The 57,671-nt window shown below is 36.0% G+C and carries 47 protein-coding genes (2 of these 47 cut by a window edge); 16 read left to right on the forward strand and 31 right to left on the reverse strand.

What is annotated here, in order from left to right:
- From B0I10_RS09275 to B0I10_RS09285, 3 genes are all read left to right on the forward strand, one after another.
- A protein-coding gene (locus tag B0I10_RS09275; protein ID WP_112086228.1) for a choice-of-anchor L domain-containing protein crosses the window boundary here: on the forward strand, window positions 1-2,944 show its 3' portion. It extends 1,136 nt beyond the left edge of the window; 2,944 of the gene's 4,080 nt are visible here — the last part of the coding sequence; the start codon falls outside the window, past its left edge; it ends in the stop codon at window positions 2,942-2,944.
- Between the two features lie 319 nt (window positions 2,945-3,263).
- Complete coding sequence (locus B0I10_RS09280; protein WP_112086229.1) at window positions 3,264-8,279, forward strand: GEVED domain-containing protein; 5,016 nt, start codon at window positions 3,264-3,266, stop codon at window positions 8,277-8,279.
- 190 nt (window positions 8,280-8,469) lie between these two features.
- A complete protein-coding gene (locus B0I10_RS09285) occupies window positions 8,470-12,288 on the forward strand; it encodes a T9SS sorting signal type C domain-containing protein (RefSeq protein ID WP_112086230.1) in 3,819 nt (1,272 codons plus the stop codon).
- Here the strand turns inward: B0I10_RS09285 and B0I10_RS09290 are convergent.
- Window positions 12,285-12,611 carry a hypothetical protein gene (locus B0I10_RS09290; protein ID WP_112086231.1) on the reverse strand — a complete coding sequence of 109 codons (327 nt, stop codon included), beginning with the start codon at window positions 12,609-12,611 and terminating at the stop codon, window positions 12,285-12,287. The two genes, B0I10_RS09285 and B0I10_RS09290, sit on opposite strands and share 4 nt — an antisense overlap.
- Before the next feature lie 28 nt (window positions 12,612-12,639).
- Here B0I10_RS09290 and B0I10_RS09295 point away from each other — a divergent pair, with 28 nt between their 5' ends.
- From B0I10_RS09295 to B0I10_RS09305, 3 genes are all read left to right on the forward strand, one after another.
- Window positions 12,640-12,822 (forward strand): DUF5522 domain-containing protein, encoded by a 183-nt coding sequence (locus tag B0I10_RS09295; protein WP_112086232.1) that lies wholly within the window; start codon window positions 12,640-12,642, stop codon window positions 12,820-12,822.
- 2 nt (window positions 12,823-12,824) lie between these two features.
- Window positions 12,825-14,828, forward strand: coding sequence for a urocanate hydratase (locus B0I10_RS09300; protein ID WP_112086233.1), 2,004 nt, complete (start codon window positions 12,825-12,827; stop codon window positions 14,826-14,828).
- 89 nt (window positions 14,829-14,917) lie between these two features.
- On the forward strand, window positions 14,918-15,454 hold the full coding sequence (locus B0I10_RS09305; RefSeq protein ID WP_112086234.1) for a DUF4136 domain-containing protein: 537 nt from the start codon (window positions 14,918-14,920) through the stop codon (window positions 15,452-15,454).
- 422 nt (window positions 15,455-15,876) lie between these two features.
- Here the strand turns inward: B0I10_RS09305 and B0I10_RS09310 are convergent, their stop codons facing one another.
- The 17 genes from B0I10_RS09310 to B0I10_RS09390 form a co-directional block, all read right to left on the reverse strand.
- Complete coding sequence (locus tag B0I10_RS09310) at window positions 15,877-17,922, reverse strand: alpha-ketoacid dehydrogenase subunit alpha/beta (protein ID WP_112086235.1); 2,046 nt, start codon at window positions 17,920-17,922, stop codon at window positions 15,877-15,879.
- A 99-nt stretch (window positions 17,923-18,021) separates the two neighbouring features.
- Window positions 18,022-19,074 carry a branched-chain amino acid aminotransferase gene (locus B0I10_RS09315; protein ID WP_112086332.1) on the reverse strand — a complete coding sequence of 351 codons (1,053 nt, stop codon included), beginning with the start codon at window positions 19,072-19,074 and terminating at the stop codon, window positions 18,022-18,024.
- Window positions 19,075-19,129: 55 nt separating this feature from the next.
- On the reverse strand, window positions 19,130-20,434 hold the full coding sequence (locus tag B0I10_RS09320; protein WP_245942971.1) for a dihydrolipoamide acetyltransferase family protein: 1,305 nt from the start codon (window positions 20,432-20,434) through the stop codon (window positions 19,130-19,132).
- Between the two features lie 72 nt (window positions 20,435-20,506).
- On the reverse strand, window positions 20,507-21,103 hold the full coding sequence (locus B0I10_RS09325) for an acyltransferase (protein ID WP_112086236.1): 597 nt from the start codon (window positions 21,101-21,103) through the stop codon (window positions 20,507-20,509).
- A gap of 16 nt (window positions 21,104-21,119) precedes the next feature.
- Window positions 21,120-23,663 carry a COR domain-containing protein gene (locus B0I10_RS09330; protein ID WP_112086237.1) on the reverse strand — a complete coding sequence of 848 codons (2,544 nt, stop codon included), beginning with the start codon at window positions 23,661-23,663 and terminating at the stop codon, window positions 21,120-21,122.
- 41 nt (window positions 23,664-23,704) lie between these two features.
- Complete coding sequence (locus tag B0I10_RS09335; RefSeq protein ID WP_112086238.1) at window positions 23,705-24,454, reverse strand: enoyl-CoA hydratase/isomerase family protein; 750 nt, start codon at window positions 24,452-24,454, stop codon at window positions 23,705-23,707.
- Window positions 24,455-24,682: 228 nt separating this feature from the next.
- A complete protein-coding gene (gene paaZ, locus B0I10_RS09340) occupies window positions 24,683-27,175 on the reverse strand; it encodes a phenylacetic acid degradation bifunctional protein PaaZ (RefSeq protein WP_112086239.1) in 2,493 nt (830 codons plus the stop codon).
- A gap of 60 nt (window positions 27,176-27,235) precedes the next feature.
- On the reverse strand, window positions 27,236-28,438 hold the full coding sequence (gene pcaF, locus B0I10_RS09345) for a 3-oxoadipyl-CoA thiolase (protein WP_112086240.1): 1,203 nt from the start codon (window positions 28,436-28,438) through the stop codon (window positions 27,236-27,238).
- 88 nt (window positions 28,439-28,526) lie between these two features.
- Window positions 28,527-28,931: a PaaI family thioesterase gene (locus B0I10_RS09350; RefSeq protein WP_112086241.1), complete on the reverse strand. Its 405-nt coding sequence runs from the start codon at window positions 28,929-28,931 to the stop codon at window positions 28,527-28,529.
- Entirely contained in the window at window positions 28,931-30,091 is a 1,161-nt protein-coding gene (locus B0I10_RS09355; protein WP_245942972.1) for a 3-hydroxyacyl-CoA dehydrogenase NAD-binding domain-containing protein, read from the reverse strand. Before B0I10_RS09355 ends, B0I10_RS09350 begins: the two co-directional genes overlap by 1 nt.
- Window positions 30,081-30,863 carry an enoyl-CoA hydratase-related protein gene (locus tag B0I10_RS09360; protein ID WP_112086242.1) on the reverse strand — a complete coding sequence of 261 codons (783 nt, stop codon included), beginning with the start codon at window positions 30,861-30,863 and terminating at the stop codon, window positions 30,081-30,083. The genes B0I10_RS09355 and B0I10_RS09360 overlap by 11 nt, the downstream gene beginning before the upstream one ends.
- Window positions 30,864-30,913: 50 nt before the next feature.
- Complete coding sequence (gene paaD / locus B0I10_RS09365; RefSeq protein ID WP_112086243.1) at window positions 30,914-31,414, reverse strand: 1,2-phenylacetyl-CoA epoxidase subunit PaaD; 501 nt, start codon at window positions 31,412-31,414, stop codon at window positions 30,914-30,916.
- 50 nt (window positions 31,415-31,464) lie between these two features.
- A complete protein-coding gene (paaC, locus tag B0I10_RS09370; RefSeq protein WP_112086244.1) occupies window positions 31,465-32,217 on the reverse strand; it encodes a 1,2-phenylacetyl-CoA epoxidase subunit PaaC in 753 nt (250 codons plus the stop codon).
- Between the two features lie 92 nt (window positions 32,218-32,309).
- Complete coding sequence (paaB, locus tag B0I10_RS09375) at window positions 32,310-32,591, reverse strand: 1,2-phenylacetyl-CoA epoxidase subunit PaaB (RefSeq protein ID WP_112086245.1); 282 nt, start codon at window positions 32,589-32,591, stop codon at window positions 32,310-32,312.
- Window positions 32,592-32,669: 78 nt separating this feature from the next.
- Window positions 32,670-33,626, reverse strand: a complete 957-nt coding sequence (gene paaA, locus B0I10_RS09380) for a 1,2-phenylacetyl-CoA epoxidase subunit PaaA (RefSeq protein ID WP_112086246.1) — start codon at window positions 33,624-33,626, stop codon at window positions 32,670-32,672.
- Between the two features lie 74 nt (window positions 33,627-33,700).
- Window positions 33,701-34,774, reverse strand: coding sequence for a 1,2-phenylacetyl-CoA epoxidase subunit PaaE (gene paaE / locus B0I10_RS09385; protein ID WP_112086335.1), 1,074 nt, complete (start codon window positions 34,772-34,774; stop codon window positions 33,701-33,703).
- 111 nt (window positions 34,775-34,885) lie between these two features.
- On the reverse strand, window positions 34,886-35,461 hold the full coding sequence (locus B0I10_RS09390) for a TetR/AcrR family transcriptional regulator (RefSeq protein ID WP_112086247.1): 576 nt from the start codon (window positions 35,459-35,461) through the stop codon (window positions 34,886-34,888).
- Between the two features lie 96 nt (window positions 35,462-35,557).
- On the opposite strand from B0I10_RS09390, the gene B0I10_RS09395 reads away from it, so the two are divergent.
- Window positions 35,558-35,866, forward strand: a complete 309-nt coding sequence (locus B0I10_RS09395; protein ID WP_112086248.1) for a rhodanese-like domain-containing protein — start codon at window positions 35,558-35,560, stop codon at window positions 35,864-35,866.
- Window positions 35,867-35,914: 48 nt separating this feature from the next.
- Here B0I10_RS09395 and B0I10_RS09400 read toward each other — a convergent pair whose 3' ends face one another.
- The 8 genes from B0I10_RS09400 to alaS all read right to left on the reverse strand — a co-directional run bounded on the left by B0I10_RS09400 (window position 35,915) and on the right by alaS (window position 44,623).
- Window positions 35,915-36,607: a DUF4230 domain-containing protein gene (locus tag B0I10_RS09400; RefSeq protein WP_112086249.1), complete on the reverse strand. Its 693-nt coding sequence runs from the start codon at window positions 36,605-36,607 to the stop codon at window positions 35,915-35,917.
- Window positions 36,608-36,636: 29 nt separating this feature from the next.
- Entirely contained in the window at window positions 36,637-37,287 is a 651-nt protein-coding gene (locus B0I10_RS09405; protein ID WP_112086250.1) for a response regulator transcription factor, read from the reverse strand.
- Window positions 37,288-37,292: 5 nt separating this feature from the next.
- Window positions 37,293-37,559 carry a hypothetical protein gene (locus B0I10_RS09410; RefSeq protein WP_112086251.1) on the reverse strand — a complete coding sequence of 89 codons (267 nt, stop codon included), beginning with the start codon at window positions 37,557-37,559 and terminating at the stop codon, window positions 37,293-37,295.
- Window positions 37,560-37,632: 73 nt separating this feature from the next.
- Window positions 37,633-39,528, reverse strand: coding sequence for a tetratricopeptide repeat-containing sensor histidine kinase (locus B0I10_RS09415; protein ID WP_112086252.1), 1,896 nt, complete (start codon window positions 39,526-39,528; stop codon window positions 37,633-37,635).
- A gap of 317 nt (window positions 39,529-39,845) precedes the next feature.
- Entirely contained in the window at window positions 39,846-40,382 is a 537-nt protein-coding gene (locus tag B0I10_RS09420) for a DUF6252 family protein (protein WP_112086253.1), read from the reverse strand.
- Window positions 40,383-40,546: 164 nt separating this feature from the next.
- Window positions 40,547-41,497, reverse strand: a complete 951-nt coding sequence (locus B0I10_RS09425; RefSeq protein ID WP_112086254.1) for a GSCFA domain-containing protein — start codon at window positions 41,495-41,497, stop codon at window positions 40,547-40,549.
- 35 nt (window positions 41,498-41,532) lie between these two features.
- Window positions 41,533-41,967 carry a lipocalin family protein gene (locus tag B0I10_RS09430; protein WP_181456932.1) on the reverse strand — a complete coding sequence of 145 codons (435 nt, stop codon included), beginning with the start codon at window positions 41,965-41,967 and terminating at the stop codon, window positions 41,533-41,535.
- A 19-nt stretch (window positions 41,968-41,986) separates the two neighbouring features.
- Window positions 41,987-44,623 carry an alanine--tRNA ligase gene (gene alaS / locus B0I10_RS09435; RefSeq protein WP_112086256.1) on the reverse strand — a complete coding sequence of 879 codons (2,637 nt, stop codon included), beginning with the start codon at window positions 44,621-44,623 and terminating at the stop codon, window positions 41,987-41,989.
- A 181-nt stretch (window positions 44,624-44,804) separates the two neighbouring features.
- On the opposite strand from alaS, the gene B0I10_RS09440 reads away from it, so the two are divergent.
- The 7 genes from B0I10_RS09440 to B0I10_RS09470 are packed head-to-tail and all read left to right on the forward strand — an operon-like array spanning window position 44,805 to window position 49,498.
- Window positions 44,805-45,785 (forward strand): M23 family metallopeptidase, encoded by a 981-nt coding sequence (locus tag B0I10_RS09440; RefSeq protein ID WP_112086257.1) that lies wholly within the window; start codon window positions 44,805-44,807, stop codon window positions 45,783-45,785.
- Window positions 45,785-46,114: a MerR family transcriptional regulator gene (locus B0I10_RS09445; protein ID WP_112086258.1), complete on the forward strand. Its 330-nt coding sequence runs from the start codon at window positions 45,785-45,787 to the stop codon at window positions 46,112-46,114. The genes B0I10_RS09440 and B0I10_RS09445 overlap by 1 nt, the downstream gene beginning before the upstream one ends.
- 19 nt (window positions 46,115-46,133) lie before the next feature.
- Window positions 46,134-46,697, forward strand: a complete 564-nt coding sequence (locus B0I10_RS09450; RefSeq protein WP_112086259.1) for a LemA family protein — start codon at window positions 46,134-46,136, stop codon at window positions 46,695-46,697.
- Window positions 46,698-46,700: 3 nt separating this feature from the next.
- Entirely contained in the window at window positions 46,701-47,645 is a 945-nt protein-coding gene (locus B0I10_RS09455; RefSeq protein ID WP_112086260.1) for a M48 family metallopeptidase, read from the forward strand.
- A 41-nt stretch (window positions 47,646-47,686) separates the two neighbouring features.
- Window positions 47,687-48,271 (forward strand): LemA family protein, encoded by a 585-nt coding sequence (locus B0I10_RS09460; RefSeq protein WP_112086261.1) that lies wholly within the window; start codon window positions 47,687-47,689, stop codon window positions 48,269-48,271.
- Between the two features lie 3 nt (window positions 48,272-48,274).
- Window positions 48,275-48,712, forward strand: a complete 438-nt coding sequence (locus B0I10_RS09465; RefSeq protein WP_112086262.1) for a TPM domain-containing protein — start codon at window positions 48,275-48,277, stop codon at window positions 48,710-48,712.
- On the forward strand, window positions 48,713-49,498 hold the full coding sequence (locus B0I10_RS09470; protein ID WP_112086263.1) for a TPM domain-containing protein: 786 nt from the start codon (window positions 48,713-48,715) through the stop codon (window positions 49,496-49,498). It abuts the gene before it with no gap.
- 70 nt (window positions 49,499-49,568) lie between these two features.
- On the opposite strand, the gene B0I10_RS09475 is transcribed toward B0I10_RS09470, so the two are convergent.
- Entirely contained in the window at window positions 49,569-52,352 is a 2,784-nt protein-coding gene (locus tag B0I10_RS09475; protein ID WP_112086264.1) for a TonB-dependent receptor, read from the reverse strand.
- 220 nt (window positions 52,353-52,572) lie between these two features.
- Window positions 52,573-53,883, reverse strand: a complete 1,311-nt coding sequence (gene der / locus B0I10_RS09480) for a ribosome biogenesis GTPase Der (protein WP_112086265.1) — start codon at window positions 53,881-53,883, stop codon at window positions 52,573-52,575.
- 315 nt (window positions 53,884-54,198) lie between these two features.
- On the opposite strand from der, the gene B0I10_RS09485 reads away from it, so the two are divergent.
- A complete protein-coding gene (locus tag B0I10_RS09485) occupies window positions 54,199-54,693 on the forward strand; it encodes a hypothetical protein (RefSeq protein ID WP_112086266.1) in 495 nt (164 codons plus the stop codon).
- A gap of 240 nt (window positions 54,694-54,933) precedes the next feature.
- On the opposite strand, the gene era is transcribed toward B0I10_RS09485, so the two are convergent.
- Window positions 54,934-55,818 (reverse strand): GTPase Era, encoded by an 885-nt coding sequence (era, locus tag B0I10_RS09490; protein WP_112086267.1) that lies wholly within the window; start codon window positions 55,816-55,818, stop codon window positions 54,934-54,936.
- 163 nt (window positions 55,819-55,981) lie between these two features.
- Between era and B0I10_RS09495 the strand changes: the two genes are divergently transcribed.
- Window positions 55,982-56,359, forward strand: coding sequence for a hypothetical protein (locus B0I10_RS09495; RefSeq protein WP_112086268.1), 378 nt, complete (start codon window positions 55,982-55,984; stop codon window positions 56,357-56,359).
- Between the two features lie 132 nt (window positions 56,360-56,491).
- On the opposite strand, the gene B0I10_RS09500 is transcribed toward B0I10_RS09495, so the two are convergent.
- The gene (locus tag B0I10_RS09500) at window positions 56,492-56,962 is read right to left on the reverse strand and encodes a PA2169 family four-helix-bundle protein (RefSeq protein WP_181456933.1); all 471 of its coding nucleotides are present in this window, start codon (window positions 56,960-56,962) and stop codon (window positions 56,492-56,494) included.
- Window positions 56,963-57,467: 505 nt separating this feature from the next.
- Window positions 57,468-57,671, reverse strand: the end of a protein-coding gene (locus tag B0I10_RS09510) for a KTSC domain-containing protein (protein ID WP_112086271.1). 249 nt of this gene lie beyond the right edge of the window; only the last 204 of its 453 coding nucleotides appear in the window; the start codon falls outside the window, past its right edge — the gene reads right to left on this strand; its stop codon occupies window positions 57,468-57,470.

Consider the following 57,671-nt stretch of genomic DNA (forward strand, 5'->3'; position numbering starts at 1 on the left):
TTTATTTGAAAATAGTTGTATAAGTGTTTCAAACATTACCTCAGTGACAGGAACAAACTATGGAAATTCAAGCGGTATTGGTTATTTTTCAAGAGTAGGAGAGTCATTTCCTTTTAAAGATGGTATCGTTTTATCGACCGGAAATGCAAATCTAGCAGGTGGATCTATAAACGATGCTACAAACTCAGACGGAAATTTTGCATGGCTCGGTGATAGTGATGTTGAAGCGGTAATGTCTGCTGTTTCGGGTTCACCGCAAACTTCACATAATGCGAGCTACTTGCAATTTGACTTTGTGCCTTTTCAAGACACCATAAGTTTTGATTTCTTATTTGCTTCAAATGAATATGGTCAATATCAATGTGACTATTCAGATACCTTTATTTTCTTGTTAACGAATTTAACCACCGGTGTCACAACCAATATTGCGGTAGTACCATCAACAACTACGCCAATTACAGTTGTTAGTATTAGAGATCAATTATATAATGGTTTTTGTAGCTCTGTAAATGAAAGTTATTTTGGTAACTACTATTACAATGATCCAATTAGTGCTCCAATTAATTTCAGAGGCACAACTGTCCCTTTAACTGCAATAGGCACTGTGGTACCTGGCCAACAATACAGGATAAAATTAGCCATTGCAGACCGTGCAGATCCTCTTTTTGATTCAGCAGTATTTATCAAAGGAAGTAGTTTTTCGCTGGGAGAAATTGCTTTAGGAGATGACTTGTTTATAGTTGACAATACCGCTTTGTGTTACGGCGAATCTGTCATGTTAAATCCCGGATTGGATAGCTCAATTTTTGACTTTGAATGGTATCAAGATGATGTACTGATTTCATCAGCTACCGGCCCGACCTTTAATGTAACAGAATGGGGTGATTTTAGAGTTGTTGCCTACATTAAAGGCAATCCACAATGTTACGTGGAAGATCAAGTGCGAATTGAAATTTTCCCAGAAATAACTCCTTTACAACCAAGAAATATTACACGATGTAATTTTGGAGTTCCATTTGATTTAACTGAAAATAATTCCAGGTTGCTTCAATTTTATCCGGAACCAACATTCGGCTTAAACTATTTTACTAGTTTAGCAGATGCACACAACAACACAAACCCAATTTTAAATCCGGAAAGTTTTTCTGAAACGTCAAATCCGCAAACAATTTATGCAAGAGTTTATAATATTGAAAGAGAATGTTATGGAATTCGATCATTCACTGTTAGAAGACCAAAAACATGGAATGGCTCTGCAAATACCGATTGGAATACACCATCTAATTGGACACCGTTTGGCGTTCCAACTGATGAAGATTGTGTTATAATCAATGCAACGGCAAACGATCCAATTATTAGCGGAACAGATTATATAGGTAATGGATTTAATCTTGAAGTGAGAGACGGCTCGCTCCTCACAGTAAGAGAAAATAATCATCTTATGGTTGTGGATCAAGTTGTTGTGAGGCCAACCGGAAGACTAGAGTTTGAAAACAATGCTAGCTTAGTACAAGTAAACAACGTAACTAACACAGGTTCAATTCGATATGACCGAAAAGCATTTATTAGAAGATTAGATTATGTATATTGGTCTTCGCCTGTAGATGCTTTCCATATTGCATCGCTGTCTCCGGGCACTCCGGCATCAACACGATTCTTTTGGAACACTACATTAAGCAACACAAATGGCGGAATCGGTGGATGGTCTGCTGCAAACGAAAACATGATCCAAGGAAAAGGATATATCGTTCGGGGTCCAAACTCTTTTACAACAACTATTCAGGAATTTAGAGCCTCGTTTAGCGGAGTTCCAAACAATGGTACGATTTCTTATCCAATTTCAAGAGGTAGTTATACCGGATCTGATTATGCCGGAACAAACGGAGTTACCATAACAAATATGGATGACAACTTTAATTTAATTGGAAACCCGTATCCGTCAGCAATTCGCTACACAGATTTTATGGCTGCAAATCCAGATTTAGAAGGTTCAATACGCATATGGACACATGGCACATTGCCATCTGCTGCCAACGGAAATCCATTCTATGCCAGTTTTGGTTACAACTATTCGTCTGCGGATTACATTATTCACAACGGAACCGGGACGGTTACTGGACCAGCCACATATGATGGATATATTCCGGCAGGACAGAGTTTCTTTGTACTAATGAATGACGGAGCAGAGGCAACAAGCAATGTTGTATTTACAAATAGCATGCGTGTAACTGCAAACAATACACAATTTTACAGAAGCAGTAATCAAACATTATCCGCTCAAGATTCGGGTAGAATTTGGTTAGATTTAATAAATCCTGCAAATATGGTTTGTAGAACTTTAATAGGGTATGTTGAAGGAGCTACAAATGAAAAAGACAGAATTTATGATACCTACACAAAAATATCAGGTTCAACTTTCTTCTATTCATTAATTGGTAATGAGAAAAATTCTATCCAAGGAAGAAGTGTACCATTTGAAATTGAGGATGTTGTTCCTGTAGGATTTAAAGCAAATGCTGAAGGTAACTACACTATTGCGATTGCAGCGGTTGATGGAATATTTCAAAGCGAACAATTTGTTTACTTAAAGGATAATTTACTGGGAATAATTCATGAATTAAGTTCTGAACCTTACACATTCTATTCATTGACAGGAGAGCATAATGAACGATTTGAAATAATCTACACAAACGAAACATTAGGTACAATTGATTTTGAAAGTCAAGAAATAAAAGTTGTTACAAATGAAAATTTAACTGTATATTCTATGAATGCACTTATAAAGGAAGTAGCTGTATATGATGTTTTAGGCAGAAAAATTAATCATTACTTTAATATTAATGCGAATGAAATTTCCCTAAAAGAGCAAAAGACCAATCAAGCATTAATACTTAAAATCACCTTGGAAAATGAAATAATTGTTAACAAGAAAATCTTATATTAATTGTTTTAGTTGTTTAACCTAAAGGCCTCTTTATAGAGGTCTTTTTTTATGTAAAAAAAACGGAGTTTTATTAATACGTAGTTTATCGGATTTTAACAACTTTCATCGGCTATTTTAGTTAATTCGTTGTTAAAGTGTTAATTTTGTGCCAAATAGCTTCCAAAAACTACAACTTACATGTTTAAATTTATTGCTTAAACAATACCACAGTAGGTTAACACAGTTAAAACAAAAATCAAATCTTAAGGAATTAACATGTACCCCAAACATTTGTTGAAATAGAAATAATTTAAGAAGTCGATCTAAAACCGTGGCTATCATGAAAAAAAATTACAATTTACGAACTGGTTTAGTTTTTTTAAAAAAAGAAACCTATTTTAATACCAAAAATAACATCATACATTTAATTTTGATGTTAATTACTTTTTTTGGATTTTCCACTTCTTTTGGACAAACTACAGTAATTTTTACTGCTACTGGCAATAGCACATGGACTGCTCCATGCGACGTAACTTCCATTACCCTTGAAGTATGGGGTGCCGGTGGTGGGGGACAAAGAGCAAACGGAAACCCATCTGCAGGTGGTGGAGGTGCAGGTGGTGGATATGTCAGAACCACTTATGCAGTAACTCCCGGCAGTACATATAATTTATACGTTGGAATTGGAGGAACGGGAAACTCAGGCGGAGATGGCCAAGATTCTTGGTTTGATACAAATACTACTATCATAGCTGTAGGCGGGCGAGGTGCCGGCGGAGTTGTCACGACAAATAGTACTTGGGGAACCGGAGCAACTGCATTTACTTCAGGAAATGTAGGCGGGGGCGGGACCATAATTTCAACTTACGGTGGAAATGGCGGAAATGCCGGGAACAACTTTAGTGGTGGTGGCGGCTCAAGTGCGGGAGATATAAATGGAAATTCTGCCGCCGGAATGGCTGCAGGTGCTGCACCAACAAATGGGTATGCAGGTGCTGCTGGCAGAGACAGTAACGGGGCCGGGGCCGCGGGAGGAATTGGTGCCGGGGGTGCCGGGGGCAGGACTGCTCAAACTACTGACCGTTCTGGTGGTGCCGGTGGTCGAGGTCAAGTTAGAATTACCCATACTTCAACATTAGCGACATATTGTTCACCTACTTTTACAACTGCAGTTGAACCAATTACCAATGTAACATTCGCCGGAATTAACAATACTTCTTCAAATCTTATAAATGGGACTCCAGCTTTAGAAGAATTTTGTCAAATCGGCACTGTAATTCAAGGTTCTCCTTCAAATTCAATTTCAATTCAAGGGAATACCGATGGAAATTTCACCAACAATATACGCGTTTATATAGATTGGGATAGAAATGGGACTTTTGGAAACGTAGCCAATGAAATTTATAATATTGGAACGATTACAAATACCACCGGAGTTGATTTTATAAGTTTAACCGGAAACATTGCTGTGCCTTTGACAGCTGGATTAGGGTTAACAAAAATGAGGGTTATGAAACGCTTCGGCGGTTATCCAACAGGTCCATGCCAGACCGGAATAGGTTTTGGACAAGCAGAAGATTATTTAATTCAAGTAAACCCTAGACCTGTTTGCACTACTCCTGCCCTACAACCTACTTCTTTAAATTTAACTTCAACAGGAACAACATTGGCAGGTTCTTTTACAATGCCTATTCCACCAGCTGATAATTATTTAGTTGTTATAAATACTACAGGAATTACTCCTGTTCCCGTAAATGGCACTACATATACAATTGGCTCAACAATTGGAGCAGGAAATACAGTAATTGATGTTGATAATAACAATGCCTTTTCAACTACTGGCCTAACAATATTAACCAATTACTATGTATTTGTATTTTCGTATAATTCAGTGTGTACAGGAGGACCACTTTATTATACTGTTTCTCCATTAAATGGTTCTATAACAACCTTAAGTGTTGATTATTGTAACCCATTATCTACATCTGATGCTTCTAGAATTTTCATCAACAATGTTAGTTTTCTTGGTTCATTGAATGATGTTTCTAATTTAAATTCTTCCTTTTCATTATTGCCTTCTGGCTATCAAAACTTTACTTCCTTAGGAAACAGAGCCGTTCAAGCTCAAGGAGAAGGAATGAATATTATTGCATCTAGTAATGCAAGAGGGAGATGGAAAGCTTGGGTGGATTGGAATAAAGATGGAGATTTTAATGATGCAGGAGAAGAAATTTATAATCCGGGTGCATTTGCCGGAATTACTTTAAATTTTGGTTTTGTAATTCCTCCGGGAACTCCACCTGGTGACTACAGAATTCGATTCAGAGTATATAATAGTTTTTATTTAACGTTAGAGAATTTTAATTATGATTTCAACTCTTGCGAAACTTTCGATGCAAGAAATATTAATTATGGCCCACCGTTAGGGACAGTTAGCTCAATTGAATATGGTGAAGCTGAAGACTACTTATTCACTGTTGTTGCAAGTTGTTCAAACGTAATCACCAACATCACTCATGGAGAAGTTTGCGGCTCTGGCCCTGTAACACTTGATGTAACCGGTTCTGCGGGTGTGACATCATTTAGATGGTATTCAAGTGAAACAGGAGGTTTACCAATTGCCACTACGCCAACAGGAACTTGGACAACTCCTTCATTGACAAATACAACAACTTATTATGTAACTGCTGTAAATGGATGTGAATCATTAGTTAGAACACCTGTAATTGCTACAGTTAGCCCAATACCAACACTGTCATTTAGCCCAAGCAATCCCATAATTTGTGGAAATAATGCAATTGTTTCATTAACTGCTGCAGGAGATACAGAACAGGTTTTCTTAGTCAATGAAAATTTTGAATCCGGAACACTCGGTGTTTTTTCCAATATTAACACAGATGCTAATGCCGCAAGTTTTGACAATCAATCGAGATGGCAAGTAAGAACGAGTACATTTATCCCAACAGGTCAAGTTTGGTTACCCGCAATTTCATCCGGATTTGGCGCAAATAGATTTGCCATGGCAACAGGTGACATCAACCCATTAGCCCCTAATGATATTGAAAATTCATTAACCTTAACAACCGGAGTAAATACAACAAACTTTACTGACTTAACACTTACAATGAAATTTTATTTTTCAAGGTATTTACCCGATGATAATGTAAGTTTGACAGAATTTGTTACAATTGAAGCTTCTACCAATAATTTTACAACTTCTACAACAATTGCAAACTATGTTGCAGATGTTGGAATTGGTTCTAGATTTAGTAATTTAAGTTTCGATTTATCTGCGTTTGTAAACCAAACAAATTTGAGATTCAGAATTAGACATCGTGTTTATTCAACATCTACTGGATGGTTACCGGATGGTGTTGCTGTTGATGAAATCAAATTATTTGGTACTAGACCATTAACTACTTCATTTAATTACGATACCTCAACAGTGGATGCTTTTTCTGATTTTGCTTGTACATTAAGTTACTCTTCTGGAAGCCCTGCAACAACAATTTACATTAGACCAACCTTGAGCCAACTTGAAAACGCCACTTTTACCATTCCGGTAAACACAACCCTTTCTAATGGTTGTTCAATTGCAGGAAATATAGTTGTAGTAAACAACACTAAAATATACAATAATCCAAGTGATAGCGATTGGAATAATCCTTTGAATTGGAGACCAAATGGAGTACCAACTTCAGATAATTGTGTAGTAATTATTAACGATTCTGATATTCCTAATTCAAATTATCAAGCATATGCAAGAAATCTAAGAGTTGCGAATACTGGAAATCTAAATTTAGGTTCATCAAGTTATTTAACAGTTACAGAAAATGTGATGGTAGATGCAGGAGGAGTTTTTGAAATTGAAAACAATGGTAGTTTGATTCAAATTGATAATGTTATCAATACTGGTAACATTATCTATAAACGAATTGCCAATGCCATAAAAGGCACTGATTATGTTTATTGGTCGTCACCCGTAAGCGGACAAATTGTAAATGGTTTATATTCAACCCCAACTCAAGGTCCAAGATTCAGATGGAATACAACTATGCTTAACGCAAATGCAGCACAAGGAGGCTGGGTAAACGCAAGCGGCAATACAATGGCAACCGGAATAGGTTATATTGTTCGTGGTTCATCAACCGCATCTATGCCGGCCACTAACATTCTAAGTACTTTTACCGGAATTCCAAATAATGGCTCAATAAATGTTCCGGTAGAAAGAGGAAGTTACACCGGAGCACCCTATACAAGTCCAAATGGAGCTATAGTCAATAATTTAGATGACAATTGGAATTTGTTAGGTAATCCATATCCTTCTGCTCTAAATGCATTACAGTTTTTATTCGATAATAATACTAAAATTCACGGAAATGTTCGTCTATGGACACATGGTACCGATTTGGCTTTGACAGGCACAACCGTAAATAATCCTTATTATGGTAATTTTGCTTACAATTATTCTTCTAGTGACTATTATTTTATCAATTATACGGGAACAACTATACCTGGCGGATCTGATTTAGTTAAAAGTGGTCAAGCCTTTTTTGTCCAAATGATTGATGGCCCTGCAGGTAGCAACACTGTTAATTTTAACAATGCTCAAAGAAGCAATTCATTTGAAAATAATAATTTCTTCAGAAATGCAGAAAATTCATCGAATGAAAATTCAATTTCAAATCTAGAAAGACATCGAATTTGGTTGGATATCGTCAATGCAAATAATCAATCCACAACCACTCTAATTGGTTATGTGGAAAGTGCTTCCGATGCAAAAGATTCATTTTTTGATGCTACCGAAAAAGCTTCTGGTTCGTTAGGAATTTATTCAAATATAAATGATGAAACTTTTGCTATTCAAGGTCGTTCGTTGCCTTTTTCTGTTTCTGATGAAGTTTCGATAACTTTTAGAACTTCAAACTCAGGAATACATCATCTTGCTATTTTAGAGGTTGACGGACTATTTGAAAATCAATCAATTTACGTTAAAGATGAATTATTAAATGTGATTCATGATTTAAAATTGAGTCCGTATCCATTTTCAACGGAAGCCGGTACGCATCAAAATCGTTTCAAAATTGTTTATCAAAACGAAACACTTGGAATTCCTTTTGTTACAGAAAATCAAGTAGTTGTATACAAAGACAAAACAAAATCCATTCAAATCTCCACAGGAAACTTAACAATGGATCAAGTAAAACTATTTGATATTCAAGGTAGATTGATTAAAACGGCAAGCGATATTAATAACAACAAATTATCAATTGATACCCAAGAAATGGCAGACCAAGTCCTAATGGTTTCTATTACTACAACCGACAATCTTAAAATAACAAAAAAAGTATTCTAACAAAAATTTAAATTTTAGCATTAAAAACGACTTCTAAAAGGAGTCGTTTTTTTATAAGTAAAGACTGATGTTATTTTTTCATTTTAACGATTAAATTAAACATTATAACAATTTATTAACAAATATTTGTCATTTTGTTAGAATTTGATTTAAAATTATTATTTTAGTCAAAACAAATTTTATCCAAACCATGAAAAAAGATAATTGGGGATTTTTTTTTCCATCGAACAAATACCAGATTATATTACTAATTGCCATATTTATTTATCCTAATGATACCACTGCACAGTGCACAAATGGAGTTCAATTTGGATCGGCAATAGCACCAACTAACTCACTTCCTGCAACAATCAGTACTTGTAATTATCAGACAGAATACAGTCCGATAACTTCAATAGTTGCTGGAACAACCTATCAAATTAATAGTGACTGTGGAGGCTATGTTACAGTTAGAAGAGACAGCTTCAATGGTACTGTTGTATCAAATGGAACCGCTCCTCATACTTTCACAGCACCGACTTCTGGCACGTATTACGTCCACTATAATACAAATATTGGATGCGGAACTGCAACTAATTGTTGCACCACCACAATAACATGTATTTCATGCTCTGCTCCTGTAGGTTGTATAAATAATACTGCTTTTGGCTCTTCAATAGCACCAACAAGCAACGCACCAACAACAATAAGTACATGTAATTTTCAAACCGAATATAGCACAATAACATCCATAGTTTCAGGAACAACTTATCAAGTAAACAGTTCCTGTGGCGGATATATTACAGTTAGAAGTGGCACGTATAATGGAGCGATCGTAAGTCAAGGAAATGCTCCATTAACATTTACAGCAACTTCTTCTGGAACTTATTATATTCATTATAACACTAATTCATCATGCGGAACTGCAACAAATTGCTGTACAACTATAATAACCTGTACTTCATGCACGGCACCTATTGGTTGTGTTAACACATCTTCCTTTGGTAGTGCAAACGCTCCAACAAATGCAACCGTTACAACAATTAGCACTTGTAATTATCAAACAGAATACAGCACTATTAGCAACATAATAAATGGAAACACTTATACGGCCGGCAGCAGTTGTGGAGGATATATTACAGTTAGGAGCGGAACCTATAATGGAACAGTTATTGCCCAAGGAAACGCTCCACTGACTTGGACAGCTACAAGTAGTGGCACACATTTTATACATTACAATACAAACTCAAGTTGTGGTACGGCAACGACTTGTTGCACTACAACAATTCAATGCAACACTTGCTCAATACCTTGTACTTCTGGAGATGGAACAGGCACAACAACCTTGGGCTGTCCTTCTGTACTTTCAGGTGGTTTAGGATTAGATGGTGCAGATCCAATTCCAATGGATTGCAATTCCGTTTCAACATGTGTTGAGTTAGAAGCTACTTATTTACAACTCGGAAACACAACCTCTTACACGGTAGAATCTATAGATTATGCTCCACCCTATCAATTTAATTGCCTGCAAAATCCTGTTAGTGTTAATGTAGATGATATCTGGTCACCTGTTATTAATCTCCCATTTAATTTCTGTTTTTATGGAAATACATACAATTCATGTATTATGGGTTCCAATGGTATGATCAGCTTTAATACGGCGGCAGCGGGTGGTGCTTCAGGATTTGAATTTAATGACAACCTGCCTAGCACCGCAGGAGCTTTATTTGCCAATACAATTTATGGTGTCTATCATGATATTGATCCAAGCGTGGGAGGTGAAGTAGCGTGGGAACTAATCACTTTAAACACCGGTTGCCGAGCTTTAGTTGCAGGTTGGAACAATGTGCCAATGTATCTCGAAAATAGCATTCTTTACACAGGTATGATTGTTCTATATGAAGATTCAAACATCATTGAAGTTTACATTAAAGAAAAAAACATTGATTCGTACTCGTTTATCTATAGTGATGCTTGGAATTATGGGAATGCCATCGTAGGTATTCAAAATGCAGCTGCAACTGAAGCTGTTGTTGCTCCAGGAAGAAATGGTTTAGGCACAAATTGGACAGCCACCAACGAAGCTTGGCGATTTGTTCCATCAGGACCATCAATCACTTCTTTACAATGGTTTGAAGGCTCTGGTACAAGCGGTCCAATGTTAGGCACAACAGATGTTATTGAGGTTTGTCCAACAATTACAACCACTTATACGGCTCGTGTTACCTATACACTTTGTAGCGGAACAACCATTACGGAAACCGACGAAACCATTGTCACCGTAATCGGAGACAAAACCTGGAATGGATCAATTGATTCAGATTGGAACAAAAACAACAACTGGACACCTGTTGGTATTCCAAACAATACCGATTGTGTATTAATTCCCGTTACACCAAATGACCCAATAATTTCAGGAACAAATTACAATGGCTTAGCTGGAACTTTACGCATTTTAGACAATGCAACATTAACAGTAAATTCAAACAATAGTATTACGGTAACCGATTGGGTAAACGTTCAACCCAACGGAACTTTTGACATTCATGATAATTCCAGTTTGGTTCAAATCAATAATACAACTAACGTCGGAAATATTATTTACCGAAGAGACACAGATATAAGAAGATTAGATTACGTCTATTGGTCATCTCCGGTTAGCGGATTCAATGTAAGTAACATTCCCGCTCCAATTGCTCCGGGTCCAATATTCACTTGGAACACAACTTTAGCAAATCCAAACGGTGGTCAAGGTTACTGGGTAGGAGCAGCAGGAAGCACCATGCAACCCGCAATTGGCTATATCATGCGAGGTCCAAATAGTTTTGGAAACACACCCACAACGCTTAACGGAAGTTTTATTGGAGTTCCAAATAACGGTCAAATTACAACTTCAATTTCAAGAGGAAGCGACACCAATACAGCCACACATTACGGACTAAATGGGACAGAAATCACCAATTTCAGCGATAATTATAATTTAATTGGGAATCCTTACCCATCAGCTATTAGAGCAAGTCAATTTTTATTTAATAACAATACTACAATTGAAGGAAACGTTCGCTTATGGACACATGGTACTTTGCCCGCAGCCATAACCAGTCCGTTTTATGATACGTACACCTACAATTATACTCCCGGCGATTATTTTATTTACAATTTTACAGGTGCGTCTTGTTGTCCTGCTACCGGTTCAGATTTATTTATTGGAGCAGGTCAAGGGTTCTTTGTTCAAATGATTGATGGCCCCCCGGCTTCAGGTGTTGTGACGTTCAATAATGGTTTACGAAATCCTAGCTATGACAATAGTTTGTTCTACAGAAATGCAAATCAAATTGAAACACAAACTAATTTAACCAATTTAGAAAGACACAGAATGTGGTTTGACATCATTAATTCAGATGGATTAAATGATCGAACTTTAATTGGCTACATTGAAAATGCAACGATGGGTAGAGATAGTTTCTTTGATGCAAATACAGCAGTTGCCGGAAATATGATAATTTATTCTTTTTTGCAAGAAGAAAAACTAACCATTCAAGGAAGAGGTTTACCTTTTGATGTAAATGATGTAGTTCCGTTGGGCGTTCACATTCCAACTAGTGGTCAATATACTATTGCTCTTGCGGCCATTGATGGTTTATTTGAAAATCAAGCTGTTTATTTAAAAGATAATTTGACAAATAACATTCACGACATCAAAGAAAATCCGTATTCATTTACAGCGCAACAAGGAACATACAACAATCGTTTTGAAGTTATTTATCAAAATGAAACATTAAGTAATCCTGATTTTTCTTTTGAAAATAGTGTTAGAGTGACGTCAAATGAAAATGTCACCGTTCATTCAACCATCGAATTAATGGAATCTGTTTTGGTTTATAATGTGTTGGGACAAAAATTAGCAGAATACAATAATGTTAATTCAAATCAATTGGTTTTATCTAATTTACAGAAAAACAATTCCACTTTATTACTTAAAATAAAATTACAAAACGGAACAACTTCCATCGAGAAAGTAATTTATTAAAGATAATTGATAAAACTCCAAAAAGACCTTTGCTTTAAGTAGTAAAGGTTTTTTTCATTTTGATACGCTTCCCGTTCAAAAGAAATATTACGATAAGCCAAATTTCTATCTTTGTATTGAATCAATCGAACAAAAAATTCCATGATATACCAGACAAAAAAAGGAATAACTAAAAGTTCAATTTGTTGCCGAATATGAATGTGTTCGTGGTTTAATAAAACGACATTTTCTTTGTCCGATTTGTATTTTAATAGCACAAACGGATACAAAGTAAGTCCTCTGAAACCTTTTGGGGTTAAATATTTAAAAACTAATACAATCATTTGTGGCAAAGTTGCTAATTTTGTAGTTATGAATACACCAAATTCTGAAAATAAATTAATCGAGGGCGAAGATTTCTATTACACGCCCGAAGGTTATAAATGTTTTACTGAAAAACATCATTTAAAAAGAGGGCATTGTTGCAAAAGCGGATGCCGACATTGTCCGTATGGATTTGATAAAAATACCGGACAAATAAAACCAAAAAAATAAATATGGAAGCAGTTCAAACCAAATCATTCAAAGAGCAAATTACAGAAGGAATTCCGACCGAATTACCTTCTCCAAAACGATATGAAGTTGACATCAATCACGCTCCAAAGCGAAAAGAAATTTTATCTGAGGAAGAAAAAAAATTAGCTCTTCGTAACGCATTGCGTTATTTTGAACCAAAAGACCATGCCGTTTTGTTGCCTGAATTTAAAGAAGAAGTAGAAAAATACGGTCGTATTTACATGTATCGCTTTCGCCCTGATTACCGAATGTATGCCCGACCTATTTCGGAATATCCCGGAAAATGTGAACAAGCAAAAGCAATTATGCTGATGATTCAAAATAATTTGGATTATGCTGTGGCTCAACATCCACACGAATTGATTACGTATGGCGGAAACGGGGCCGTTTTTCAAAATTGGGCACAATATCGGTTAACGATGAAATACCTTTCGGAAATGACAGAAGAGCAAACGCTAGTGATGTATTCCGGCCATCCAATGGGATTATTCCCATCGCATAAAGATGCTCCAAGAGTTGTCGTGACAAACGGAATGGTGATTCCAAACTATTCCAAACCCGATGATTGGGAAAAAATGAATGCATTAGGCGTTTCGCAATACGGACAAATGACAGCCGGAAGTTATATGTACATTGGTCCGCAAGGAATTGTTCACGGCACAACCATTACCGTTTTGAATGGTTTCAGAAAAATTAAAAAAAATCCCGAAGGTTCTATCTTTGTCACATCAGGTTTGGGCGGAATGAGTGGTGCTCAACCAAAAGCCGGAAATATAGCCGGTTGCATTACCATTTGTGCCGAAGTGAATCCGAAAATAACACACATTCGTCATTCACAAGGTTGGATAAACGAAGTGATTGAAAAGGTAGATGATTTAGTGATTCGCGTTCGACAAGCTCAGGCTGCGAAAGAAGTAGTTTCCATCGCTTATCTTGGAAATATTGTGGACGTTTGGGAAAAATTTGACACTGAAAATATTCACATCGACTTAGGTTCTGATCAAACTTCCTTGCACAATCCATGGGCGGGAGGTTACTACCCGATTGGAATTTCTTTTGAAGAATCAAATGAGTTAATGGCCAATAATCCGGAGCTTTTTAAAATAAAAGTGAAAGAAACATTGATTCGACATGCCGCTGCTGTCAACAAACATACAGCCAAAGGAACCTATTTCTTTGATTATGGAAATGCCTTTTTATTAGAAGCTTCTCGTGCCGGTGCTGATGTAATGGCGATGGACGGTATTCATTTTAAATACCCAAGTTATGTGCAAGACATCATGGGCCCGATGTGTTTTGACTACGGATTTGGTCCGTTTAGATGGGTTTGTGCCTCAGGAAAACCGGAAGATTTAGCCAAAACTGATCAGATTGCTTGCGACGTTTTAGAAGAAATGGCCAAAACCGCTCCGATCGAAATCCAACAGCAAATGCAGGACAACATTAAATGGATTAAAGAAGCTCAAAAAAATAAATTAGTCGTGGGTTCACAAGCCCGAATTTTATATGCCGATGCCGAAGGCAGAATGAAAATTGCCGAAGCATTCAACAAAGCCATTGCTAAAAACGAAATTGGTTTTGTCATTTTAGGTCGCGACCACCACGATGTTTCCGGAACCGATTCACCTTATCGTGAAACGTCCAATATTTATGATGGTTCGAGTTTTACAGCAGATATGGCGATTCACAACGTGATTGGTGATAGTTTTCGTGGAGCAACCTGGGTATCAATACATAACGGCGGCGGAGTTGGCTGGGGCGAGGTAATTAATGGCGGATTTGGTATGGTTATTGATGGTACAGAAGATAGCGACAGACGGCTAAAATCGATGTTGTTTTGGGATGTCAACAACGGAATTGCCCGAAGAAATTGGGCCCGTAACGAAGGTGCAATTTTTGCCATAAAAAGAGCGATGGAGACGCAACCTTTATTGAAAGTTACCATCCCTAATTTAGTAGATGATGAATTGTTTAACATGGATTAAGATTGTTTGATTTTGTTCAAGGTTGTTAACCGCGGCAATTCAAACCCTTTTAAACCCTTAAACAGTTAAACTTTTAAACAAAAAAAGCTATGAAAACTCTCAAATTCCTACCCCTATTGCTACTCTTCCTGCTTGCTTCATGCAGCTCCGTAAGCGTATATTCTGATTACGACAAAAATGCCGATTTTAATCAGTACAAAACCTATGCCTATCAAAAAAGCGGCATCGATAAAGTCGAGATTTCCGATTTAGATAAAAAAAGAATCCTTCGTGCTATTGACGAACAAATGACCGCAAAAGGTTTTAGCAAAAGTGAAAACCCGGATTTACTTGTCAATATTTTCACCAAAGAACGTGAACAAGTAGATGTAAACCAATTCAACGGCGGCTGGGGTTGGGGATGGGGCTGGGGTTGGAACCCATGGATGATGGGCATGAACAACACTAGTGTTTCCAGATATACCGAAGGCACTTTGTTTATTGATTTTATTGATAACAAGAAAAAAGAACTCATTTGGCAAGGTGAAGGCATAGGTATATTAACCCGAAACATCGATAAAAAAGACGAACGCATTAATGAATTTGTGGCTAAGATTTTAGCTCAGTATCCTCCGAAGAAGAAGTAAACAGTTTTCAATCGCAGTCGCAGTTTTCAGTTGCGGTAAATAGATAGAACCGAGGCAGAGATGCTTCGGTTTTTTTGTGATTTTTCTTTTACTAGGCAATCCCCTAGCCCAGATTGAAATGAAAAGCCCGCAAAGGAAAAACAAATTAATTTTCTTGCTACAAAAAAGCGACCAACGGAAGCTCTTTTTGTAGTGTAGAAAATTTTTGTTTTTCCTGCGGACTTGAAATGGAAAGCTGGAGTAGCTTCCTATTAAGTTGACAGTGGTCAGTATTTAGTTGATAGTTGTTGAATGCTAAATAAGCATTACTAGCAATATTATGAGATTCCCATTCGTCGAGATGTCTAGATTGAGGGAATCGTGCATTTAAATACTGAAAATTGCAACAGATTGCTGAACACTAAAAACTGAACACTGCCAACTTAATAATTCAACAACTCCTCCATCTTAACACGCACCTTATCCACATTTGGAATCATCGTAAATTCTAACGTGCTGTTCAATGGAATTGCAGGCATATTTTCGGAACCGATGACCATCACGGGTGCATCGAGGTGTTTGAAACAATTTTCCTGAATGAGTCCGGCTAGGCTGCGTGCAAACGAATTATTGGTGGGTTCTTCAGTGACAACCAAACACTTTTTGGCTTTTTTTACGGATTTGAAAATGGCTACTTCATCTAACGGATACAACGTTCGCAAATCAATGATTTCAACCTGATTTTTGATGTTTGATGAAGCATTTAACGCCCAATGAACGCCCATTCCGTAGGTGATGACTGTAATCGTTTCAGCAGTTTCCTGTTCCCAGATTTCCTGAACGATATTGGCTTTTCCGAAAGGTAACAGGTAATCTTCGCTTGGTTCGTTTACTCTTGCGGCATCCGTGCCTTTGACTTTGCTCCAATACAAACCTTTGTGCTCCAAAATCACCACCGGATTTGGGTCGTAATAAGCGGCTTTCATCAAACCTTTTAAATCGGCACCGTTGCTTGGGTACGCAATTTTGATACCGCGGATATTGGTCAACACACTTTCTACCGAAGACGAATGATACGGACCACCACTTCCGTAAGCACCAATGGGTACTCGCAAAATCATACTCACCGGCCATTTTCCGTTGGATAAATAACACGATCGGCTGACTTCGGTGAACAATTGATTTAATCCCGGCCAAATGTAATCGGCAAACTGAACCTCAACAATCGGTTTTAAGCCAACTGCTGACATTCCGACCGTTGAACCGACGATAAATGCTTCTTGAATGGGTGTGTTAAAAACGCGTTCGTCGCCAAATTTCTGTGCTAACGTAGCTGCTTCACGGAAAACACCACCTAGACGTCCGCCTACGTCTTGACCGTATAACAAACATTCGGGGTGCTCTTTCATTAATTCTTCAACGGCAAACAACGCACAATCCACCATCACGACTTTTTCTTCACGGGATGGATTTCGGTCTCCTACTTCTTCTGTGATGGGCGATGGTGCAAAATCATGTGTGAATAAATCTTCCGGTTTCGGGTCTTCGGCTTGTTGGGCTTTTTCAAAATCTTGTTGAACAAGGGTTTTAACCGAGTGTTCAATCTCTTGAATTTCATCTTTTGAAAATCCGGCATCGAGCAGTTGTTGAATCAAAACCGGATACGGATCACGGGATTTTGCTTCTTCCAAATCATCTCGGTACCATTCCATTCGAACGCCCGAAGTATGGTGATTTAGCAAAGGAACTTTGGCGTGAACCAAAAACGGTCGACGTTCTTCACGAATGGTTTTGACCACTTTTTCAAGAGCCAAATAACTTTCGGTGAAGTTTGCTCCGTCAATCGAAATGGCTTCGATTCCATGAAATCCTTTGGCATATTCAAAAGCATTTTGAGCTCGGGTTTCAGCAGCATTGGCAGAAATATCCCAACCATTATCTTGGACTAAATATAAAATAGGTAATTGTTTTAACGCCGCCATTTGAAAAGCCTCGGCAATTTCGCCTTCTGTTACAGAGGCGTCACCAAGTGAGCAAACAACAATAGGTTTGAGCTCCTTATCGTTTTGAATTCCTATATTTTCTTTATACCAGAAACCCATCGCTGCTCCGGTAGCTGGAATCGCTTGCATGCCGGTGGCAGAAGATTGATGTGGGATTTTAGGTTTATCCGAATCTTTTAAACTGGGGTGACAATAATAGGTTCGACCGCCTGAAAATGGATCGTCTTTTTTGGCCATCAATTGCAACATCAAATCATACGGACGCATTCCGATTCCGAGCAACATCGCATCGTCACGGTAATACGGAAAAGCATAATCTTGTGGCAATAAATGCATCGCCATAGCAATTTGAATGGCTTCGTGACCGCGTGACGTTGCATGCACGTATTTGGAAACAATTTTGAAATTATCTTCATACAATTCAGCCATCGTTTTGGCGGTTGCCATGGTTGAAAAGGCTTTTTTCAGGATATTTTTTTCTAACATAGTTATGTTTTGATAATCTATTTCGTTGGGAACACAGATTTAAGAAATCGGAGAAATTTTTAGAATTTTTAAAATTTCTTACATCTGTGTTCAGAAAATTTATTTCGCTTCAACAATCCAACCAAATGAATCTTCTTCTTTTTGAAGTTTTATAGCGTTTAGTGTATCATTTACCATTATAGAAACCGGATTGTTTTCAGGGAATTTGATAGTGAAATCGTTGTTGCCAATTTCTTCAATCATAGCGATTCCAACCGCTGTTCCGGTACCGAAGGCTTCCTCTAATGTTCCGTTTTTAGATGCTTCGATGATTTCAGAAATTTTGATAGGTCTTTCGATTACTTCAAAACCTTTTGAACGCAATAAATCAATTACACTCATTCGCGTAATTCCGGATAAAATAGAACCACTCAAATCTGGGGTGATGAATTTACCCTCAATTTTAAAGAAGATATTCATCGTTCCAACTTCTTGGATATATTCAAAATCGTGAGCATCTAGCCACAATACTTGATCGTACGATTTTGCTTTGGCATATTCTGTTGGGCGAATAGCTGCAGCATAATTTCCGGCTGCTTTGGCTTCTCCTGTTCCACCATTCACGGCACGAACATATTTTTTCTCCGCGTACAATTTAATTTTTCGACTAAAAAATGGTCCGGCTGGAGAGGCAATCACCATAAATTTAAAACTGGTTGCGGCACGCATTCCTATAAAAGGCTCGTCGGCATACATAAACGGACGCAAGTACAAGGCACTTCCTTCTTTAGTTGGAATCCATTGTTTTTCAAGGTTTGTAAATTGCTTTAACGCTTCTACAAATAGTTCTTCCGGAAAAGACGGCATTCCCATTCGGTTGGCACTAAAATTTAAACGTTTTGCATTTTCGCAAGGACGGAATAACAAAGGTGTACCCTCTTTTCCCAACGTGGCTTTCATTCCTTCAAAAATCGCTTGACCATAGTGCAAAGCCATGGCGGCAGGGTGCGTTGGAATGAGCTGTAAAGGTTCAATTCGCGGATTCTTCCACTCGCCATTTTGATAATCGCAAACAAACATGTGATCGGTGAACTTGAATCCCATCACGATGTTGTTTAAATCAACTTCTTCGACTGTTGAATGTGCTGCTTTTGTTACTTTAATTGCTGTCATTACTTCTTGCATTGTATTTATGATTTGCTCTCAATTCTTTGATAGAATAGAGAAATTATAGTTTTGTACTCGTATTAAATTGTTCCAAATTATCCCCTACTCTTTTTAAGAATGATCCGCCTAAAAATCCATCCACTACCCGATGATCGAAGGATAAGGATAAAAACATCATACTTCTGATGGCGATTTCATCTCCTTTTTCTGTGGTAATGACTTCCGGTCTTTTTTTGATGATTCCCAGGGCTAAAATGGCCACTTCCGGTTGATTGATAATCGGTGTTCCCATCAAACTTCCAAATGTGCCTACATTGGAAATGGTAAACGTACTTCCTTGAATATCCTCTGGTTTTAATTTATTATTTCGAGCACTTTCGGCTAACTGATTTACTTCTTTGGCAATGGAGGTTATATCTTTTTTGTTGGCCTTTTTTACTACTGAAACTATTAAATTTCCGGTTGGTAAAGCCGTTGCCATTCCGATATTGATGTCATTGTGTACAATGATTTTATTCTCATCAACGGAAACATTAATCAACGGAAAATCTTGAATCGCTTTTGCTACAGCCTCAATAAAAATGGGTGTAAACGTAAGCTTTTCTCCATATTTCTCTTGAAATGTATCTTTGTTTTCATTTCGCCAATTCACTACATTCGTTACATCTACTTCCAAATAAGAAGTTACATGTGGCGATGTTTGCTTGGAATACACCATGTGATCAGCAATCATCTTTCGCATACGATCCATTTCCACAATTCGGTCTTTTCCTTCTACAAAATTGATTTTAGGTTTAGGAAAGGTTGTGGGTTGTAGGTTGTAGGTTGTAGGTTGTGGAATACTTTTTAAAGGATATTTTCTATTTTTAAGATAATTGAAAACATCGCTTTTTTGTAAACGACCTTCTGCACCGGAACCTTGAATTTGTTGTAATTCTTCAATGGATAAATTTTCTTTTTGGGCGATACTTATGATTAGTGGGCTGAGAAAGTTGTCTGTTATCCGTTGTCTGTTATCCGTTGTAGGTTGTCGGTTTTCAGATAATCGCTGACGGTTGATAGATGGTTGAATAGTTTGATTTTTATTCTCTTCTTTTTTATCCTCAATCTTGGAAGTTCCCCCTTCGTGGGTTAGGGGGCTTATCAATGCCAAAACAGTTCCAACTTCAACAATAGCATCTTTTTGAAAACGTATTTCAGTGATTGTTCCCGAAACAGGAGAAGGCACTTCGCTATCTACTTTATCGGTGGCGACTTCCAGCAGGGTTTCTTCCGCTTCAATATAATCACCAACCTTTTTTAACCAATTGATGATGGTCGCTTCAGATATGCTTTCGCCCATTTTGGGCATTTTGAATTCAAACATATTTATTTGTTTCAGGTTTCAAGTTTTAAGTTTCAGGTTGCGGTAACTTGAAACTTTAAACTTGAAACAAAATTATTTCTTTTTAAATTCTTCTAATGTTTTATAAAATGCTTCCTGCGTTGGACGGTTTTCCGGCATTTCGCGCAATGGCTCAACTTCTTTCAATGATTCATAGCATTCTGACGGCAGCTGTTGATATAATGCGGTTCCTTTGGTTTTCCATTCAATCATTTCATCAGAAACATCTTTGATAATTACTGCCGGATTTCCAACCACCATTTTTCTGTTGGGAATCTGCATTCCTGCTTTTACAAATGCTAATGCTCCAATGATACATTCGTCTCCCACATTCACATCGTCCATAATTACTGCGTTCATTCCAACTAAACAATTTCTGCCGATGTTTGCTCCGTGAATGATGGCTCCATGACCAATATGTGCTCCTTCTTTCAGTAGCATTGACTTACCAGGAAACATGTGAATCGTGCAATTCTCTTGAACATTACAACCATCTTCAATGATAATTTCACCCCAGTCGCCGCGAATGGCTGCTCCGGGTCCGACGTACACATTTTTACCGATAATTACATTGCCGGTAACCGCTGCTTGCGGATGGATGAAACTGCTTTCGTGTATGACGGGGATGAACCCTTTGAATTCGTAAATCATTTTTTGTCTTTAACAATTATTCTTTTACAACTTTTATCTTCTTTATTAGCATTTCTTCGACTTTCGTTCTAAACCAATTTGTCGATGCTAAAACATCTTGATTCAATTCAAATTTGCTCAGATATGATTTATTATAATCTTTCATACTGTAATATTCATAAAATTCTGAAAATTTATCACTTTTTAATCTGTCCAAAATTTCTTCTGAATTCTTTTCATCTCGGTATTTTTCACCACTATATTTAAGTTCAAAATATGTGCTTCTGGCTTTATTCAACTTACTTGCAATTTTTAGTAAATTTTCATTTTTTACTAATACAATATTTTTTATATAATCCTCTTTATTGTAATCAGGGAGTTCCAATTCTTCAATATTTTCAGGATGAAATAGATAGTTTTCTAAGCAATAATAATCTAAAATGCAATAATTAGGAAAATCAATCTGAATAGCTTTTTTTTCTGATTCTAAAATAAAATCTTTATCCCTAAAACCAATTATATCTGAATCAGATTGAACCCTTCCAAATACGGTGAAACTATCTTTTTCAGGCAAGAAATCTATATTTAAAAAACCTAAAGTATTTAAAAGACTTGCATTTAAATTCTCACAAACAATCATTTTTCGTTTTCCAAGTTCTTTACCATAATTACTCAATAATATATTAACATCTACCTCATCTAAAGATTCATCACAAACTATTCTTGCCTTTCCACTAATTTCATATTTCTTCAAAACTTTAAAATGAAAGAAATGTGGGTTACTGCTAATTGTGCAATAACCACAAATACAAGGAACCATTTCTTTAATCTCCAGTTCATTGTAATCTTTATGTATATCTGCAAAAGCCCTTCTAATCAGAAACAAATATTCCTTTACAGAATCACCATAAAGACTGATTGAAATTTTATTTTCGAAATAATATTCTCTAATTAATGCAAATGTGTTTTCATATTTCAACTTAACCCCATACCTCCAATAAATATTTTCGAATATGTCTTCATTCAATTTAACAATTATTCTTGCTAAGATACCTTTAGGCATAAATTTATATCTAAATTCAAATTTAGAAGTTGATTTTTTTTCATTCCATTTAAATTCTATTTGGTCAACTGGGAGGAGTCTTGGTACTAAATACTTCTTTGAACTAACTTCAAAACAAAGATCAAATTTTGTGTTTTTCATTAATGAAATAAGTTCCACTGTTTTTGGTTTATGTTCGGAATCCTTCCATATTCTATCAATATCATGATCTGTAAAAACACCTTTATTATCTTTTACAATAGAGTCATCTAAAATTTTATAAACTCCCTTAGTAATCCACTCATGATTCAAAAAAATAACTTGCTTTAAAACAATATCATTTCTGAAGTGAAGAAAAACACCTAAGTCATGAAAAAAGTCAGAAAGAAAATCCGTTCTTTCTTGTGTCAAATAATAAGTTCTACATAATTTCTCAAACTCATCAAGAGGTATAAAATTCTTTCCATTCGATTTCAAAATTTCTATTTCTCTTCTTATGTCAACCCATACTTTAGGTAACGGATTCCCAATGTGTGGAAGATTTGCTGCGATGTCAATAACCTTGCTTCTAAACTGTTTTAAATTGTCTATATGACAGTTCTCATTTACTAAAGAAATTTTGTCAAAATCAATTATATTATCAAAATTACTTTTATATTCCTTTATCGGTATATCTTTTATCGGTTGATCACATTTATTTAGCACCATTAAAACTGGACTTTTATCGCCAAGTATTTTGATTATGTTAAGCCAATAGAAAAAATCCTCATGACTATCTTCTTTTCTTGATTCAGTAATTAAAAGATATAGAGACCTTTTTGTTAAAAAGAACTGATGAGTTGAGTGATATATTTCTTGACCTCCGAAATCCCAAATATTTATTAGTAAATCTCTTTTTATTTCAGGATTATATTTTACAACTTCATCATTAGAGATATTCCATTGTTGAATATTTATTCCTTCTGTAGATTTTTCATCTTCCAATGAAAAATTTTCATCAATAAGTGCATTCGACAATGAAGTTTTCCCTACTCTGCCTTCTCCTACAAGTATCAATTTAACTTCATATAAGTAATCGGGATCTTTTAGTTCACGGAAAAAATTGCGAATTGAGTCTATACCTTGTGAAGCAATTTCTGGCGGTAAAATATCAAAAGGATTATCTTCTATATCTAAAACTGCTAACTGAGACATATTGGCAACTTTCTCAGGCAATTGTTTGAGTTTGTTATTTCTTAAATTCAAATACTTAAGTCGATCTAAGGAAGCTAATTCGTCACTTATAGTTTTAAGAGAATTATTTTCTAAGTTAAGCTTAGCAAGTCTTTTTATTTTACCAATATCGTCAGGTATGTATTCAATCTTATTACGGAATTTTTCATCAATATCTTTATCATTTCCAAAATCCATAAATACTATGTCAGGATTTTCAAATATTTCAACTGGGATATGTCTTAGTCCACAATTTCTAAAATCAAGACTTGTCCATCCATGCTTTTTTAAATTTTCTAATTGATTAATTATCTTTTTATCATTCATAATTATTTACGCTTTTTTAGAAGAAAAATTCTTAATATTTTTTATTTAAATTTCTTCAATGTTTCTTTCGTGAAATCAGATAAAACCAAACGTCCGCTAATGGCGGCTCTCTCTGCTAATTGATTATCCCAATCATCAGTGCCTCGCCAAAAAATCTTTTTCATTTCTAGCATGGCTTCCGGATTATAGGTGCAAAGGTGTTCTGCAAATTTTTGAACGGCTTCGTCTAACTCTTCAATGGTTTCAAAAACGGATGCATACAATCCTTTTTCTCTTGCCCAATTGGCATCATAAAAGGTGTTGGCATCAATGGCGATTTGCGACATGGCGGAAACACCCATTTTGCGTTCAATTGCCGGAGAAACTACAAATGGTCCGATTCCCACATTGAGTTCGCTTAGTTTAATCGATGCAAATTTTGTAGCCATACAATAATCGGTTGCGGAAGCGATTCCTACTCCGCCACCAACTGTTTTACCTTGAATTCTACCGATGATGAATTTTGGACATTTACGCATAGCGTTGATCACATTAGCAAATCCGGAGAAGAAAATTTTTCCGGTTTCGGCATCGTTGATGGCGATTAGTTCTTTAAAACTGGCTCCGGCACAAAACGTTCGGTCACCACCACTTTTGAGGATGATGACTTTCACTTCGTTATTATTTCCTAGTTCTGTGATAGTCTTGGCTAATTTTTTTAAAACATCACTGGGTAACGAATTTTGTTCGGGATGAAAAAACTCGATGGTGGCGATGTTGTTATTTATATTTTGTTTTACGTAAGCGTCCATATTTTTTTAAAAATTAAGGCTTAAAATTTTTTAAACCATTAAGTGATTAAGATTCATTAAGTTCTTGTTCTAGCCCCGATAGTAGTGGAAAGCCTTTTGTAGGATTGTTGTACTTTTTCTTGGTAAAAAAAAGCGACCAGAGGAAGCTCTTTTTTTGCCTTAGAAAAAAACAACAAGACAAAAAAGCTTGGAACGGATAGCGGGATTGGCTTCTAAAAAAATCATTCATTATAGTATTCCAAATTGTTCAAAATGATGATTCAAATGTTTTCGCTCCAACAAATACGATTCATATTTATTTAAATTTCCAAATACCATATTCTTTAAAACAGCATCTGGATTTTCTTTGAAAAATAATTTGTATGCTTCTCTTGCTTCTAACATTTTTATTTTTGCTGTTTCATAATCAGTATAAACTAACTCTTCCAATTCTCCTTTCTTCATCGTTGGAAATGAAGTCCCCATCGGAAATTTATCATACGCATATAACGAATTATGGACCTTGTCTAAAATCTTTTCAGGTGTAACAATTTCGAAATCTTGAATTTGTCCTGACATGATTTTATAACCATGCTCCAAATGTTCCAATAAATGTTGAGGTGTTAAAATTCCCCATTTTGGCTTTGAATTTTCGGTTAATTTGTTAAGACATTCCGCTATTTTTTCATCGGTCATTTCAATTAATAATTCTTGCTTTTTCTGAACCATTGTTAGAATAGTGGCAACAGCTACTAATTCGTCTTCGGCATCAAAAACTTCCACAAACCATTTTACAATTCCGCTAGGATGTTCAGCAGAAGCGACATCTCGATCCACTTTTTGCTTACAGGTTAAACGTACATAAATTGTATCGTTGTGATATAAGGGACGCAAAAATCTACATTCTTCTAAACCATAATTGGCAGCAACCGGCCCTTTATTTGGGTGTACGAACAATCCTGCCGCGGCTGAAATAATAAAATAACCGTGAGCTGTCCTTTTCTTAAAAATGCTTCCGTCCAGCGATGTGATATCGGTATGTGCATAAAAATGATCCCACGTTAAATTGGCAAAATTGATAATATCGGTATCCGTAAATGTTCGTTTATGTGTTTTTAACGACATCCCTGGTTGAATATCTTCCCAATGGTATTTAAACGGATGTTCGGGAGCTTCTTTGTATTTTGCATTCGCTTGATAAATACCTGTAATTTCTGTTATTGTGGTTGGCGAACCTTGAATTGCACATCGTTGCATATAATGTTTGATTCCCCGAACGCCGCCCATTTCTTCTCCTCCACCGGCACGACCCGGACCACCGTGAACCAACATTGGTAATGGCGAACCGTGACCTGTACTTTGTTTGGCCATATCTCGATTCCCGACTAAAATTCGGCCGTGATGAGAAGCGGCTCCAATCACATAATCTCTAGCAATGGCATCATCATTTGTAAAAATAGAAGAAACCAATGAACCTTTACCCATTTGAGCTAACGCAATGGCTTCATCTAAATTTTTGTATGGCATAATGGTTGAAACGGGTCCGAATGCTTCAATTTCGTGAACCATAATATTTTTAAACGGATTGTTTTCACGCATTAAAATAGGTTTCAAAAACGAACCTTTTGTTGCATCGGCACCAATGGTTTGCACTTCATCAAAATTTCCATACACCATTTCGGCTGTTTGGGCAATTTTGGCGACTTGTGTTTTTACCGTTTCTACTTGTGTTTTATTGATTAAAGCTCCCATTCGAACTTCTTTTAATCTTGGATCACCAATAGTGATTTTATCTAATTGTGTAGCCAATGCTTTTTGAACATCATCTATCATTTCCTCCGGAACAATGACTCTTCGGATAGCGGTACATTTTTGTCCCACTTTCACCGTCATTTCGTTTTTGACCTCTCTGATGAATTGGTCAAATTCCGGTGTTCCCGGAACCGCATCTTTTCCTAAAACAGAGCAATTTAATGAATCCGCTTCCATCGTAAATGGCACTGATTCCTCTAGTAATCTTGGATTATTTTTCAGTATTTTCCCAGTATGTGCGGAGCCTGTAAAAGTCACCACATCTTGCGAATTAACTGTATCTAAAATGGAAGTTGTCTTTCCGCTCAACAATTGCAAAGAACCTTCAGGTAGAATTCCTGACGCAATGATTTCTCTCACCACGGCTTCGGTTAAGAAAGCGGTTTGCGGTGCTGGTAAAACCACTGCTGGCATTCCTGCCATCCAATTGCACGCACACTTCTCTAACATCCCCCAAATTGGGAAGTTAAAAGCATTGATATGAACTGCTACTCCTTGTTTTGGAACCAAAATATGATGAGCCATAAATCGACCACCTTTTGACAAATCGATAGCATCGCCTTCGACATCAAACGGTTGGTTTGGGAATAATTTTCGCAATGATGCGTTGGCAAATAAGTTTCCAAAACCTCCTTCAATATCAATCCAACTATCCACTCGGGTTGCACCAGTTCTATAGCTGATTTCGTAAAAAGCTTCTTTTCTTTTGTTGAGATATAAGGCCAATGATTTAATCATATTGCCTCGTTCTTGAAAAGTCATTTTTCGAAGTGTGTTTCCGTTTTTTCTTCCGTATTCTAAAACAGCTGGAATAGCTAATCCTTCGGTGGATGAAAAACCGATGATTTCTCCGGTTACGGCATCAAACATGGGAATACCTTCGCCTTCGCCTTCAACCCATTTTCCGTTTATATAGTTTTGTAACTTCATGTAATTATTTTTTTAACCGCAAAGCTCGCAAAGGTTCTTCGCAAGGTTCGCAAAGTATTTTTAAACGCGTTCTATAATGGCAGCATAACCTTGACCAACACCAATACACATCGTAATTAACGCATATCGTTTTCCTGTTAATTGTAATTCTAAAGCTGCTGAATAAGCAATTCTAGCTCCTGTCACGCCAAGAGGATGTCCAATAGCAATGGAGCCACCATTTGGATTTAAACGTGGGTCGTTATCGGCAATTCCCCAAGCTCTTGTGCAAGCCAATGCTTGAGCGGCGAATGCTTCATTTAATTCGATAATATCGATGTCACCTAACGTTAAACCGGCTTTCGCCAATGCTTTATTTGTTGCTTCCACTGGTCCAATTCCCATGATTCTTGGCTCTACACCAACCACGGCCGAACTGACAATTCGAGCTAATGGTTTAAGGTTGTATTTTTTTACTGCTTCTTCAGATGCGATAATGGTTGCGGCTGCTCCGTCGTTTAATCCTGATGCGTTTCCGGCGGTTACGCTTCCTTCCTTTCTGAATGCCGGACGTAGCTTTGATAATCCTTCTAACGTTGAATTAGGTTTTACAAACTCATCTTTTGAAAATAAGATTGGATCGCCTTTACGTTGTGGAATTTCAACAGGAACAATTTCTTTAGCCAAACGACCAGATTGTTGAGCGGTGGCGGCTTTCATTTGACTATTGTAGGCAAATACATCTTGATCTTCTCTTGAAATGTTATATTTTTCAACGAGGTTTTCTGCGGTTTCTCCCATCGCATCCGTTCCATATTCTTGATGCATTTTAGGGTTGATAAAACGCCATCCAAAACTGGAATCATACATTTTACTATCTGTTCCATAAGCTGCAGAAGGTTTGGAAACAACTAAGGGTCCGCGAGTCATATTTTCGATTCCGCCTGCAATAAAGAGGTGTCCGTCTCCTGCTTTGATGGCTCTGTTGGCGTGAATGATAGCCGATAATCCTGAACTGCACAAACGGTTGACGGTTTCACCCGGAACTGAATGCGGCAATCCGGCTAATAATAGCGACATTCTGGCTACGTTTCGATTGTCTTCTCCTGCTTGGTTTGCACATCCCATAATGACATCATCGTACGCCTCTTTTGGAATGTTAGGGTTTTTTTCTACTACAGTTTTAATAACCAAAGCCCCTAAATCGTCTGGACGAATGGATGCTAATGTTCCTTGATAACTTCCGATGGGAGTACGAACTCCGTCTATGATATATGATTCCATGTTTTTAAGGTTTTAGGTTGTAGGTAGTAGGAAGTAGGTTAAAGGATGTATTTTTTCAACCTACTTCCTACTACCTACCACCTCTTTTCTATTCCCAATCTTTATTTGTACGATAAACGACTCCTTTGAAAAGAGCAACCATTTCATTGCCTCTTTTTACTTCGATAATATTAAAACCTAATTTATTGTTTACTTTTTCTATTACGGATTCGGCTACTAAATAATCTCCTTCGTTTACTGCTTCAATGTGATTTATAGATGTTTCTATGGAAACTGCGAATTTACCGTGTGTGTTAGCTGCGAATCCGAATGCTGTGTCGGCTAACGAATAGGTAATTCCACCATGAGCCTTGAACATACTATTTAGCATTTCTTTTCTAACTGTCATGGCAACTTTACAACGACCGATTTCGCATTCTAAAATCTCGATACCTAACCATTGGCTGTAGGCATCTTGAGAAAGCATTTTATATGGTATTTTCGTTCCTTCCATTAGAAAAAGTTTTTATTTTCTCTATTCATTTTTCTTAATATCGGACTGCAACGGTAGCGATCTTCATGGTATTCGTTGTATAATTCGTCTAATTTTTCGACACACCAATTGATCCCTTTTTCATCGGCCCAAGTCAAAAGACCTTTAGGGTAATTGACTCCTTTGGTCATAGCGTTATCGATGTCTTTGGCGGAAGCAATGTTTAAAAAGAAAGCTTCGGCCGCTTCGTTGATGAGCATCACTAAAATTCTGTCAACAATGTATTGTCCTAATTGGTTATCTTCGGTTGGTTTTGGTAATTCTGAATTGTAATTATAAAAACCTCTTCCTGATTTTCTCCCGAAATAACAGGCTTCCGACAATCGTTTTTGAGTGAAAGAAGGTTTATATCTTGGATCGAAATAAAAAGCGGTAAAAACCGTTTCGGTTACGGTGTAATTGACATCGTTTCCGATGAAATCCATTAATTCAAATGGTCCCATTCGGAAACCGCCGATGGTTTTCATTGACCAATCGATGGAGGCAAAATCTGCCTTTCCTTCTTCATAAATGCGGAGTGCTTCGCTGTAAAAAGGACGAGCCACACGATTAACAATGAAACCGGGTGTATCTTTTGCAATGGCAACTACTTTTTTCCAGTCGGTGATGGTTTGAACGGTTTTTTCTAAAACCTCTTCACTTGTTTGAATGGCAGGAATCACTTCAACCAATTGCATTAACGGAGCTGGATTGAAAAAATGAATTCCAATGACGCGTTCCGGTTTTTGACAAGAAGCGGCAATCGAAGCGATTGATAATGAGGATGTATTGGATGCTAAAATAGTTTCCGGAGCAACATAATTTTCTAATTCAGAAAATAATTTTCTTTTGATGTCTAAATTTTCAACAATGGCTTCGATGACTAAATCGGAATGCGATAGCTCAGCAAATGTGGTTGTATAGGAAATATTATTGATGATTCTGTCTTTTTCTGTTTCATCAATTTTTTCTTTTTCAACTAATCTGGAAAGTGTTGTTTCGAGGTTGTTCTCGCTTTTTTCCAATGCAGCATGATTGGTGTCATAAAGATGCACATGACACCCCGCTGTTGCAGCCACCTGTGCGATGCCACTTCCCATGGTTCCTGAACCGATTACTGCTACTTTCAAATTAGTTTCCATTAAATTGCGGTTTTCTTTTTTCTACAAAAGCGGTTACGCCTTCTTTGTAATCGTTGGATGAACTGGCTTCAATTTGCAAATCACTTTCTAAAGTTAATTGCTGTTCTAAATTATTTGTCATCGATTGATTTAATAATCGTTTGGTTAAGCCGATGGCTTTGGTTGGCATTTCGGCTAATGTTTCGGCTATTTTTATAACTTCTTCTGTGAATGATTCTGGTGCAATTACTTTATAAACCATTCCTAATTTCTCTGCTTCAACGGCAGAAACTTTATCCCCTAACATCATTAAAGCCGAAGCTTTTTGAAATCCGATTAATCGAGGCAAGAAAAAGGTTCCGGCACTGTCAGGAATTAATCCGATTTTGCTGAACGCTTGAATGAAGGAAGCATTTTCAGCAGCTAACACAATATCACAAGCCAAAGCAATATTGGCTCCGGCTCCGGCAGCAACACCATTGACAGCAGCAATAACAGGTTTTTCGATTGTTCTAATTTTTTGAATAATTGGATTATAATGTTCTTCCAGAATTTTTCTGAAACCGGGATTTAAATCCGGATCGGTGACTTCTTTTAAATCTTGTCCCGCACAAAAGGCTTTTCCGTTTCCGGTAATGACGATGGCTCGAACTGAAGTATCTGTTTCACAATTATCTAAAATATTTTGTAAAGACAAAGCCATTTCACGGTTGAAACTATTGAACACGTCGGGTCTGTTCAGTGAGAGGAAGGCTACTTTGTTGTTTATTTTTAATTCGATTGAATTGGTCATATTTTAATTTTCTCGCAAAGTCGCAAAGACGCAAAAACTTTGATGGGTTTCTATTTTAAACATTTAAAATAATCAAAAGGCTCTAAACAATCTTCGCATTGAAAAAATGCTTTACAGGCTGTTGAACCAAATTGACTGACTAATTTGGTGTTGAATGATCCACATTGCGGACATTTAACTAACTTTTTATTTCCTAAAAGAGCTTCTTTGTCGGCTGTTTCGTTTAATGGTGAAGCAATTCCGTATTTTTCTAATGCTAAACGACCTTTTGGGGTTATCCAATCGGTTGTCCAAGCGGGTGAGAGTATTAGTTCCACTTTTGCTTCTAGTCCTTTTTCTTGGAATGCTTTGATGATATCATCTCCAATTACATCCATTGCTGGGCAACCGCTGTAGGTTGGCGTAATTTGGACGTTGACGATTCCGTTTTGTATTTTGGCGGAACGAACCACACCCATTTCCATTATCGATAGCACCGGAATTTCCGGATCGGAAACTGTTTCGAGGATTTCGAATAGTTTTGGGTCGATATGTTGGATTTGTTCTGTCATTTTTTTAACCGCAAATAACACAAAGCTTTTACGCAAAGGTCACCAAGTTTTTACCAAGTCATGTTTGGATAAGTGCGTTGCATATATTGTAATTCGGTTAGAATGTACCCCATATGTTCGCTATGAATTCCTTGTTTTCCTCCTTTTTGGAAATATTCTATGGTTGGTGTTTGTAAGGTCGATTCTTCTAAAATGGTATTTACTCTTTTATAAAAAGCCTCTTTCAACTGAGTAACATCAACGCCAATCCCTTCGGAAACCATTGCTTTTTCGGCATCGGTTTGATGAAATAACTCATCGGTAAAAACCCATAAATCATTGAGGGCAGTTTGGATTCGGTTGTGACTTTCATCGGTTCCGTCGCCTAATCTTCTGATCCAATCGGATGAAAATCGGGTGTGATAGGAAACTTCTTTGATGCTTTTTTTGGCTATAGCCGATAAGGTTGCATCTGAACTATTCTGTAATTCTTCCAACAACAATAAATGATACAAATCAAATAAAAATTGTCGTGCGATGGAATAAGCAAAATCACGATTGGGTTGTTCTACCAAAAGGACGTTTTTGTAATCTCTTTCTTTTCGTAAAAAAGCGATGGTGTCTTCCGTTTCATCGTTACCAATTAATTTGGCGGCATATTGATAGTAACTTCGCACTTGACCGAATAAGTCAAGGGAAATGTTTGTCATCGCAATGTCGGTTTCCAAACTTGGTCCGTGACCGCATAATTCGCCAAGACGTTGACCTAAAATCAAGGAATTATCCGCTATGCTGAATATATATTGAACTAAATTATTATTCATATTTCTATATTTTTCTCGCAAAGTCGCAAAGACTTAAAACCGCGAATTTATATTTTAATCTGCAAGGTTTTGGAAAACTTGCAGGTTGGATATTACATATGTTTTAATTCGTCCGGAAGTTCATAAAAAGTTGGATGACGATAGGCTTTGTCTTTTGCGGGTTCAAAAAGCTCTGCACTGTCTTCCGGATTGGAAGCTGTGATTTGTGCTGATGGAACGACCCAAATGCTCACTCCTTCCATTCTGCGTGTGTAAACATCGCGAGCATTTTCGAGTGCCATCGTTGCATCACTTGCGTGAAGACTTCCACAATGACGGTGTTCTAATCCATTTTTACTTCGTATAAATACTTCCCATAGAGGCCAGTTTTTCATATTTTTTGAGGTTGTAGGTTGTAGGTTGTAGGTTGCAGGGAACTTCTAAGGCCTACTATCCATTACCTACCACCAAAATTACACTGCTACATTTAATTTTTTGCTTTCTTGTTTTTCGGCATAAGCCATAGCGGCATCGCGAACCCATTTTCCTTTTTCCCAAGCGTTTACTCTTGCCGAAATACGTTCTTTATTACAAGGGCCGTGACCTTTTACCACTTGCCAAAATTCATCCCAATCTAAGTCGCCGAATTCGTAATGTTTGGTGTCTTCGTTGAATTTTAAAGTCGGATCAGGAATGGTTAAACCAATCATATCCGCTTGCGGAACCGTTTGATCAACAAATTGTTGACGCAAGTCGTCATTTGATTTTCTTTTTAATTTCCATTTCATGGATTGTTCTGTGTGAACAGAAGCATCATCCGTAGGTCCAAGCATCATTAACGATGGAAACCACCAACGATTCAAAGCATCTTGAGCCATTTCTTTTTGTTCTGGTGTTCCATTGGCTAACGTCATCATGATTTGAAAACCTTGACGCTGATGAAAACTTTCTTCTTTACATACGCGAACCATTGCACGAGCATAAGGTCCGAAAGAAGTAGAACAAAGAGGCACTTGATTAATAATTGCAGCACCATCTACCAACCAACCAATGGCACCCATATCGGCCCACGTTAGTGTTGGATAATTAAAAATACTAGAGTATTTCGCTTTCCCTGAATGCAATTGTTCATATAACTCTTCGCGAGTAACTCCTAACGTTTCACAAGCTGAATACAAGTATAAACCGTGACCTGCTTCGTCTTGAATTTTAGCTAATAAAGCTACTTTTCTTTTTAAAGTTGGAGCACGAGTTATCCAATTCCCCTCTGGCAACATACCCACAATTTCGGAATGTGCATGTTGTGAAATTTGACGAATATGGGTTTGACGATACTTTTCGGGCATCCAATCTTTCGGTTCGATTTTTTCGTCTCGTGCTATTTTAGCATCGAAAATTTCTTCTAGGTTTTTTACTTCTTTCTCTGACATATATTTTTTGTTTGACGTTTAAAGTTTGAAGTTTCAAGCAACTAACCTGAAACATTAAACCTGAAACAATTTTTTTATACTCCAAAATCTACAACAACTTTATCGGTTGTTGGTACAGCTTGACAACTTAAAACCAACCCTTTCGCGACATCGTGTGCATCTAAAGCGTAGTTTACTTTCATTTCCACTTCGCCTTCAATCACTTTACATTTACACGTGCTACAAACACCTCCTTTACAGGCAAAAGGTAAGTCGGCACCTGCCGCTAAAGCTCCATCCAGAATATTATCATAGGCTTCATCCATCACAAAATGGAATTCTTTTCCGCCATCGATAATGGTTACATCGGTTCCTTCCGCTTTATGTTCTACAATTTTTTTAATACGTTCTTTGTCTGCTTCCGAAATACCGGAGGTAAACAATTCGTAATGAATTTTATCTTTATCTAATCCTGCCGCAACTAATTCGTCACGTAACAGAAAAATCATTTCTTCGGGACCACAAATAAAACATTCGTCAATAGTTGGAACATCGATGATTTTATCCGTAAGGATTTGAATTTTCTCTTTAGTAAATCGTCCGTTTAATAACTCGATACTTCTGTGTTCTTTCGTTAGAAAATGAAAAATCTCAAAACGACCGAAGTACCTGTTTTTCAACTGTTCAATTTCTTCTTTAAAGATAATTGATTTTACACTTCGGTTCAAATAAAATAATTTGAATGTGCTATTTGGTTCCGTTGCCAAGTGTGTTTTTATAATGGAAAGAATGGGTGTTATTCCACTTCCGGCAGCAAATGCAATATAATTTTTTGCTTTATCGGTAGAAATAGTTGTATTAAACTTCCCGCTTGGCGGCATTATTTCAAGAAAATCATTTTTTTTCAATGAATCATTTACAAACGATGAAAAAACTCCACCATTGATTCTTTTAACAGCAACTTTCCATTTATTTTCAACCGGACTGGAACACAACGAATAGGAACGACGCACATCTTCCCCATCAATTATGGCTCGTAAAGTTAAATGCTGTCCTTGTTTGAATTGAAATTCTTGGCTTAATTCTTCCGGAACTTCAAAAGTTAGTACCGAACAGTCTCTTGTCTCTTTGTAAATATCTGCAATTTTAATGCTATGAAATTTGGCCATATCTATAATTAATAAAACTAACAATTGTTAGTTTACAATGCAAATTTAATCATTTTTTTTAAATGTTACGAAAACGTTTGAAAAAATTAACAGATGTTGATCATCAGAGATTTATTTATTTGCCACTCCTTTTAAAAAAACGGTAGCAATTGTATTTTGAAGGGTTTGAGCGTCTAAATCTTTGGTTTTATTATACCACAAATACATGGTTCGAAGGGTAGATAATATAGAAAAAACCACTACTTCCTGATTACAATTTTTCAATTCTCCGGCCAAAACACCTTCGCTGATTATTTTACGGAAATTCGCTTCATATTCTGTACGCATTTTAACAAAATACTGAAGTTCATCGTCGGTTAAATGCATCCAATCGTTGTTTAAACAAGCCAACGCATCCGCATTTCTCAGCGTAATATCAATATGCAATTGAATGACACGCTCAATTTTGGTTAGTACCAAATCATTCGAATTGACAATTTCATTCATCACATTGGTAAATTCTTCCGCAATTTCAATGATAATTAAAACTAGTATTTCTTGCTTCGATTTAATGTGATTATACAGGCTCGCTGCTTTGATATTCATGGCTTGGGCAATGTCACGCATGGTCACAGCACTATATCCTTTTTCTTTAAAAAGTTGAGCGGCAATGGTGATTATCTCTAATTTTCGATCGGTAATTTTCATAGAAATCAAATATAATAGAATATTTTCAGCTGCGTAACTTTTGTTACCAATTAAACTAATAAACGCTATTATCTTTGTACCATAAAATTGAAAATTATGGGATTATTAGATATGCTAGGTTTTGGTTCAAAAACTGAAAATGTAAAAAATTTTACGGATAGAAATGCAGTGATTATTGACGTTCGAACTGTTGGCGAATTTCAGCAAGGACACATTAAAAATTCGAAAAACATTCCGTTGAACATTCTTTCAACAAAAATTAATGAAATTAAAAAACTGAATAAACCAGTAATTGTTTGTTGTCAAAGTGGTATGCGAAGCGGTCAAGCAGCCGGTATTTTAAAAAGTAATGGCATTGAAGTAATGAATGGTGGTGGCTGGCAGAGTTTGGAAAACAAATTGTAAAACCCAGGAAAATGTAGTATTGAAACGGTTCCAACTGGAGTCGTTTTTTTATGTTTTTAATTTACCTTTTAAGGCGGTTTGCGACTTAATCACTTCTCCATTGTATTGTAAAGTCCAACCCATCGTATTTGTCAAAATCAATATTTTGGAAAGTTCACTAATCAATCGGTTTTCAGCGTTGGTTTTGAGTTTTGATTTTTCCATTTTTTTGGCGATTTCAGCTTTGACTTTCTTATTAATTTTATTGTAATCAGCTGTTCCAAACGGATTAAAAGTGCTTTCATCGATACTGTAAAATTGGATATCGGGATTGATTTTCATTTCGGCTTCAGGAATGTTTGTGATGGAAATGGTTTTGGTGGTCTCATTAATATCATATTTAATTTTGCTTAAATCATACGAAACCGTCACTTCGGCATTCACAACCATCAAGGCTTTCTTTTCAAAAGAAATCATATCCATCAAATATTTCTTTTGATCTTTGTATGTCATTACTTGCGAATACGTTCCTTCGGTAACAACTAATTTGGAGACATTTCGCAATTGTTTTTGGATTAAAGCAGAATTGTATTCGATAGTGGAAGAATCTTTTTCTTTCGTAAAATATTGATAACCGAGATAAAGTAAAACACCAAAAATGATGATGTAAATCAATTTCCCCGATCGTCCAATCGCCTGAATAATAGGAACTAATATGTTTTTAAGTTGCGTTTCTGTGGATTGATTTCTTCGTGTTGCCATCGCCTATATATTTATACGAAGATAAAAATTTAAATCAACTTATTCGATTTGGCTTTTTGAATGGCTTCTAATTTATTGTGCACTTGAAGTTTAGTATAAATATTTTCGATGTGTTTTCGAACAGTTGATGGCGAAAGTATCAAATTATCGGCAATTTGGTTATAATTTAATCCTTTTGAAAGTTGTTCCAATACTTCAATTTCACGTGTGGAAAGTTTGATTTCTTCTTCTTCCGTTTTTGCATCAAAATCGATGGGATTTCGCAATAATTTTAAAGTTTTTAAAGCAATAGAAGGATTCATCGCCGCTCCACCGTTTAATGTTTCAATAATACCTTGGTGCAAATCGGTTGGATTGACTTCTTTGAGTAAATAACCATCTGCTCCGGCTTTGATGGCGTTGAAAATATTTTCATCATTATCAAAAGCGGTTAACATGATAACTTTTATTTGTGGATATTTTTGTTTGATGATGGCGGTGGCTTCAATTCCGTTGAGAATTGGCATTTCGATATCCATCAAAAGGACATCTAAGTTATGATTAGCATCTAATTTGGTTAATAATTCAGCTCCGTTTAAAGCAGAAAATTTGATTTGAATATCTTCAAAAAAAGATAATTTTTCCCGGATAGCTTTGATTAGAAAACTGTTATCATCAATGATGGCGAGTTTGATATTCATTTTTCTTAAAAATTAGTTTTACTAAAAAGATGTAAAAATTCGAGTTTCAATTGAATGGCGTTTAGTTTCTGTTGCGTAGTTTCTTCTAATTCAGCTAAATTATTGATGGAATCATTCATTTTATCTTTTTTATTTTTTTCTGAAATCAATTGATCTTGAATACAAAAAACACGGTAAAGATGTTCTTTCTCTTTTTTACTATTTTTTCGTTTGAAAAATAAAATCAAAAATAGATTTATCAAAATAAAGAGAATGATAAGTGATTGATTCATAAAATTTCATTTTTTGATTGAACTCAAATTTAGCAAAAAATTAAACTGAATTACATACGGCAATTGCCTTATTCTACGAAATTTCTTTTTCTATTAAAACGGTTGTTCCTTTTTCTTTTTCGGAAATAATTTTGAAGTTGGCATTGAGTTCTAATGCTCTTTTTTTCATATTATTTAAACCATTTCCGAGTTCGATTTCTGATTCTGAAAAACCAATTCCGTTATCCTTAATGGAAAAAATCATTTTATTATTTTCTTGTTTTAATAGAATTTTAATTTGAGATGCGTTGGCATACTTTACAGCGTTATTGACGGATTCTTGAATGATTCTGTAAATATTCATTCCTTCAACAGATGAAAATTCGTGTGCAGCATTGACACTGTCTTCAATAGAAAAATCAAATGAAATTCCGTGCGTTGCCAACTGAGCATTATCAATAAAATTGGTAATTCGAATTTGTAGATCTTCTACAGAAATAGCATTTTTGTTCATTGCCCAAATGGTATCTCGCAACTCGGTAATTGTGTTTTTGGTAAAGCCACTAATGTTATCAAATTTGGAAACTAATTTCTCTTTGGCGATATCAAAATACTTCAAATTATCAATGGAAGAAATAATGAATGTGAGTTGTGAACCGATATTGTCATGCAAATCTCTGGAAATTTGCAATCGTTGTTCTTGTAGCTTATTTTGGGTTTCAATTTTAACGAGCGCTGCTTTGAGTTCGACTTCCTTGATAAGTTGATTGTTCTTAATTTTTTGTTGATTGTATAAAAGATAGCCGAGCAATCCCAATACAAAAGCAAATCCTAATGAACCAAAAATAATTGTGTTTTTTTGTTTAATTTTTAATTCATTTTCGGCTAATTCTGCTCTGTTTTTAGCAATTTCAGTATCTTTTTTGGCGGTTTGGTATTTCGTTTCTAACTCCTGTAGTTGCTTTACATTGGATAACTTTTGGATGCTATCCTGAAAAACTCCTTTCTTTTTGTAAAACTCACTTGCCATTTTATAATCATTTTTAGCTTCATATAACATAGCATAGTAATTTAAAGTGTTCTCAATATCAAAAGAAGATTTCGATTTATTTGCATAAAAAAAGGCACTGTCAAAACATTTTTTAGCGGCATTATAGTCTTCTTTGTAAAGATGAACATCGCCAATGTTATTATAGGAAGAAGCCAATCCGGCAAAATTTCGATTAGAATATTCCGTTTTCAATGCTTTATTAAAGTAAATAACAGCAGAATCAGTTTGTTCTAAATAATAATAAACACCTCCAACGTTATTAAATGATTCAGCCATTCCCCTTTTGTCATTAAGTTGAATTTCAAAATCAAGTGATTTTTTAAAATAGGATAATGCTTGCTCTAAATTATCTTCTTCCACATACACAATCGCCAAATTATTATATGCTTCTGAAAGTCCTTTTTTATGATTTAATTTTTGATACGCTTCAATGGCTCTTTGATGATACGTTTTGGCCTTTTCGATTACCCCAAGTGATTTATAGACCAAGCCCAAATTATTATTGATAATGGCTTGGTTTAAAAAATCCTTTTTGGCATCATAAATTTTTAAAGCCGCAAGAAATGATCTTAAAGACGCTTCAAAAAGCCCTAAATTACGTTGACAAGCACCAATATTATTATGAGAAGAGGCAACTATTAATTCATCTTTTGTTAAGGATAACGCCATTTTAGAATAATCAATTGCTTTGGGATAGTCGCCAATAACACGTGTTACGATACCACGGTTATTGTAAGTGTAGGCCAATGAAAGTTGAAGATTTTTAGATTTGGCAATTTTCTCCGCTTTTTGTAATAATTGAATTGCTTCTCGTGAATTAGAAGGATAAGTTTTTAATGCTTTTACATTCAAATCATCAACTGCTTTATCCTCTTTCACCTGAGCAAAAGTTGAGATAAAAACAAAAAGAAAAAAGCACAAAATTCTATATTGGATCATAGTATTGCTATTTAGTAATCTATTCAAATTTAACTGTTTTAAGCCAAAGTTCACAAAAAATAAGACCTCCAATTTTTATTCTTTTGTCGAAATTTTATTTTAAAACCACTATTAAATTCAGTAACAATACTAAAAATACCATAAAATAAAGGAGCAGCACGATGCGTAATGTTTTAATTGTTTTCATCTTTTATAATGTTGGGTTAAGACAAAATTCGGTTAATCTGCCTTATCAAACAATACGACAAATGCCGTATAAGAGAACTTCCCAACCAAAGCAGATTTTCGATTGGGAAGTAAAAAAACCACTGAAAAAGTTAATCTAAATCAATATTGAAAGAGCCTTCTGTAATTTGTTTTTGAGTGTTATCGTCTACGTTTCTTGCTGTAAAATAGAATGTCCCTTTAATATTTGTATCTGTCACTTCAGAAACTTGAATTTCACCTACTTTTTCACCACCATCAAACGGAGCGTTCCATGTTTCTTCCTGTATATCTAAAGGATTAGACAAATCAAAAGATATTTCTGCATAACTCACGTTTGCTTGACCTAAGCCAAATTCTCCACCGCCAATATCATAAGTGCCAACGCCATTATAAGTCATGATGTTCAAAACAAAAGCTTTACTTGATGTTCCGCCGGTATTACCTTGAATCTGCATCATCGAGGAACCGATTTGCGTGGCAAATGTTGCAATTTCAACGGTAGTTACGTTCGTTCCATCCACTTTCGCGGTAATTGTTCCTGCAGCAGCACTTCCGCCACCTCCACCATCATCATCGCTACTACATGAAGTTAAAAATAAAGTTGTTGTTACTAAAAAGCACACACAGATAAATTTAATTGTTTTCATAATTATTGTATTTAATTGGTTAAATAATTCGAAACAAAATTGCTGCTTTTGGATAAGGAGAACAATAAGGCAAATGCCGTATTTTAATAAAATATGGTTTTTTTGGAAGTCAGAACTACTTGTAAAGCACTATAAAAATTAGAAAAATTATAATGTCTAACCTTTTAACTCAGATTTAAAAAAGGATATTTTTCTTGCAATTGCTCAATTCGTTCATGCAGTTTTTGAACAAAAAGTTGATGTTGTTCCGTGTTTAGATTAAATGGCCGATGCTGTAATCCTTTTTGAATATTTTTCAATTCAGACATAATCGGAAAAACATGATGCGAAACGTGCGATTCTACAAAATGACTCCAAATATAGTCAATCGCAGTTTGGTTAGGATGAAGCATATCTCCGGCATAAAAGCGGTAATCTCTTAAATCGTCCATCATGATTTCGTAGCTTGGGAAGTAGGTGGATGAGGGATAATAATTGATGGATGAATGCAAAGCCGAAATTAAATGTGACTTACTCAATTGATTTTCTACAAAACCATCCTTTAAATGACGGACAGGAGAAACAGTGAAAATGAACTTTATTTCCGGATTGAATTCGGCTAATTTAGATTGAATGTTATTGAGAGATGATTTAATTTCATCAACTGATAATAATTCTTTTGTGAAATTGCTTTGTGGTATTTTATGACAGTTGGCAACTCTTTTTTGTGTGTGCGAAAAACGATAGGTCCAAGCCGTGCCTAAAGTAATGATTAAATGCGAACAAACTTGAAGTTGTCCGTTTAAATACGTTAGAATGCCATTTAAATTGATGAGCATGTCTTCTTTGTCGGGATTATTCAACTCGGAATGTACTTCAAAACAATGCCATAATTCATTTTCAAAAAACAAATCGGCTTCGGTAAATAATCGCATTTCTACAGCACGAAGCAATATGTTTTCTACTGCATCCGGCTGAAAAAGGATGCCAAACGGATTGTTGTAGTGTTGAAATTTATATTCTTCTAATTTAACGCTAATATTTTCGGCAAAACACGAACCCATTGAAACCACCTTCGAATAATAATCGATGAGATGATTGCTTTTTGGAATGTTGATTGGGGTTCGGAAATTCATACTAAAACTGAAATACTATTGAGCTTTATAATAATTTAGTTTCTTGTAAAAGTTGATCTATACACAATTATCCCTTCAGGATCATTAACCGTCTGTTTCAATATCAACTCATCATTAGTTAAACTTTCAACAATATAAGTGTATTCATAAAGCATTGGATCAAATGGAGAGCTAGATATAGTTAATATACTACCATTTAAAATCCATGCAGCTAATTCAACCTCGTTTAACTCACAACTTGTATTGTGACCATTAAAAGTAAGTTCTCCGTTTGTAAAAAACTCTTGAAAATCTCTGCTTGTTTCACAATCATGATTATAATTTTGAAATTCTCCACCATTAGAAGTTCCGCCTTTTATATACCATTTTCCTAATATAGTTGGTTCAGAAATTGCTGATCCTTCGTCATCACTGGTATTGCAAGAAATTGTTAATCCTGCAAAAACTAAAAATAATGTAAATTTTTTCATTTCTGTAATTCGAAATTTTTTATTTAATAAAATCAATTGCCTTCTCCAACGCCTCTTTAATTCCATCCACATTTTTACCACCGGCTGTTGCAAAAAACGGTTGTCCGCCACCACCGCCTTGAATATATTTCCCTAATTCACGAACGACTTGTCCGGCATTTAAATTGTGTGAAGCAACCAATTCTTTAGAAATGTAACAGGTCAACATTGGTTTATTATCCTCGGCTGTAGCCAAAACTAAAAATAAATTATTGCCTAAATTACCTAATTCATACGCCAAATCTTTTGCTCCTTCCGGATTCAAATCGACTTGTTTGGCTAAGAATTTGATACCGTTAATTTCCTGTAGTTTAGATGCTAATTCGCCTTTTAAATTCTTGGCTTTTTCACGCAATAATTGCTCAATTTGTTTTTTTAATTTGGCATTATCATCTTGTAATGAAGCAACTGATTTTAAAATATCTTGCGGATTTTTTAATATTTCTTTTAGTTCAGCTAAAGTGTTTTCTTGATTTTTATAGAAATCTTTCACTGCATCGCCTGTAATCGCTTCAATTCGACGAATTCCCGCAGCCACAGCACCTTCAGAAATAATTTTGAAATGCCAGATGTCTGCTGTATTTTTCACGTGAATTCCACCACATAATTCTTTGCTGTCGCCAAATTCAATCATTCGAACGGAATCGCCGTATTTTTCGCCAAACAAAGCCATTGCACCTTGTTCCATTGCTTGCTGAATCGGAATATTTCGGTGTTCAACTAGTTGTGATTGCTCTTCAATTCGTTGATTTACGAATTCTTCTACTTGTTTAATTTCTTCATCAGAAACTTTCGAAAAATGAGAAAAGTCAAAACGCAAATAATTCGGATTGACCAATGACCCTTTTTGCTCTACGTGCGTTCCTAAAATGGTGCGCAAAGCCAAATGCATCAAATGTGTAGCAGAATGATTTTTGGAAGTTGATGTACGTAAATCGGTATTCACTTTTGCCATAAAACCTGCTTCCACATTTTCAGGAAGTTGTTTGGCAAAATGCAAAATCAAGTTATTTTCCTTTTTGGTATCGATGATTTCGATGGTTTCATTAGCAGAAACTAACGTTCCTTTATCCCCTACTTGTCCTCCACCTTCAGGATAAAATGGTGTGTTATCCAAAACGATTTGGTATAAAATTCCGTCTTTTTTTGAATCTACTTTACGGATTCGCGTGATTTTTACTTTGTTTTCAGTTTGATCGTAACCGACGAATGTTTCAACATTGCCTGGAATTAAAACTGACCAATCTTCGGTTGAAACTTCAGAAGCGGCACGAGAACGCGTCTTTTGTTTTTGCAATTCCACTTCAAATTCTTCTTCCTTATAACTGAAACCTTTTTCTTTTAAAATTAAAGCCGTTAAATCTTTTGGAAAACCAAAAGTATCATACAATTCAAATACTTTTGCTCCAGAAACTTCATTTCCTTTGGTTTCTGAAACGACGTTTTCCAACAATTGCAAACCTTGATCTAATGTTCTCAAAAACGAAGCTTCTTCTTCACGAATCACATTCGTAACCAAATTTTGTTGCTTTTTAATCTCCGGGAAAAATTCGCCCATTTGATTCGCTAAAACTGCGACCAATTCATAAATAAAAGGCTCTTTGGTATTTAAAAACGTAAATCCGTAACGAATCGCACGACGTAAAATTCGACGAATTACATAACCCGCTCCCGTGTTAGAAGGCAATTGACCATCCGCAATCGCAAAAGCAACAGCTCTGATATGATCAACGATTACACGAATCGCAATATTAATTTTATTTTGTTCTTCCGAAATAGTTGCAATTTCGTTGGAAGTATATTTTAAACCTGTAATTTCTTCTACTTTTTCAATGAGTGGTGTAAAAACATCAGTGTCATAATTAGATGTTTTTCCTTGCAAAGCCATACACAAACGTTCAAATCCCATTCCGGTATCCACGTGTTGAGCAGGTAATTTTTCTAACGAACCATCGGCTTTACGATTGAATTCCATGAATACGTTGTTCCAAATTTCCACTACTTGCGGATGGTCGTTATTGACCAAGCTTTTTCCGGAAACGGTTGCTTTTTCTTCTTCCGAACGTAAATCAACGTGAATTTCAGAACAAGGTCCACACGGTCCCTGATCGCCCATCTCCCAAAAATTATCTTTTTTATTTCCTAAAATAATGCGGTCTTCATCAATTAATTCTTTCCAAATATCCCAAGCTTCTTGGTCGAAAGGCACATTTTCTTCCGGATTTCCCTCAAATACAGAAACATATAAATTTTCTTTCGGGATTTTATACACTTCCGTCAGCAATTCCCAAGCCCAATTGATGGCATCTTTCTTAAAATAATCGCCAAAGGACCAGTTGCCAAGCATTTCAAACATGGTGTGATGATAGGTGTCAAACCCAACATCTTCCAAATCATTATGCTTTCCTGATACTCGCAAACATTTTTGGGTGTCGGCTATTCGCTTGCTTTTGGGTTCGGCATTTCCTAAAAAATATTCTTTAAACTGAGCCATTCCCGAGTTGTTAAACATCAAGGTTGGATCATCTTTTAGAACAATAGGTGCCGAAGGAACGATTAAATGTCCTTTACTTTCAAAAAACTGGAGAAACTGCTTGCGGATATCTTGTGAATTCATTTTAAAAAATTATTCGGTGTTTAGTTTTCAAACGGTTATACAAATTTTACAATAAAGAATGCTTTTTACTGTTTAATAACGAATGCTTTCTTTAAAAAATTAAATTAGCATTAGAATGAAACATTTCTTAAATTTGTTCGTCTAATCCTTTTGAAAGCACAAAAATAGTATAATTTAAGAAATGTCGAAGAAAGTAAAGTATTATTACGACACAGAAAGTTTAGCTTATAAAAAAATCAGTCCAAAAAAAGGGAGGAAGTTTGGCTATGTGGCGTTATTTCTAGTTTCATCGGCGTTATTTGGATTTTTATGTTTCGTGATTTTATTAAATACACCTTATTTTGAAACGCCGAAAGACCGTTTACAAGCCCGGGAGATTGACAATTTGAAACTTCGCTACCAAATTTTGAACAAAAAAATGGATCAATTGGATGAAGTAATCGCCAGTATAGAAGAACGTGACAACAATTTATACCGCATTTATTTTAACTCATCTCCTATTCCATCCGAACAGCGAAAAGCAGGATTTGGTGGAGTAAACCGATACAAAGAGTTGGAAGGATATGATAATTCTGAATTGGTAATCAACACCACGAAACGAGTGGACATGATTTCGAAAGAATTAGCTATTCAATCTAAATCGTTGGATGAAATTTTAGTACTTGCCAAAGGAAAAGAGAAATTGTTAGCCGCTATTCCTGCTATTCAACCGGTTAAAAACGAAGATTTAACTCGTGTGGCGTCAGGATTTGGATATCGAAATGACCCGTTTACAAAAATCAGAAAAATGCACAACGGTATGGATTTTACCGCTAAAACAGGTACTCCGGTCTTTGCCTCCGGTGATGGTGTTGTGGAGAGAGCCGATAATTCGATGTCAGGATATGGAAATTTAATCATTATCAAACATGGATTTGGTTACACAACATATTACGCTCATTTAAGCAAATACAAAATTAGAGCCGGTCAAAAAGTGAAAAGAGGTGATATCATAGGCTATGTTGGAAGCACCGGACGAAGCGAGGCTCCCCATTTACATTATGAAGTTCATAAAGACGGCGAACCGATTAACCCAATCAATTTTTATTACGGAAGCATTTCTGCCGAAGAATATATTGCCATTTCAAAAATTGCTAACCAAGAAAATCAAGCACTCGACTAATGCATTTGAACTTACCAGAAAAAAGATACTACAGCATTGGCGAATTGGCCAAAGCATTCGGCGTGAACGCTTCTTTAATTCGGTTTTGGGATAAAGAATTCGATATTCTGAAACCAAAAAAGAACGCAAAAGGCAACCGAATGTTCACACCCGAAGATGTAAAAAATCTTCAATTAATTTATCATTTGGTGAAAGAACGCGGGTTTACCTTAGAAGGAGCCAAAACCCATTTGAAAGAAGGTCAGAAAAAAACGTTAGACAAATTTGAAATTATCAGCAAATTAGAAGGAATAAAAGCTCAATTAACTGATTTAAAAAACGCTTTATAATACACTAAAAACAACTACTATGACTGGTTTATTAATTGTTATCGGAATTATCGTTTTACTTGCTTTTATGTCCATTGGAATCTATAATGGACTGGTGAGTAACCGCAACAATCGTGAAAATGCATTTGCCGACATTGACGTTCAACTTAAGCAACGCCATGACCTTATTCCGCAGCTGATTGGTTCAGTAAAAGGTTATATGGAACATGAACGTGGAACGCTGGAAGCCATCACCAATGCTCGATCCCGAGCCATGAACGCCACAGGCATCAACGACAAAATCGCTGCTGAACAAGAGTTAAGTGGAGCATTACGCGGACTAAACATTCAAGTGGAAGCCTACCCGGATTTGAAAGCTAACCAAAACTTCTTGCAGTTGCAAAACGAAATCTCAGATATCGAAAACAAATTGGCCGCAGCCAGAAGATATTTCAACTCGGCCACTCGCGAATTAAACAATGCGGTACAAAAATTCCCCAATAATATCTTGGCAGGAATGTTTGGTTTTAAAACTGAGCCGATGTTTGACTTAGGTGTAAACGAGAGAGCCAATTTAGACAAAGCACCAGAAGTTAAATTTTAACCGGTGAAATACATAGGTATACAGGAACAAATCCGGAGAAACAACCGTAAATCGGTGTTGTTACTCATTGCATTTCCGACCGTTTTACTACTGTCGGTCTATGCGGTAGTGTTGCTGATGCAATACCAACCCGATTACGGTTATGACCTCGATTATATCAACCAAAGCTTCCTAAGTATTGCCCCTATTGTCATGGTAGTGGTTGGTATTTGGTTTACCATAGCCTATTTTGGACACACCAAAATGATTTCCATGGCAACCGGAGCAAAACCGTTGGAGCGAAAAAGCAATATGAAGATTTACAACTTAGTCGAAAACCTCTGCATCAGCCAAGGAATGCGAATGCCAAAAGTAGAAATCATCGAAAGCACTGCACTAAACGCTTATGCCAGTGGGATTGACGAGAAGACCTATACCGTAACCCTCACCCGAGGAATCATCGAGGCGTTAGAAGAAGATGAACTAGAAGGCGTTATTGCCCACGAACTCATGCATATCCAAAACCGCGATGTGAGACTGCTCGTTGTTTCTATCATTTTTGTGGGAATATTTACTTTTATAATGGAAATCTCCTTCCGAAGTATGCTTTACGGGGGTGGCAGAAGAAATAACAAAGACTCCGGCAAATTTATGCTCGTAATTTTGGTAGTATCCGTTGTTGCCTATCTGCTCACCATGTTGTTCCGTTTTTCACTCAGCCGAAGTAGAGAATACATGGCCGATAGCGGTGCTGCAGCCATGACCCGAAAACCTTGGGCATTGGCTTCTGCTTTGAAAAAAATAGCTGGACATCACCACATTAAAGACATCAAAAGCGAAGAAATTAAACAAATGTTCATCGAAAACACAACTGATAAAAAAAATGCCAATATCTTTAGTAGTTTGAGCGGACTTTTTACCACCCATCCTCCTATTGCAAAACGCATTGCCTTTTTGGAAAAAGTATAACATCAAAACAATAAATAAACAAAACCTTAAAAATAAATAAAATGAAAAAATGGTTATTACCTATCGGGATTATAGTAGGACTAATTTTAGTTATCGGATTTTATGTAGTAGGCATTCAAAACACCGCCATTACTAAAAGTCAAGCTGTAAACAAATCTTGGGGAGATGTGCAAACGTCTTACCAACGAAGAAATGATTTAATTGGAAATTTAGTAGAAACAGTTAAAGGTGCCGCAGAATTTGAAAAAAGCACTTTTGAAGCTGTTACCGCAGCCCGTGCAAAAGCGACACAAACTACAATTGACCCCGCAAATGTTACACCGGAACAATTGGCTCAATTTAATCAAGCTCAAAGTGGGGTTTCTTCTGCTTTATCAAGACTTTTGGTAACCGTTGAGGCTTATCCTGAATTGAAAGCCAATCAAAATTTCTTGAAATTACAAGACGAATTGGCTAGTACCGAAAACACTATTCAAACGGCTAGAGTTCGTTTTAACGAATCGGTTGAGGGCTACAACAACCATGTTTTGAAATTTCCAAATAGAATGTTCTTAGGTGAATACAAAGAAAAACCATTTTTTGATGCTGAACCGGGTTCTGAAAAAGCTCCTGAGGTAAAATTCTAAACGATGTCTATAACAGAAGATTTTCTTACCGCAGCTGAAGAACAAGAAATTGTTCAGGCAATTACTATGGCAGAAAAAAATACGTCCGGAGAAATTCGAGTTCACATTGAAAATCATTCAGACACTCCTCCTATCGCAAGAGCTCGGGAGGTGTTTGATTCCCTAAAAATGTATAAAACCGAAGCCAGAAACGGAGTGCTATTTTATGTTGGCGTAGCCGATCATTCTTTTGCCATTATCGGCGATAGTGGTATTGATGATGTGGTGGAAAGTGATTTTTGGGAATGTACCAAAGACATCGTGATTGAAAACTTTAAAAACAAGAAATTTAAAGAAGGTTTAGTGGAAGGAATCAGCAGAGCCGGTGAACGTTTAAAAGTGTTTTTCCCTTATGATTCAAAAGACGCAAATGAACTCTCTAATGAAATATCCAAAGGATAAATGAAATTTACGATACAAATATATTCCCTTTTTTTGTTGCTAATTTTACCCATTCAGGTAAGTTTTGCTCAATTCAAAATCCCAGCTGTTCCTAGTTTTCAAACAAGTGTATATGATTATGCAAAGGTGTTATCGGATGTTGAAAAAACAGCCCTAGAAGAAAAACTCATCCGTTATTCTGATAGTACAACAACGCAAATTGTTGTGATTACAATAGAAGACTTAAAAGGAGAAAATATAGGATTATTGGCACCAAGATGGGGTCAAGAATGGGGAATTGGAGGAAGCAAAGAACAAGATAACGGCGTAGTAATTCTACTTTCAAAAAACGACCGCAGAATTCACATTTCACCGGGTTATGGTGTTGAAGACAGACTTACTGCGGGAATCACGGGCGAATTAGTACGAAATGTAATTCTACCCGAATTTAAAGCCGGAAGTTATTACCAAGGTTTAGACAAAGGTGCCGACGCAATTTTTGATATTCTAAAAGGAAAATACAAAGGCAGTCCGAAAAGTTCAAAAAGCGGAATTCCTGTCATTTTTGTATTGCTTTTTATCGTAATTCTATTCATTATTATCTCAAGAGGTTCCAATAACCGAAATGGTGGTTCGGGTCGTTTTTCGGGGCCTAACTTAGCCGATATTATCATTCTGAGCAGCTTGGGTCGCGGTGGATTTGGCGGTGGAGGCTCTTCTTCCGGAGGTGGTTTCGGCGGCGGCGGTTTCGGTGGCGGATTTGGCGGTGGCGGATTCAGTGGCGGTGGAGCCGGTGGAAGTTGGTAAAACCAAAATATAAAAAAATGCCCCAAATAGTGTCTAACTTTTTGGGGCTTTTTCATTAAGTGTTTTTACTTTAATCCAAGAAAAACATACCGCCTTCTTTGTCTTTTTTTCCTCCAAATTTATCTAATTTATAGGTGAGTGAAAACATCACATATTGTTGTAAAACAATATTTTCAGAATCGGTTATTGCCGTTGGTGTGATGGTTCTTCGAACACCAACATTTTGGTTTAACACATCATATACTTTTACTTTTGCCAACAATCTGTCTTTGTAAAAATTATATCCTAAACTCGTATTCCACAAATAAAAATCTTTTTGAAAACCATCGGCTATATTGGAATTATAAGTGTAGCCAAAATCATTTCCAAAAACTACTTTTTTAGGCCAGTAGCTGGTAAATTCTAATTTAAATTTATGTACAAAATTGTTGGCGTTTTCAATGACATAATTTTTAAAATCAGTTGAATTGAAAGTATAACTATAGGAAGGTGCAATAGTAATTAACTCTTCAATACTCCAATTCAAATTTAACCGGGGTTCCAATCGCCACCCTTTAGCTTCATACAATTCGGCATTTGTCAAACCTTGATTGATGTTGTAACCGGAATCCAATCCGGTGCTAATGCGAAGATTTCTCTTTTCTTTTTTAAATGATTTACTCCACGAAAAGCCCATGTAACTATTTAATCCTTTATCCACATTTTCATACGTGGTTTGAGCTCTAAAACTTTCATCAAAAACAGTGGAAGAAACAATTTGATCTTTACTCATCGTCATTCCGCCATAGAAGAAAAATCCGCTTCGTGATTGCCAATCATAATTGTTGAAATTAGTATAGAGCGAATGTTGCTGCGTTGGATTCAAATCGCCATTTCCTACAAGCGTATTCAATGGATTGGAAAGATTTTCTACCGGTAAAAATTGATTTGCTTGTGGCAATTCCATCCTAAAATTATAATTGGCATAAATCGATTTAGTTTTGCTAATCGTATAGCTCAAATTTGCTGAAGCCTTCGGAAAAACATAGTTTTTATTAAGTTGTGTAGTCACTGCTAAATAATCGGATTGATTTTTAAATGTCACAAATTCGGGTCCACCACCAAAACCTCCTCTAAATTTCTTTTTAGTCCAACTCAATCTGGCAGAAGGATAAATTTTTAATACATTCGAATGAATTTCATTTGATAATGGAGCGTTAAATTCATTGTAGCTACCCGAAATGTCATCAAAATCAAAGGTTGCATCGGAATCTTTAGACGCATAGTAGGTAAACTGAGAACCTATACTCACTTTTAATGAATCGGTTATTGGCTCGGCAAATCGAATATCAGTTTCCACTTTATTAAAATCTCTTTCTCGGAATACATTCTGATTACGAATATCGTCCGGTTCGCCTGTTAAATAATAAAAGGTGGAAGAATTCAAATTGGAAAAGGTGGAAGATTTTTTATGTTCATTATTCAATGATAACGAAAGTCCTCTTTCTTTCTTTTTAAATGATTTGTAATAGTAAATGCTGTTTTCAAAGGAAGTATCATCCACATCTGAAAAAGAATTAGAAGCACTTTCATTGGAAAGCACATTTGACTGATTTCTAGTTTCTTGATTACTGATAAAACGGTCTTTATTTAATGATTTTACAAACTTTGGCTCCAAATAAATGGTGGCGGTGGAATCCAATTTTATTTCGAAATTAAAAGTAAGATTGTGGGAATTTCCAATTCGATTGGAAGTAGAATTTGATTCCGTAAATGTGGTTTCGTTCGGTAGTAAATTGGTGCGGGAAGAACGACTCACATTATCCGTTTCTGCATTGGTGAAAAAATAATTATTGTTTACATCTACTTTTTTAAACCACTTATCAGCATAATTCACACCTACTAAATTGGAAGTAGTTAACCCGTTACTACCCCCAAAATTCATTCCGTTAATACCAAAAGAACCGTCATCGCTGGAATAAACCGACATATTTCTTCCGCCGCCCATGTTATCAAAAATTTCATTCATGGAAAATCCAACGGAATTGATATTATTAGCCGAAGCCAAAACACTTATCTTCTGTTCACCCTTAAACCAATTGAGCAGCAAACTGGATTCATAGCGTTCATCTGAACCATAACCGCCCATGATTTTGCCAAAAAAACCTTTGTTTTTATCTTCTTGAATAGTAAGATTTATGGTCTTCTCCTCCCCGGAAGCCGTTTCGCCTGACAATTCCTCTGCTTTGGTTTTAGTATCAACCACTTGAATCTTTTCGATGATTTCGGCAGGCAGATTTTGTGTGGCTATTTTTCCGTCTTTTCCAAAAAAGGGTTTTCCGTTGACAAGGATTTGATTAACTTCTTTTCCGTTGACGGTGATTTTTCCTTCGGGAGAAATTTCTACGCCGGGTAGTTGTTTAAGTAATTTTTCAACGTTTGAATCAGCTCCTACTTTAAACGAAGCGGCATCAAACTCTAAAGTATCGTTTTTAATTCTAATTGGGGGAGCTTCGCCCTTGACTACAACTTCATCTAGGTTTGTTCCACCCTCCTTCAAATTGATCAGACCTAATTCTTGATTATCGTTTATTGAACTGATTTCTTTGCTGTAATTTTCATATCCTAAAAATGAAACTTTTAAGATAAGTGGTTGTGCATTTTTTCGTGTTCGTATTTCAAAATTGCCGTTTTTTTCCGAAATTGTATAATCAATTACAGTGGAATCTTTTTTAGAAGTGAGATAAACTGTTGCTGATTCGAGCGGAAGTTTTGATAAATCATCAATGATTTTACCTTTAACAGTGACAAAATTTTGACTGTACAAATTGGAGACCAATAAAAACAAGACGAGAACGAAGAAATTTTTGTGCATAAAAGTGTGGTTATAAGTGTGAGAAAATTCTATAACAGCAAATTAACACTTTTAGTATGCTAAGTTAAATATTTCTTACAAAAAGTTTAACATTTAATTTCGTAGGAAATAGAATTTAATAACAGAAAAGAGAAAAACCATTAAGTAATTAAGGTGAATTAAGCCTATAAAACTTAATGCCCCTTAATTGCTTAATGGTTTAAAATATCAATCTGATTTTTTATTTTTCTCGAATATAAATATCAATTGGCACACCTGAAAAATCCCAATTTTCACGAATTTTATTTTCTAAGAAACGTTTGTATGCTTCTTTAACATACTGCGGTAAATTGGCAAAAAACACAAACTGAGGCGTTGGTGTTGGCAATTGCATACAGTACTTAATCTTAACATATTTACCTTTTAAAGCCGGTGGCGGATAGGTTTCAATTAATTTCAACATATAATCGTTGAATTTGGAAGTAGAAATTCGTTGTTTTCTATTTTCGTACACTTTTACGGTTTCTTCTAATGCTTTTAGCAAACGTTGTTTGGTTATGGCAGAAACGAATAAGATCGTTACATCCGTAAAAGGTTCTAGTTCTTTTTTGATTTTAGCTTCGTAATCACGGGTGGACATCGTGTCTTTTTCGACCAAGTCCCATTTATTCACCAGAATTATAATTCCTTTACGGTTTTTGGCAGCTAACCAAAAGATGCTTTGGTCTTGCCCTTCAAAACCACGCGTGGCGTCAATCATCAAAATACAAACATCGGAATGCTCAATCGCACGAACGGAACGCATGACCGAATAGAATTCTAAATCTTCTTTAACTTTTGCTTTTCTGCGGATTCCGGCTGTATCCACTAAGTTAAATTCGAAACCAAAACGGTCGTATTTTGTATCAATGGAATCGCGGGTGGTTCCGGCCACATCGGTAACGATATAACGGTCAACGCCAATCAAGGCATTGATAAAACTAGATTTTCCTGCATTAGGACGACCTACTACCGCAAAACGAGGTAATTCTATTTCTTCTTGTGTGGGTTCTGGTTTGTTTGGAAAAATATTGATTAATTCATCCAACAACTCCCCTGTTCCGCTACCGGATGTGCTTGAAATGGTGATGAATTCGCCTAAACCGAGGTTATAAAATTCGTATGCATCTTTTTCACGCATCGCATTATCGACTTTGTTGACAACAACAATAACGGGTTTGGTAATTTTACGAAGTAATTTTGCCACTTCATCATCCATTGGTGTGATGCCTTCTTCAACATCTACTACAAACATAATCACATCGGCTTCGTCGATGGCTAATTCTACTTGTTTGCGGATTTCTGCTTCAAAAATATCATCGGAACCTTTGATGTATCCACCGGTATCGATAACCGAAAATTCTTTTCCGTTCCATTCACTCTTTCCATAATTTCGGTCGCGGGTAACGCCACTCACTGAATCTACAATGGCTTCTCTTCGTTTGATTAAACGATTAAAAAGTGTTGATTTTCCGACGTTTGGCCTACCTACAATGGCAACAATAGTACTCATAGTTCTAAATTCTAAATATTTTGCAAAGGTAGTCTTTTTTGTTTGAAGTTTAAACGTTGATTTTTATCACTTTACTTTGTTTGGACCAGGGTTTGCGTTAAGGATGGTAGTGGAACTCTTTTTTTGCCCTAAGCGGTAAGTAGGATGGACAAAAAAAAGTGGGAACGGACAGCCTGACCCGCAGCTTGCGGAGGGGAACGCCCAAAATTAATTTTTGATTGATGATTTTTGATTGGGAGTAAAAAATAAACCGTTTGGTTTTACGTTTAAAAGTAATATTTCGTAAATTAGTATTTAATTTTAGTACCCTTTTTTATGAATTTAGATGACCAATTGCCCTTACGGTATCGATTTGATAAAGTGGTGACAAAATCCTATGATTCGATTTTGGCCAGTTGCGAAAAGTTGAAGGAAACGGTGGAGCCGGATTATAAAATCAAGATTTCGGGTCATCATATTTGGCTGCACGTTGGGTTGTTGCAGCGTGAAAAACATTCGCCTCATTTGCACTTGGAGATTGAAAAAATGGAGGATGGCAACACGTTTGTCCGTGGTTTATTTGGCCCGGATCCAGTTTTATGGACGTTATTTATGTTTCTTCACTTTGTGGTGGGCGGAATTTTTGTGATTTTTACGGTGATTGCTTTTTCAAAATGGTCGCTGGATCAATCCTATAAATTTGATTTGTTGGTGATGTTTGCAATGATAAATGCATGGTTTTTGCTTTACTTTATTGCACGTTTAAACCGAAAAAAAGGATTGAAACAGGCGAGGGAATTGGAGGCGTTGATGGAGAAAATTTTGGAGTGATTTTTTATTTCTCACAGAAAGCACGGAATTTTTGTTTTGCCACTAAGTCACAAAGAAATTTTAACTTTTAAATTTTTGAACACAGATTTTAGAAATTTTAGAAATTTCGCCTCACTTTTTTTAATGGAACACGGATTTGGAGCATTGAATGGATTTAGAGGGATTCGTTTTCAGCACACTTTCTTCTTTAGCAGTTCTCAACCTGAAACCCGTCACTCGCAACTTTCAAACCCGCAATTTCTACTTCTGATTATACCCCAACCTTCGTAACTGAAACGCATTACTCCGCCAATCTTTACTGACTTTCACGAAAAGTTCAATGTGGATTTGCTTGCCAAAGAACTTTTCTAAATCTTCCCGTGCTTGCATACCTACTCGCTTAAGAGCGGCACCTTTGTGACCAATAATGATTCCTTTTTGGGTGTCGCGTTCGACCATAATGATGGAACGAATTCGGATGATGTTGTCGTCTTCGATAAATTCTTCGGTTTCTACCTCAACGGCATACGGAATTTCTTTGTCGTAATTGATTAAGATTTTTTCGCGAATGGTTTCGTTTACAAAAAAACGTTCGGGTTTATCAGTAAGTGTGTCTTTTGGATAGTATGGTGGTGATTCGGGCAACAAAGAGATGATGCGGTCGAATACTTCTTTAACATTGAAATTTTCTAATGCAGAAATGGCAAAAATTTCGGCATTCGGAACTTTTTCTTTCCACAAATCAACTTGTTCTTCCAATTGTTGTTGGTTAGATTTGTCGATTTTGTTTAATAAAAGTAAAACAGGGATTTCACTATGGATAATTCGATTAAAAAAAGCTTCGTCTTTTAATTCTTTTTCACCGATTTCAACCATGTAAATCAAGACATCAGCATCTTCAAAAGCGGATTTCACGAATTGCATCATCGATTCCTGCATTTCATACGCCGGTTTAATGATTCCGGGCGTGTCGGACAAAACCATCTGAAAATCTTCACCATTTACAATGCCCAAAATACGATGTCTGGTCGTTTGTGCTTTAGAAGTGATGATGGAAAGTTTTTCGCCTACAAAGGCATTCATTAAAGTTGATTTTCCTACGTTGGGATTTCCGATGATGTTAACGAATCCTGCTTTGTGTGCCATAATAATAATTTTGGCAAAGGTACTATTTCTTTTTTTTGGATTAAATGTTTATTTTTTATTCCTAAGTTGATGCAATTGTAACTTTAAACCTTGAAATCACAATCTTAACCCAATAAAAACTTTACTGCTTCTAGATGGCTTACCTTTAAGAAAAGTAAAACTTATGTCTGATAAAAACAAAAAACAGTTTGGTGTTTGGATGGACACCCACAATGCAACCATCGTTGGAAGAGAAGATGTAGATAAGGGAGAATTTATCGTTTTGGGTCATATCGCCAATGCCGGAGCTGAGTATAATTCGAGTGAAAAAACAGCCAATAACCACGAAATTGGTTTAATACAAAAGTATTTTAAAGAAATTGCTGCTATTATGCCCAATGTAGATGAAATTCATCTAACGGGAACGGGACAAGTTCAGGAACAATTCATTAAATTTCTTGCTGATACACCGCAATATAAAAATGCTGAATCAACAGAATGTACCTCTAATAAAATGAGTGATGAAAATTTTATTGAGTTTATAGGAAAACGCTTTAACTAAAATTTGATTTTTAGTGTTAAGAACCGCAGAGAAATACTGCGGTTTTTTTTATTCAAAACATAGAACATAAAAAAAATACCGCAGGAAACCCACGGTACTTTCATCTCAAAAATCAATCCATTTCATAGCAAATTAGGATCTGGAACAGATATGTTCTCGCAGGGTCTTTAATTTTTCTCTTTCGCGATGAAGCTCAGTTCGTTGTGTTCTAATCATCATAGTATGACGTTCACCAACTACATTTTTCACATCTTCAATTAACCAATCATCATAATTTCCAATCGTAATGTCTTCTCTAAAGACACACGAATCTAATAGGGCACGATGAAGATTTTCGGAAATCGTTTTTTCTAAATCCATCCATAATTTAAAAAACTCTCCGCTTGTTTTGTTTAATTCGATTGGAATTCCTCCCAAGCGTTTAATTTCATCACACAATTCCGTCACACAACTTTTACTCGTCACAATAAATAATGAAAATTCAACTTTTAACTGTGAATCTTTTGCTTCGCGAATAGCCGTTTCATATCCTTGAATTCGGTCGTTGTTTACTTCAACTAACGAATTTAATATTTCTACTGTTTTGGCTGTAGAATTTTCCATATTTATCTTTTTTACTATTATCATGAGCTACATTGCCCCAAAACGGCCCAAAGAATGACAAAAACTATAATTGTTCCAAAACAACCTCCGCCTAACTTTTTTGCCCCGTATCCGGCCAATAATGCCCTAAAAAAATTATTCATCTTTGTGTGTTTTATCAGTTATTCTTTTGGTAAGGTCCAAATATCCGGTTCTTCCATATCGTTTGCTTTCAAAATCTCTTTGTGACTCAGAGTCGATTTCTTTTTAGATTTATTTTTTAAATCTCGCATAACTGAATCTTTAGTCTCACGACTACCTGTGTTTCTTATTTTCTCACTCATCGTAAATTCATTTAAATTAAACGTCAATAGTTACAATACAAAGATGCAAACACGACCCTACTTTTTTGTTATATAATTTTTTGAAAAGATTATATTAAAACCACTCATGTGAATTACTTTTAAAGCATAAAATAAAAAAGGTGCCTAAAATAGGCACCTTACATTATCTGAATCGGTTTTTTTTATTCTGCAACAACCAATTTGCTTGCACTACGGTATAAAAATTCGTTATAAACATGTCTTCTGGCAAATCGTGCAGGCGACTCAGCATTTACCATTTTAATGTATGTTACTTTTGGAACACCAAAATATTCGAATTTGTTTCCGTCTAAAAAGTGAATGTTTAGCACACCATCTTCATAATAAAATTCTAAAATACCTGAAGT

The sequence above is a fragment of the Flavobacterium lacus genome, assembly GCF_003268815.1.
GTDB classification, from domain to species: domain Bacteria; phylum Bacteroidota; class Bacteroidia; order Flavobacteriales; family Flavobacteriaceae; genus Flavobacterium; species Flavobacterium lacus.

Excerpts from the sequence above, each read along its gene's own strand:
- B0I10_RS09400 (WP_112086249.1), bottom strand. The coding sequence starts at position 36,607 with ATGGCAACACGAAGAAATCAATCCACAGAAACGCAACTTAAAAACATA.
- B0I10_RS09325 (WP_112086236.1), bottom strand. The coding sequence starts at position 21,103 with ATGATTTACGAATTCAAAGGGTTCATCCCCGTCATACACGAAAGCAGT.
- era (WP_112086267.1), bottom strand. The coding sequence starts at position 55,818 with ATGGCACACAAAGCAGGATTCGTTAACATCATCGGAAATCCCAACGTA.
- B0I10_RS09470 (WP_112086263.1), top strand. The coding sequence starts at position 48,713 with ATGAAATTTACGATACAAATATATTCCCTTTTTTTGTTGCTAATTTTA.
- B0I10_RS09415 (WP_112086252.1), bottom strand. The coding sequence starts at position 39,528 with ATGATCCAATATAGAATTTTGTGCTTTTTTCTTTTTGTTTTTATCTCA.
- B0I10_RS09420 (WP_112086253.1), bottom strand. The coding sequence starts at position 40,382 with ATGAAAACAATTAAATTTATCTGTGTGTGCTTTTTAGTAACAACAACT.
- B0I10_RS09425 (WP_112086254.1), bottom strand. The coding sequence starts at position 41,497 with ATGAATTTCCGAACCCCAATCAACATTCCAAAAAGCAATCATCTCATC.
- B0I10_RS09355 (WP_245942972.1), bottom strand. The coding sequence starts at position 30,091 with ATGGAAACTAATTTGAAAGTAGCAGTAATCGGTTCAGGAACCATGGGA.
- B0I10_RS09335 (WP_112086238.1), bottom strand. The coding sequence starts at position 24,454 with ATGGACGCTTACGTAAAACAAAATATAAATAACAACATCGCCACCATC.
- B0I10_RS09460 (WP_112086261.1), top strand. The coding sequence starts at position 47,687 with ATGAAAAAATGGTTATTACCTATCGGGATTATAGTAGGACTAATTTTA.
- B0I10_RS09350 (WP_112086241.1), bottom strand. The coding sequence starts at position 28,931 with ATGGAAGGAACGAAAATACCATATAAAATGCTTTCTCAAGATGCCTAC.
- B0I10_RS09445 (WP_112086258.1), top strand. The coding sequence starts at position 45,785 with ATGCATTTGAACTTACCAGAAAAAAGATACTACAGCATTGGCGAATTG.
- der (WP_112086265.1), bottom strand. The coding sequence starts at position 53,883 with ATGAGTACTATTGTTGCCATTGTAGGTAGGCCAAACGTCGGAAAATCA.
- B0I10_RS09280 (WP_112086229.1), top strand. The coding sequence starts at position 3,264 with ATGAAAAAAAATTACAATTTACGAACTGGTTTAGTTTTTTTAAAAAAA.
- B0I10_RS09305 (WP_112086234.1), top strand. The coding sequence starts at position 14,918 with ATGAAAACTCTCAAATTCCTACCCCTATTGCTACTCTTCCTGCTTGCT.
- alaS (WP_112086256.1), bottom strand. The coding sequence starts at position 44,623 with ATGAATTCACAAGATATCCGCAAGCAGTTTCTCCAGTTTTTTGAAAGT.
- B0I10_RS09430 (WP_181456932.1), bottom strand. The coding sequence starts at position 41,967 with ATGAAAAAATTTACATTATTTTTAGTTTTTGCAGGATTAACAATTTCT.
- B0I10_RS09295 (WP_112086232.1), top strand. The coding sequence starts at position 12,640 with ATGAATACACCAAATTCTGAAAATAAATTAATCGAGGGCGAAGATTTC.
- B0I10_RS09495 (WP_112086268.1), top strand. The coding sequence starts at position 55,982 with ATGTCTGATAAAAACAAAAAACAGTTTGGTGTTTGGATGGACACCCAC.
- paaZ (WP_112086239.1), bottom strand. The coding sequence starts at position 27,175 with ATGAAGTTACAAAACTATATAAACGGAAAATGGGTTGAAGGCGAAGGC.
- B0I10_RS09390 (WP_112086247.1), bottom strand. The coding sequence starts at position 35,461 with ATGAAAATTACCGATCGAAAATTAGAGATAATCACCATTGCCGCTCAA.
- paaB (WP_112086245.1), bottom strand. The coding sequence starts at position 32,591 with ATGAAAAACTGGCCTCTATGGGAAGTATTTATACGAAGTAAAAATGGA.
- B0I10_RS09360 (WP_112086242.1), bottom strand. The coding sequence starts at position 30,863 with ATGACCAATTCAATCGAATTAAAAATAAACAACAAAGTAGCCTTCCTC.
- B0I10_RS09440 (WP_112086257.1), top strand. The coding sequence starts at position 44,805 with ATGTCGAAGAAAGTAAAGTATTATTACGACACAGAAAGTTTAGCTTAT.
- paaD (WP_112086243.1), bottom strand. The coding sequence starts at position 31,414 with ATGACAGAACAAATCCAACATATCGACCCAAAACTATTCGAAATCCTC.
- B0I10_RS09315 (WP_112086332.1), bottom strand. The coding sequence starts at position 19,074 with ATGACAGCAATTAAAGTAACAAAAGCAGCACATTCAACAGTCGAAGAA.
- B0I10_RS09500 (WP_181456933.1), bottom strand. The coding sequence starts at position 56,962 with ATGGAAAATTCTACAGCCAAAACAGTAGAAATATTAAATTCGTTAGTT.
- B0I10_RS09300 (WP_112086233.1), top strand. The coding sequence starts at position 12,825 with ATGGAAGCAGTTCAAACCAAATCATTCAAAGAGCAAATTACAGAAGGA.
- B0I10_RS09450 (WP_112086259.1), top strand. The coding sequence starts at position 46,134 with ATGACTGGTTTATTAATTGTTATCGGAATTATCGTTTTACTTGCTTTT.
- paaE (WP_112086335.1), bottom strand. The coding sequence starts at position 34,774 with ATGGCCAAATTTCATAGCATTAAAATTGCAGATATTTACAAAGAGACA.
- B0I10_RS09485 (WP_112086266.1), top strand. The coding sequence starts at position 54,199 with ATGAATTTAGATGACCAATTGCCCTTACGGTATCGATTTGATAAAGTG.
- B0I10_RS09475 (WP_112086264.1), bottom strand. The coding sequence starts at position 52,352 with ATGCACAAAAATTTCTTCGTTCTCGTCTTGTTTTTATTGGTCTCCAAT.
- B0I10_RS09285 (WP_112086230.1), top strand. The coding sequence starts at position 8,470 with ATGAAAAAAGATAATTGGGGATTTTTTTTTCCATCGAACAAATACCAG.
- B0I10_RS09330 (WP_112086237.1), bottom strand. The coding sequence starts at position 23,663 with ATGAATGATAAAAAGATAATTAATCAATTAGAAAATTTAAAAAAGCAT.
- B0I10_RS09290 (WP_112086231.1), bottom strand. The coding sequence starts at position 12,611 with ATGATTGTATTAGTTTTTAAATATTTAACCCCAAAAGGTTTCAGAGGA.
- paaC (WP_112086244.1), bottom strand. The coding sequence starts at position 32,217 with ATGAATAATAATTTAGTTCAATATATATTCAGCATAGCGGATAATTCC.
- pcaF (WP_112086240.1), bottom strand. The coding sequence starts at position 28,438 with ATGGAATCATATATCATAGACGGAGTTCGTACTCCCATCGGAAGTTAT.
- B0I10_RS09465 (WP_112086262.1), top strand. The coding sequence starts at position 48,275 with ATGTCTATAACAGAAGATTTTCTTACCGCAGCTGAAGAACAAGAAATT.
- paaA (WP_112086246.1), bottom strand. The coding sequence starts at position 33,626 with ATGTCAGAGAAAGAAGTAAAAAACCTAGAAGAAATTTTCGATGCTAAA.
- B0I10_RS09310 (WP_112086235.1), bottom strand. The coding sequence starts at position 17,922 with ATGTTAGAAAAAAATATCCTGAAAAAAGCCTTTTCAACCATGGCAACC.
- B0I10_RS09405 (WP_112086250.1), bottom strand. The coding sequence starts at position 37,287 with ATGAATATCAAACTCGCCATCATTGATGATAACAGTTTTCTAATCAAA.
- B0I10_RS09320 (WP_245942971.1), bottom strand. The coding sequence starts at position 20,434 with ATGTTTGAATTCAAAATGCCCAAAATGGGCGAAAGCATATCTGAAGCG.
- B0I10_RS09395 (WP_112086248.1), top strand. The coding sequence starts at position 35,558 with ATGGGATTATTAGATATGCTAGGTTTTGGTTCAAAAACTGAAAATGTA.
- B0I10_RS09410 (WP_112086251.1), bottom strand. The coding sequence starts at position 37,559 with ATGAATCAATCACTTATCATTCTCTTTATTTTGATAAATCTATTTTTG.